General features: G+C 68.2%; 50 protein-coding genes (2 of these 50 only partly in view). 20 read left to right on the top strand and 30 right to left on the bottom strand.

All coding sequences use genetic code 11. From position 1 onward, the window contains the following. Positions 1 to 1,085, bottom strand: partial view of an efflux RND transporter periplasmic adaptor subunit gene (locus BLQ49_RS11975; protein ID WP_091716212.1) — the 5' portion only. 16 nt of this gene lie to the left of the window's left edge; only the first 1,085 of its 1,101 coding nucleotides appear in the window; its start codon is at positions 1,083 to 1,085; its stop codon lies beyond the left edge, outside the window. Between the two features lie 99 nt (positions 1,086 to 1,184). Here BLQ49_RS11975 and BLQ49_RS11970 point away from each other — a divergent pair, with 99 nt between their 5' ends. Further along, positions 1,185 to 1,748, top strand: coding sequence for a TetR/AcrR family transcriptional regulator (locus BLQ49_RS11970; protein ID WP_091716079.1), 564 nt, complete (start codon positions 1,185 to 1,187; stop codon positions 1,746 to 1,748). Between the two features lie 8 nt (positions 1,749 to 1,756). Here BLQ49_RS11970 and BLQ49_RS11965 read toward each other — a convergent pair whose 3' ends face one another. The 3 genes from BLQ49_RS11965 to BLQ49_RS11955 are packed head-to-tail and all read right to left on the bottom strand — an operon-like array spanning position 1,757 to position 5,144. Next, on the bottom strand, positions 1,757 to 2,821 hold the full coding sequence (locus BLQ49_RS11965) for a sensor histidine kinase (RefSeq protein WP_091716078.1): 1,065 nt from the start codon (positions 2,819 to 2,821) through the stop codon (positions 1,757 to 1,759). Then, complete coding sequence (locus BLQ49_RS11960; RefSeq protein WP_091716076.1) at positions 2,818 to 3,270, bottom strand: response regulator; 453 nt, start codon at positions 3,268 to 3,270, stop codon at positions 2,818 to 2,820. The genes BLQ49_RS11965 and BLQ49_RS11960 overlap by 4 nt, the downstream gene beginning before the upstream one ends. After that, a complete protein-coding gene (locus BLQ49_RS11955; protein WP_091716075.1) occupies positions 3,267 to 5,144 on the bottom strand; it encodes an MHYT domain-containing protein in 1,878 nt (625 codons plus the stop codon). The genes BLQ49_RS11960 and BLQ49_RS11955 overlap by 4 nt, the downstream gene beginning before the upstream one ends. Before the next feature lie 434 nt (positions 5,145 to 5,578). Between BLQ49_RS11955 and BLQ49_RS11950 the strand changes: the two genes are divergently transcribed. Beyond that, on the top strand, positions 5,579 to 6,280 hold the full coding sequence (locus tag BLQ49_RS11950; protein ID WP_091716073.1) for a cation:proton antiporter: 702 nt from the start codon (positions 5,579 to 5,581) through the stop codon (positions 6,278 to 6,280). 5 nt (positions 6,281 to 6,285) lie between these two features. On the opposite strand, the gene BLQ49_RS11945 is transcribed toward BLQ49_RS11950, so the two are convergent. After that, positions 6,286 to 6,564, bottom strand: coding sequence for a hypothetical protein (locus tag BLQ49_RS11945; protein WP_091716072.1), 279 nt, complete (start codon positions 6,562 to 6,564; stop codon positions 6,286 to 6,288). A gap of 442 nt (positions 6,565 to 7,006) precedes the next feature. Between BLQ49_RS11945 and frc the strand changes: the two genes are divergently transcribed. Together frc and BLQ49_RS11935 are read left to right on the top strand one after the other, a co-directional pair. Continuing rightward, on the top strand, positions 7,007 to 8,284 hold the full coding sequence (gene frc / locus BLQ49_RS11940) for a formyl-CoA transferase (protein ID WP_091716070.1): 1,278 nt from the start codon (positions 7,007 to 7,009) through the stop codon (positions 8,282 to 8,284). Between the two features lie 140 nt (positions 8,285 to 8,424). Beyond that, positions 8,425 to 9,357, top strand: a complete 933-nt coding sequence (locus tag BLQ49_RS11935; protein ID WP_091716068.1) for a methionyl-tRNA formyltransferase — start codon at positions 8,425 to 8,427, stop codon at positions 9,355 to 9,357. On the opposite strand, the gene BLQ49_RS11930 is transcribed toward BLQ49_RS11935, so the two are convergent. Continuing rightward, on the bottom strand, positions 9,354 to 10,022 hold the full coding sequence (locus BLQ49_RS11930; protein ID WP_091716066.1) for a class II aldolase/adducin family protein: 669 nt from the start codon (positions 10,020 to 10,022) through the stop codon (positions 9,354 to 9,356). The two genes, BLQ49_RS11935 and BLQ49_RS11930, sit on opposite strands and share 4 nt — an antisense overlap. 88 nt (positions 10,023 to 10,110) lie before the next feature. Then, positions 10,111 to 11,388 carry an oxalate/formate MFS antiporter gene (oxlT, locus tag BLQ49_RS11925; protein ID WP_091716065.1) on the bottom strand — a complete coding sequence of 426 codons (1,278 nt, stop codon included), beginning with the start codon at positions 11,386 to 11,388 and terminating at the stop codon, positions 10,111 to 10,113. Positions 11,389 to 11,858: 470 nt separating this feature from the next. Here oxlT and BLQ49_RS11920 point away from each other — a divergent pair, with 470 nt between their 5' ends. From BLQ49_RS11920 to BLQ49_RS11910, 4 genes are all read left to right on the top strand, one after another. Beyond that, complete coding sequence (locus BLQ49_RS11920) at positions 11,859 to 12,551, top strand: GntR family transcriptional regulator (protein ID WP_091716063.1); 693 nt, start codon at positions 11,859 to 11,861, stop codon at positions 12,549 to 12,551. Between the two features lie 287 nt (positions 12,552 to 12,838). Beyond that, positions 12,839 to 12,988: a hypothetical protein gene (locus tag BLQ49_RS29670; RefSeq protein ID WP_167627692.1), complete on the top strand. Its 150-nt coding sequence runs from the start codon at positions 12,839 to 12,841 to the stop codon at positions 12,986 to 12,988. Between the two features lie 238 nt (positions 12,989 to 13,226). Then, entirely contained in the window at positions 13,227 to 14,171 is a 945-nt protein-coding gene (locus BLQ49_RS11915; RefSeq protein WP_425283991.1) for an HD-GYP domain-containing protein, read from the top strand. A 121-nt stretch (positions 14,172 to 14,292) separates the two neighbouring features. Next, on the top strand, positions 14,293 to 14,787 hold the full coding sequence (locus tag BLQ49_RS11910) for a CAP domain-containing protein (protein ID WP_091716060.1): 495 nt from the start codon (positions 14,293 to 14,295) through the stop codon (positions 14,785 to 14,787). Positions 14,788 to 14,794: 7 nt separating this feature from the next. On the opposite strand, the gene recJ is transcribed toward BLQ49_RS11910, so the two are convergent. From recJ to BLQ49_RS11870, 8 genes are all read right to left on the bottom strand, one after another. Then, positions 14,795 to 16,621, bottom strand: coding sequence for a single-stranded-DNA-specific exonuclease RecJ (gene recJ / locus BLQ49_RS11905; protein ID WP_091716058.1), 1,827 nt, complete (start codon positions 16,619 to 16,621; stop codon positions 14,795 to 14,797). A gap of 127 nt (positions 16,622 to 16,748) precedes the next feature. Then, on the bottom strand, positions 16,749 to 18,146 hold the full coding sequence (locus BLQ49_RS11900; RefSeq protein ID WP_091716056.1) for an NAD(P)(+) transhydrogenase (Re/Si-specific) subunit beta: 1,398 nt from the start codon (positions 18,144 to 18,146) through the stop codon (positions 16,749 to 16,751). Positions 18,147 to 18,150: 4 nt separating this feature from the next. Next, positions 18,151 to 18,606 (bottom strand): proton-translocating transhydrogenase family protein, encoded by a 456-nt coding sequence (locus BLQ49_RS11895; protein WP_091716055.1) that lies wholly within the window; start codon positions 18,604 to 18,606, stop codon positions 18,151 to 18,153. Positions 18,607 to 18,630: 24 nt separating this feature from the next. After that, positions 18,631 to 19,860, bottom strand: coding sequence for a Re/Si-specific NAD(P)(+) transhydrogenase subunit alpha (locus BLQ49_RS11890; RefSeq protein ID WP_091716053.1), 1,230 nt, complete (start codon positions 19,858 to 19,860; stop codon positions 18,631 to 18,633). Between the two features lie 207 nt (positions 19,861 to 20,067). Next, complete coding sequence (locus tag BLQ49_RS11885) at positions 20,068 to 20,361, bottom strand: aa3-type cytochrome c oxidase subunit IV (RefSeq protein WP_091716051.1); 294 nt, start codon at positions 20,359 to 20,361, stop codon at positions 20,068 to 20,070. Positions 20,362 to 20,480: 119 nt separating this feature from the next. Continuing rightward, positions 20,481 to 21,842 (bottom strand): ABC1 kinase family protein, encoded by a 1,362-nt coding sequence (locus BLQ49_RS11880; RefSeq protein WP_091716050.1) that lies wholly within the window; start codon positions 21,840 to 21,842, stop codon positions 20,481 to 20,483. Between the two features lie 86 nt (positions 21,843 to 21,928). Beyond that, a complete protein-coding gene (locus BLQ49_RS11875; protein ID WP_091716048.1) occupies positions 21,929 to 22,144 on the bottom strand; it encodes a hypothetical protein in 216 nt (71 codons plus the stop codon). Between the two features lie 64 nt (positions 22,145 to 22,208). Next, positions 22,209 to 24,080 (bottom strand): M3 family oligoendopeptidase, encoded by a 1,872-nt coding sequence (locus BLQ49_RS11870; protein ID WP_091716046.1) that lies wholly within the window; start codon positions 24,078 to 24,080, stop codon positions 22,209 to 22,211. A gap of 249 nt (positions 24,081 to 24,329) precedes the next feature. Between BLQ49_RS11870 and BLQ49_RS11865 the strand changes: the two genes are divergently transcribed. The 3 genes from BLQ49_RS11865 (at position 24,330) to BLQ49_RS11855 (ending at position 29,678) form a co-directional block, all read left to right on the top strand. Next, positions 24,330 to 25,814 carry a sigma-54-dependent transcriptional regulator gene (locus tag BLQ49_RS11865; RefSeq protein ID WP_091716044.1) on the top strand — a complete coding sequence of 495 codons (1,485 nt, stop codon included), beginning with the start codon at positions 24,330 to 24,332 and terminating at the stop codon, positions 25,812 to 25,814. A 244-nt stretch (positions 25,815 to 26,058) separates the two neighbouring features. Next, entirely contained in the window at positions 26,059 to 28,035 is a 1,977-nt protein-coding gene (locus BLQ49_RS11860) for a L,D-transpeptidase family protein (protein WP_091716042.1), read from the top strand. A gap of 110 nt (positions 28,036 to 28,145) precedes the next feature. Next, entirely contained in the window at positions 28,146 to 29,678 is a 1,533-nt protein-coding gene (locus BLQ49_RS11855; RefSeq protein WP_091716040.1) for a peptidoglycan L,D-endopeptidase MepK, read from the top strand. 48 nt (positions 29,679 to 29,726) lie between these two features. Here the strand turns inward: BLQ49_RS11855 and BLQ49_RS11850 are convergent, their stop codons facing one another. The 15 genes from BLQ49_RS11850 to BLQ49_RS11780 form a co-directional block, all read right to left on the bottom strand. Then, positions 29,727 to 29,981, bottom strand: a complete 255-nt coding sequence (locus BLQ49_RS11850) for a hypothetical protein (RefSeq protein ID WP_208859044.1) — start codon at positions 29,979 to 29,981, stop codon at positions 29,727 to 29,729. Positions 29,982 to 30,178: 197 nt separating this feature from the next. Next, positions 30,179 to 32,869, bottom strand: coding sequence for a pyruvate, phosphate dikinase (gene ppdK / locus BLQ49_RS11845; protein WP_091716207.1), 2,691 nt, complete (start codon positions 32,867 to 32,869; stop codon positions 30,179 to 30,181). A 165-nt stretch (positions 32,870 to 33,034) separates the two neighbouring features. Continuing rightward, positions 33,035 to 33,178 (bottom strand): DUF3096 domain-containing protein, encoded by a 144-nt coding sequence (locus tag BLQ49_RS11840; RefSeq protein ID WP_091716038.1) that lies wholly within the window; start codon positions 33,176 to 33,178, stop codon positions 33,035 to 33,037. A 107-nt stretch (positions 33,179 to 33,285) separates the two neighbouring features. Beyond that, positions 33,286 to 34,398: a photosynthetic reaction center cytochrome PufC gene (gene pufC, locus BLQ49_RS11835; RefSeq protein ID WP_091716036.1), complete on the bottom strand. Its 1,113-nt coding sequence runs from the start codon at positions 34,396 to 34,398 to the stop codon at positions 33,286 to 33,288. Positions 34,399 to 34,408: 10 nt separating this feature from the next. After that, positions 34,409 to 35,389, bottom strand: coding sequence for a photosynthetic reaction center subunit M (gene pufM / locus BLQ49_RS11830; protein ID WP_091716035.1), 981 nt, complete (start codon positions 35,387 to 35,389; stop codon positions 34,409 to 34,411). Between the two features lie 80 nt (positions 35,390 to 35,469). Beyond that, positions 35,470 to 36,294 (bottom strand): photosynthetic reaction center subunit L, encoded by an 825-nt coding sequence (gene pufL, locus BLQ49_RS11825; RefSeq protein WP_091716033.1) that lies wholly within the window; start codon positions 36,292 to 36,294, stop codon positions 35,470 to 35,472. Between the two features lie 81 nt (positions 36,295 to 36,375). Further along, the gene (gene pufA, locus BLQ49_RS11820) at positions 36,376 to 36,567 is read right to left on the bottom strand and encodes a light-harvesting antenna LH1, alpha subunit (RefSeq protein ID WP_012319766.1); all 192 of its coding nucleotides are present in this window, start codon (positions 36,565 to 36,567) and stop codon (positions 36,376 to 36,378) included. A gap of 10 nt (positions 36,568 to 36,577) precedes the next feature. Continuing rightward, positions 36,578 to 36,814: a light-harvesting antenna LH1, beta subunit gene (gene pufB / locus BLQ49_RS11815; RefSeq protein ID WP_091716031.1), complete on the bottom strand. Its 237-nt coding sequence runs from the start codon at positions 36,812 to 36,814 to the stop codon at positions 36,578 to 36,580. 125 nt (positions 36,815 to 36,939) lie between these two features. Next, the gene (locus BLQ49_RS11810; protein ID WP_208859043.1) at positions 36,940 to 37,161 is read right to left on the bottom strand and encodes a hypothetical protein; all 222 of its coding nucleotides are present in this window, start codon (positions 37,159 to 37,161) and stop codon (positions 36,940 to 36,942) included. 35 nt (positions 37,162 to 37,196) lie between these two features. Next, the gene (gene bchZ, locus BLQ49_RS11805; protein ID WP_091716030.1) at positions 37,197 to 38,663 is read right to left on the bottom strand and encodes a chlorophyllide a reductase subunit Z; all 1,467 of its coding nucleotides are present in this window, start codon (positions 38,661 to 38,663) and stop codon (positions 37,197 to 37,199) included. Then, positions 38,663 to 40,192: a chlorophyllide a reductase subunit Y gene (bchY, locus tag BLQ49_RS11800; RefSeq protein ID WP_091716028.1), complete on the bottom strand. Its 1,530-nt coding sequence runs from the start codon at positions 40,190 to 40,192 to the stop codon at positions 38,663 to 38,665. The genes bchZ and bchY overlap by 1 nt, the downstream gene beginning before the upstream one ends. Before the next feature lie 5 nt (positions 40,193 to 40,197). Further along, complete coding sequence (locus tag BLQ49_RS11795) at positions 40,198 to 41,202, bottom strand: chlorophyllide a reductase iron protein subunit X (protein ID WP_091716027.1); 1,005 nt, start codon at positions 41,200 to 41,202, stop codon at positions 40,198 to 40,200. Then, positions 41,199 to 42,137 carry a chlorophyll synthesis pathway protein BchC gene (bchC, locus tag BLQ49_RS11790; protein WP_091716025.1) on the bottom strand — a complete coding sequence of 313 codons (939 nt, stop codon included), beginning with the start codon at positions 42,135 to 42,137 and terminating at the stop codon, positions 41,199 to 41,201. The genes BLQ49_RS11795 and bchC overlap by 4 nt, the downstream gene beginning before the upstream one ends. A 93-nt stretch (positions 42,138 to 42,230) precedes the next feature. Next, the gene (locus tag BLQ49_RS11785) at positions 42,231 to 43,361 is read right to left on the bottom strand and encodes a methyltransferase (protein ID WP_091716023.1); all 1,131 of its coding nucleotides are present in this window, start codon (positions 43,359 to 43,361) and stop codon (positions 42,231 to 42,233) included. Positions 43,362 to 43,387: 26 nt separating this feature from the next. Beyond that, on the bottom strand, positions 43,388 to 44,257 hold the full coding sequence (locus BLQ49_RS11780; RefSeq protein WP_091716022.1) for a polyprenyl synthetase family protein: 870 nt from the start codon (positions 44,255 to 44,257) through the stop codon (positions 43,388 to 43,390). Between the two features lie 109 nt (positions 44,258 to 44,366). Here BLQ49_RS11780 and crtD point away from each other — a divergent pair, with 109 nt between their 5' ends. The 9 genes from crtD to BLQ49_RS11735 all read left to right on the top strand — a co-directional run. Then, a complete protein-coding gene (crtD, locus tag BLQ49_RS11775; protein ID WP_091716020.1) occupies positions 44,367 to 45,899 on the top strand; it encodes a 1-hydroxycarotenoid 3,4-desaturase CrtD in 1,533 nt (510 codons plus the stop codon). Next, positions 45,896 to 46,780: a carotenoid 1,2-hydratase gene (locus BLQ49_RS11770; protein ID WP_091716017.1), complete on the top strand. Its 885-nt coding sequence runs from the start codon at positions 45,896 to 45,898 to the stop codon at positions 46,778 to 46,780. The genes crtD and BLQ49_RS11770 overlap by 4 nt, the downstream gene beginning before the upstream one ends. Positions 46,781 to 46,939: 159 nt before the next feature. Further along, on the top strand, positions 46,940 to 48,178 hold the full coding sequence (locus tag BLQ49_RS11765) for a glycosyltransferase family protein (protein WP_091716015.1): 1,239 nt from the start codon (positions 46,940 to 46,942) through the stop codon (positions 48,176 to 48,178). Further along, complete coding sequence (locus BLQ49_RS11760) at positions 48,175 to 49,455, top strand: glycosyltransferase (RefSeq protein ID WP_091716014.1); 1,281 nt, start codon at positions 48,175 to 48,177, stop codon at positions 49,453 to 49,455. The genes BLQ49_RS11765 and BLQ49_RS11760 overlap by 4 nt, the downstream gene beginning before the upstream one ends. Continuing rightward, positions 49,443 to 51,404 carry a glycosyltransferase gene (locus BLQ49_RS11755; protein ID WP_091716012.1) on the top strand — a complete coding sequence of 654 codons (1,962 nt, stop codon included), beginning with the start codon at positions 49,443 to 49,445 and terminating at the stop codon, positions 51,402 to 51,404. Before BLQ49_RS11760 ends, BLQ49_RS11755 begins: the two co-directional genes overlap by 13 nt. Beyond that, positions 51,401 to 53,242 carry an ABC transporter ATP-binding protein gene (locus BLQ49_RS11750; RefSeq protein ID WP_091716011.1) on the top strand — a complete coding sequence of 614 codons (1,842 nt, stop codon included), beginning with the start codon at positions 51,401 to 51,403 and terminating at the stop codon, positions 53,240 to 53,242. The genes BLQ49_RS11755 and BLQ49_RS11750 overlap by 4 nt, the downstream gene beginning before the upstream one ends. Then, entirely contained in the window at positions 53,239 to 54,108 is an 870-nt protein-coding gene (locus BLQ49_RS11745) for a hypothetical protein (protein WP_091716009.1), read from the top strand. The genes BLQ49_RS11750 and BLQ49_RS11745 overlap by 4 nt, the downstream gene beginning before the upstream one ends. Positions 54,109 to 54,281: 173 nt before the next feature. Continuing rightward, complete coding sequence (locus BLQ49_RS11740) at positions 54,282 to 56,207, top strand: ABC transporter substrate-binding protein (protein ID WP_091716008.1); 1,926 nt, start codon at positions 54,282 to 54,284, stop codon at positions 56,205 to 56,207. Further along, positions 56,204 to 56,742 carry the 5' portion of an ABC transporter permease gene (locus BLQ49_RS11735; RefSeq protein ID WP_091716006.1) on the top strand. 478 nt of this gene lie beyond the right edge of the window, so the window shows 539 of its 1,017 coding nt (coding positions 1-539); the start codon lies at positions 56,204 to 56,206; its stop codon lies off the right edge, out of view. Before BLQ49_RS11740 ends, BLQ49_RS11735 begins: the two co-directional genes overlap by 4 nt.

The raw sequence follows: 56,742 nt of genomic DNA, 5'->3' as shown, positions 1-56,742 counted from the left end.
TCGGCGGCGGCCACTGTCTGGCCCGGCCGCAGGAACTGGATGCCGGCCACCACCACGCGCTCGCCCGGCTCGACACCGCGCTTCAGCGCGATGATGTCGGGCCCGAAATGGTCGATCTCGACGGCGCGGACCGAGACTTTTCGCGTGGCCGGGTCGAAGATCCACACGGAAGGATTTCCGTCGTAGCGGTAGAGCGCCGACCAGGGCAGCACGACCGAGTCCCGTGGGGCGAACCGCCCGCGGCCGACCACGACGGCGCCGAGCCCCATGGCGGCCGGCGTCGTCTGGAGGCCGATCTTGACCCGGACCGTCCCGCTCGCGGCATCGACGGTCGGCGAAACCTCGCGCACCGTCCCGGTCGTCGTCACCTTCGGATCGGATTGCAGCGCCACCGCGATCGTGCCGCCGGTCGGCGGATGGGCCAGGAGTGATTCGTAGACGTTGAACACCGCGTCCCGCGGCCCGTCCTGCGCGAGGACCAGGACGGTCTGGCCCGACTGGACCACCTGACCGACCTCGAAGCTGCGGCTGGTCACGATCCCGGCGACACCGGCGCGCAGCTCCGTGTACGAGAACTGCTCCTGCGCGGTGCCGAGGGCTGCCCGCGCCGAATCGACCGAGGCCTGGGTGGTGCGCAACTCCTGCTCGGCGTTGTCGTAGGTCGAGCGCGTGGTGAAGCCGCCGGCCAGGAGCTGCTTCTGCCGCTCGAACGACACCTTTGCTTGGGTCAGCAACGCCTCGGCCGAGGCGAGGGCCGCCTTGGCGTTATCGAGGTTCGCCTGCTGGGTCAGGGGCTCCAGCACGGCCAGCACCTGATCGGCTTCGACATGGTCGCCGACCTCGACTCGCCGCTGGGCGACCTTCCCATTCGTGCGGAACGCCACGTTGACCTGCGCCTGAGCCTGGATGTCTCCGGTCAGGACCGCCTCGGAGGCGATCGGCGTTTGGCGGGCCGTGACGATCCTGACCCGTGCCAGCGTCTGATCGTCGGTGGCCGCAGGCTCCGCGTAGGCGGACCCGACGGCGCCGAACGCGCTTATCGCAAGGAGAAGCCGGATGGCGGCGCAATCGATGGAGAGTGTCATGCGGACGACCAACCCGGGCCGGGCTCGTGAAAACCGTGTGGCGGGTTCCTAACCGAGTCGTTACATACCGTCCAGTCGGTTTTTAAATGCAGGTGAAAAATGCAGGGCAAGCGCAAGCGACTGGCTGACCGACCCGAGATCATCCTCGAAGCGGCGGCCAGTGTCCTTCTGAAGGGCGGTGCGCGGGCGTTGACCATCGACGCCGTCGCGGCCGAGGCGGGGCTGAGCAAGGGCGGCGTCCTGCACCATTACGCCTCCAAGGATGCGCTGATCGCCGCGCTGGTCACCCGTGAATTCGCTCGGGTCCGGGAGGAAATCGCCGCCTGCGAGGCCGCGATTCCACCGGGTCCGTCACAGCTCCCGAAGGCGATGGTCGCGCATGTGCGGGCGCATTATCGCGCCAAGGATGAATCGTCCCGCGCGCTGCTGCTCGCCTCTCTCGATTCGCCGGAGGCGCTGAAGGATTATCACGCCTTCGTGGCGGATCAGCTCGGTCGCCTCAACCAGATCCACGGCGCCTGCCCGGGTGAGGGGTCCGTGCTGTTCTTCGCGATCCTGGGGCTGTTCATCGGGCGGGCGCTGGGCTTCCACCAAATGGGGCAAGCGGAGCTACAGCCGATGCTCGCCGCACTTGAGCGCATTGCCGGCCGGTCGGACGCCTGAGTGGTGGCCTACGCCCGGAACGCCAGGACCGCGCGGGTGCCGGTCCCGCCCGGGACGTAGGAGAGGGCCGAGCGCAGGTTCGTCGCCATGGCGCGCACGATGCGCGACCCGAGACCGGTGCCGCGGATCTCTCCCTCCCCGGTCCAGCCGATCCCGTCATCCTCGACCGCGAGGCGGATCGAGTCGGATCCATCCCGGTCCACCGCGACCCGGATCTCGCCGGAGGTGCCCGGCGGATAGGCGTACTTGTAGGCGTTGGTGACGAGTTCGGTCACCACGACGCCGACCGAGACCGCCTTGTCGGGGGGGAGATGCACCGGTTCGGAGCGCAGTCGAATCGCGTGGTCCCGGCCGCTCGCCCGCATGGCGGCCTGCAACTCTTCGATCAGGCTGCCAAGATAGGCGTCGAGCGCGACGGACTCGACGTCGTCCGAGGTGTAGAGGCGGCGATGAATGCCGGCGATCGCCGAAATCCGAGCCTGCATCTCATCGAGCGCGGCCTTTGCGGCCGGGTCGGTCACGGCGTTGCGCTGCATGTGCGCCAGGGCCGCCACCAGGGCCAGGGAATTGGCAACCCTGTGATTGACCTCGCGCAGCAGCAACTCGGCCCGGTCGCGCGCCTCGCGCATCTCCGCCTCAGCGCGCTCCTTGGCGCGCCGCAGTGCCTCCTGCCGAAGCGCCGTGTCCACGGCCTCGCACAACAGTTCGCGGAACTGGCCCTGCACGTCCTTCCAGACGTAATCGACGGCGCCCGCCTTCAAAGCGGCCACCGCGACGCGGGAATCATCGGAGCCGGTCACGTAGATGACCGGAGGTGCCCGCGGCAGGGCCCGGATCTCCGGCAGCAGATCGAGACCCGTCTGGCCAGGCATGTGATGGTCGAGTGCCACGGCATCGATCCCGCCCTGCGCCAGTCGGACAAGCCCCTCTGCGCCGCTCGCACACAACTCAACGGCGTAGCCGCGGGCCTCCAGCGAGCGCCGGATCAGGCGCGCGAGGCCTGGATCATCGTCGATATAGAGGATCCGGGTCGCCGCGGCGGCACGAAGCGCACCGGCTTCATCAACGGTCATGGGTTCTGTGGAACCTCCATAACCGAGAAGAACAACCCGAGCTGGCGGATCGCGTTGGCGAAGCCCTCGTAGTTCACCGGCTTCGTGATGTAGACGTTCGCCCCGAGATCGTAGCAGCGCTGGATCTCCCGGCTGTCGTCGGTCGTGGTCAGCACCACCACCGGGGAGCGGCGGGTATGTGGGTTCGCCTTGACCTTCTCCAGGATGTCGAGACCCGTCATGTCGGGCAGGTTAAGGTCGAGCAGGATCAGGAGGTGGCGCCGGGCGCTCGCCTCGCCCGACCCGTCCGGGCCGAACAGATAGGCCAGGGCCGAGGTGCCGTCCTGGAATGGCACGATCTCGTTGTTGACACCGGCCCGGCGGATGTTCCGCTCGATCAGCCGCGCATGGCCCTCGTCATCCTCAATCATCACGATGCTGACGGGGTGCACAGGTCGCTCCACGCTCATGCGGCGGCCAGGGGAGCCGGGCCAGGCTCCCGAACGAGCACCGTAACGGCGCCGTGCGGCAAGATCACGTCGAACGTCGTACCGTCACCGAGCCGCGAACGCATCTCGATCCGGCCGCCGAAGGAGCGAACCAATGCTTTCACATGCGCGAGACCGATGCCCTCGCCGGGCCGGTCCTGCGCCCCGGACCGCCGGAACAGCTCGAAGACGCGCGCATGATCCCGGTCCGCGATGCCGCGGCCGTTATCGGCGACCGAAAAACAGATTCCCCGCGCCCCGGCGGCCCGGGCCGTGACGGCGATCTGCCCAGGCCGGGACGGATCGAGGTACTTGATGGCGTTGTCGAGCAGGTTGCCGAAGATCTGTTCGACCGCAAGACGGTCGGCGACGATCCGCGGTAAATCGGGCGCGATGGTCACGACCGCGCGGGCGGCCTCGGCCTGATGCCTGTGCGCGTCTGCCAGTTCCTGGAGCACGGTCGTCATGTCCAGCGGTTCCGGCCTGAACTGCCGCCGTCCCTCACGTGACAGCTTCAGGATGGCGGCGATCAGGCCCTCCATCCGGTTCACCGCCGCCTTGATGAAGCCGAGCGCCTCGCTGAAGTCCGTGTCGATCCGCTCGGCCTGCGGATGCCCGTGGAGCGCCGCGCGAACCTCAAGACGCGTCGCCTCCAGCTCGCTGGTGAAGCCCATCACGTTGACCAAGGGTGCCCGCAGGTCGTGGCTGACGATGTAGGCGTAGCGCTGAATCTCCTCGTTCGATTCGCGAAGTTCCGCCTCCGCCTCACGCTGCTCGGTGATATCGGTGTGGACGCCGACCCACTCGCGGATATCGCCGGTTGCGTCGAGGACCGGGACCGCGCGGATCGCGAAATGACGCCATGACCCATCCGCCGTGCGAACCCGGTGTTCGTGGTTGAAGGTACGCCGGGCCCTGACGGTCGCGTTCCAGGCATCGACGGTGGCCTGTGCGTCCTCGGGATGCACCACTTGGGCCCAGCCATAACCCTGATACTCCGCGCGGGTCTGGCCAGTCATGGCGCTCCAGCCGGGCTGCTCGCCCAGCATCCGTCCGGCCGCATCGTTGGTCCAGAGCACGCCGCGGACCGCCTGGATCGCAGCCCGGAACCGCGCCTCGCTCGCCTGGAGGTCGCGCTGGACCCGCTGCTGGTCGAGGGACGAGCCCAGCAGCGCCAAAAACAGGATGAAGAAGGTCGCCCCGGTGACGTAGAGGGCGAGGTTCTGCTGACCTTGCGGCAGCATCTCGGCATGGGTCGCCGGCGCGCCCGTCGCCGTGAAGGTTGCTGCCGCCATGCCGGTGTAGTGCATCCCGGCTACGGCCAAACCCATGACGCCGGCTGCGATCAATTTCTGACCGACGCCTTGCTGGCGGAACGCGAGCCACAAGGCAGCCGTCGCTGCCGTCACCGCGATCGCGACCGACACCGCCACGAGGGCCGGAGCGTAGGCGAGGTCGCCGGGGATCCTTAAAGCCGCCATGCCGGAGTAGTGCATCGCCGCTACGCCGAGGCCCATGAGCGGCCCAGCCACGAGGATGGCCGCGACGCTGTTGCCCCGATAGGCGACCCAGGCGAAGGCGATCCCGGTCACGCCCACGGCGATGAGGAGGGAGAGCAGCGTCAAGCCGACATCGTAAGCAGCGCTCAGCCCCATGTCCAAGGCGAGCATGCCCACGAAATGCATCGACCAGATGCCGCCGCCCATCGCCAGAGCGGAGCCCCCGATCCAAGGCCAGCGCGGTCCGGATGATTGCACGCGGATACGCGCTGCGAGATCCAGGGCCGTGTAGGATGCGAAAATCGCGAGCCCGATCGACAGGGCGACGAGCGCCGGGTTGTAGCCGGTATGGATCATGGGTTTATCGTCGCGCGACGGGCGCAAGCTCTGATTTAGCCCGCGCGATCGGAACGCGCCATCTGATTTAAGCGCGCCTTTGCCCGATATTGATCCGAACGGAGCGCTGCTGCAGCGCGGATGACGGCTCGATCGCAGCTCGCGGTACGGCATGAAAGCGTACAGTGAAATCAAGCACGCGGGCCATTTTCACGTTGTCTACCGCGTGAGACCGAAGAAGTGCCGAGCATCGGCGGCAGGCTGCCCCCTCGAAATGCGAAGCTTTTTGCCGTCACCGTGTGCGAAGCTTCAGCCGCGAGAACGGCACGACGCTGCGATTGCGTGGGCGCGATGACGGAGCGACAAAAAATTTACCTCGGCGGCACCGACATGGTCTCTCTCAAGGCTTTGTCGCGTTGTAGGCTGTGTCCAATGCCCATCGCGAATGCCGGTTCATGAACGAAGACGCTGCGGCGCCGTTTCCCGACCCTCTGCGCGATGCGCTGGCGCACGCCCTCTATGCGCATGATCGTGCTGGCCTTCCGGATCGCCCCGCCTGGGACGATGAAGCCCTGGATGTTGCGGAACCGGGCCTGCGCGAGCGCTATCTCGGCTGCATCGATGCCCTGGCCGCCGGGCCTCTGGCCCGGATTCTTGCGGATGCCGCTGGCCGATCCGCCGACGAGGAGGAGCTGCGCGTCCTCCGGCGTCAGCGGATGGCGCCGGAGCGCGAGCGGGAATTGCTGGAGGCCAACAATCGACTGCTGAGCCGAGTCGAAGCCGCGGAGGCGGCGCAGGACATTGCCGAGGCGGCTCTGGCGCGCATGCAGCGCGAGCGGGATGTGGCACGGGAAGCCGAAGCGTTCTGGCAGCAATTCGCCTTCGACGCAGACGATTTGGCGACCAGGCGCCTGCTCGAACAGAACGAGGCTCGCGCTGCCGCCGAACGGGACGCGATCCGCGAGCGCTGCCAGCGGGAGCGCGCGGAAGCCGCGCTGCGCCTGTTCGCCGACCGCGCGGAGGTCATGCCCAAGGAGGGTTGGGCCTCGGAACTCTCAAAGGCGAATCGCGACATACCACTCTGGTGGTTCCATGCGGCCCGCGTCGCCCTGGAGCCGCCGGACAGCGTCAGCGATCCAGCGGGCGAGAATCGCTGAGGCGATCAGGCCGCCGTTGACTGCTTCACGGACGCCTCGCGAAACAGGGCCGTGCAGCCGGAGCCGCGATGCATGCTCAGGATCGACGCCCGGTCGATATCGGGGTGTGTCTTCAGCACGTTCTGCACGCAGCCGAGGACGCGCTCGTACTGCGCGGCATCGAAATTCGGCTCCAGCGGGCTCACCGCGATGTAGGTCTCGACCACGAGCACGCGCTCGGCCCGGTCGCGCGCGACATCGACGGCGATCCATGACGATTTGATCAGGCTGGTGCTGGCGAGCATGGATGTTCCCTCCTGCAACAATGCACCTTTCAGCATGCCTGCCGGCTGCCGATTTTGGCGAAATCATGAACCGCATCGGCAGGAATGCCAAGGGCTGCCGGTCGAACACCAGCATCCCCAACTGTCCGACGCGTTGAGTCGCGCCCAAACTCATCTTACGGTGCGCAACTAACCGCTTTCGGATCAACCGTAAGGGGTCTCGCCTCCGCCGAATGGCATGTGGTATACACATCAGCGGATCCGTCATTCGAGATCCGCATGACGGTGTCGCGATACGACGAGACCGCGTTGGGAGGGCTTTGAGAGATGATCCGTTCGAGGATGGGCCCGGAGGTCCCGCGCCCTGCCGCGCTTGTGAGGGCGATCCGCGCGGCGTCCGCCCAGACGGCCTGAGCCGCGCCCCCCGACATCCCGACGATTCCCCTCAACTCCGAGATCGATCATGACCAAAGCGCTTGAAGGCGTCCGCATCCTGGACTTCACCCACGTTCAATCCGGCCCGACCTGCACGCAGCTTCTCGCGTGGTTCGGCGCCGATGTGATCAAGGTTGAGCGCCCCGGCGTCGGCGATGCCACGCGCCAGCAGCTCCAGGATATTCCGGACGTGGACAGCCTCTATTTCACGATGCTGAACCACAACAAGCGCTCGATCACGCTCGATTCGAAGAACCCGAAGGGCAAGGAGGTGCTGTGGCGCCTCATCAAGGAATGCGATGTCCTCGTCGAGAACTTCGCGCCCGGCGCCCTCGCCCGGATGGGCCTGACCTGGGAGAAGATCCACGAGGCCAACCCGCGGATGATCCTGGCCTCGGTGAAGGGCTTTGGGCCGGGCCGCTACGAGGATTGCAAGGTCTACGAGAACGTCGCGCAATGCGCCGGCGGCTCCGCCTCGACGACCGGCTTCCGCGACGGCATCCCGATGGTGACCGGCGCGCAGATCGGCGATTCCGGCACCGGCCTGCACCTCGCGCTCGGCATCGTCACGGCCCTCTTCCATCGCACGCATAGCGGCCTCGGCCAGAAGGTCGACTGCGCCATGCAGGACGGCGTGCTGAACCTGTGCCGTGTGAAGCTGCGCGACCAGCAGCGGCTCGAGCACGGACCGCTGAAGGAGTACAGCCAGTTCGGCGAGGGCATCCCGTTCGGCGAGGCGACCCCGCGCGCGGGCAACGATTCCGGCGGCGGCCAGCCCGGCCGTATCCTGCGCTGCAAGGGCTGGGAGCAGGATCCGAACGCCTACATCTACGTCATCACCCAGGCCGCGGTCTGGGAGCCGATCTGCGACATCATCGGTGAGCCCGACTGGAAGACCGATCCGAACTACGCCACCCCGAAGGCGCGCCTGCCGCACCTCAACGAGATCTTCACGCGCATCGAGGCGTGGACGATGAAGGTGTCCAAGTTCGAGGCGATGGACACCCTCAACAAGTACGACATCCCCTGCGGCCCGATCCTGTCGATGAAGGAGATCGCCGAGGACGAGGCCCTGCGGAAAACCGGCACCATCGTGGAAGTCGATCACCCGACGCGCGGCAAGTACCTGACCGTCGGCAACCCCATCAAGCTCTCGGCCAGCCCGAGCGAGGTGGAGCGGTCACCGCTCCTCGGCGAGCACACCGAGGAGATCCTGCGCAGCGTGCTCGGCTACTCCGAGGCGGAGGTCGGCGAGATTGCCCATTCTGGGGCGATCGGGGCGATCCAGAAGATCGCGGCCGAGTGAGCTGACAAGCGGGCGGTCCGCCGCCCGCAGACGGTTGAAGAGATCCGCGGCGAGGTCGATGCCCGGTGGAACGGGCGTCGGCACGCTGCCGTTCCCCTGCCCTCCCCCCAACTCGGGTGGAATGACGCTCCGGAGATCGCATGCGCATCGCCTTCATCGGTCAACAGGATTTCGGGAAGGCCGTGCTAGAGGCGTTCCTCCAGCGGGGCGACACGGTTGCGGGCGTGTTCTGCGCGCCGGAGAAGCCCGGTGCCAAGCCCGATGTCCTGAGGACCGCGGCGGAGGAGAAGGGGCTTCCGGTTCTTCAGTTCCCGAGCCTGAAGAGCCCGGAGGCCGAGGCGGCCATGCGCAGCCTCGATGCCGATATCGGCATCATGGCTTACGTCCTGCAATTCGCGCCGCAGAGCTTCGTCACCATCCCGAAACACGGCACGATTCAGTACCATCCGAGCCTGCTGCCCCGATATCGCGGCCCCTCGTCGATCAACTGGCCGATCGCCCGCGGCGACACGCAGACCGGCCTCACGATTTTCCGGCCGACCGACGGACTCGATGAGGGGCCGGTGATCCTCCAGAAGACCTGCCCGATCGGTGCCGACGCGACCTTGGGCGAGATCTACTTCGACAATCTCTTTCCTCTCGGCGTCGAGGCAATGCTGGAGGCAGCCGACTTGGTCGTAGCTGGCCAACACATCGAGATCGATCAGGACGAAGACGCCGCGACCTACGAGGGCTGGTTCCGCGCCGCCGAGGCCGAGATCCGCTGGTCGGCCCATGCGGAGCAGATCTACAACCTGATCCGCGCGGCCAACCCCGCCCCCGGCGCCTGGACGACCCGGGATGGCCAGAAGCTCCAGATCTTCGATTCCTGCCTGCATCCCGTCCGGCGCCTCGGCGACGTGAAGGGCAAGCCCGGCGAGGTGATCGCCATCGACGAGGACGGGTTCAGCGTCTGTGCGCAGGGCGGCCGGATCGAGATCCGGAAGGTCAAGCCGGAGGGCGGCAAGAAGATCGCGGCCTCCGACTACGCCCGCGAGGCCGGATTGGCCGTGGGGCAGGTGCTCGGCCGCTAAGATCGCTCTGGACCGGCATTCGCCGCGTTGAGCCCATATCCGCGGAACCGCTCGACTGTCGATCCGATCTCGTGATCCGACAGCACGGTCGGGATGCCCACCTGCAACGCCACCGCATATTGGTGGCAGAGCGTCTCCAATTCGACGGCGAGCCAGACGGCCTTGTCCAGGCTCGCCCCGGCGGCGATCATGCCGTGATTGGCGAGGAGACAGACATTGCGGTCTGCGAGCGCCGCCAGCGCCAACTCGGACAACTCGGCGGTGCCGTAGGGCGCGTAGGGTGCGCAACGCACGTTCGGTCCGCCGAAGGCGGCGATCATGTAGTGGACCGCCGGGATCTCTTTTCGGCAGAGCGCGAAGGCCGTGCAATAGACCGGGTGCGCGTGGACGACCGCACCGCAATCCGGCCGGGACGCAAGGATGTCCCGGTGAAAGCGCCACTCCGACGAGGGCTTCTGGTCCGCCGGGTGCGTACCGTCGAGCCCCAGGGGCACGACATCCTCGGGTCGCATCCGGGCCGTCGGCAGTCCGGAGGGCGTGATCAGGAGCCCGTCGCGAAACCGCATCGAGACGTTGCCCGAGGTGCCGCGGTTCAGGCCCTGCGCGTCGAGCTCCCGCGCCGCCGCCACGACGCTCTCCCGCGCGATGCGCTCGTCCCTATCCATGAAGGGTCTCCCGAAGGTTAGGGTTTCGGGTATGCGCAAAAGCCCGGCGCCGTAAAGCGCCGGGCTTCTTTCAGGTCTGCCGCAGTGACTATTGCGCCAGCGCCGGGGCGAGGCTCGCTTCGGGCTTCTTCGTGTAGGCCGCACGCATTGGCTTCAGCACGAAGAGCGCCAGCAGGGCTGCGAAGATGTTGAGCGCCGCCGCCGCCAGGAACACCGCGTGCCAGCTCCCGGTCATGGTGGTCAGCACACTGGTATAGGGCACGATCAGCGCCGCCGTCCCCTTGGCGGTGTAGAGCAGGCCGGCATTCGTGGCCGCGTATTTCGAGCCGAACGTGTCACCGCAGGTCGCCGGGAACAACGAGTAGATCTCACCCCAGGCGAAGAACACGAGGCCGGTCAGCAGCACGAAGGCGATTGGGTTGTGGCCGAGCTGGCTCAGCGCGTAGATCCCCAGCCCCTCGATCGCGAACGAGATGAACATCGTGTTCTCCCGGCCGATATGGTCGGAGACCCAGCCGAAGAACGGCCGCGTCACGCCGTTGAGCACCCGGTCGAGGGTCGCCGCGAAGGTCAGGGCCGGCAGGGTGATGCCGAGCAGCGAGACCGGCACGTCGGCGATCATGAAGTCCTTGGCGATGGGGCCAAGCTGCGCGGTGGCCATCAGGCCGCCGGCCGCCATCATCACGAACATCGCGTACATCACCCAGAAGATCGGGGTGCGGACCATCTCGCCGGGCTTGAAGTCACGCTTGGACTGGCTGACCCGGGCGATCTCGGGCACCTGGCCCTTGGCGGGAGCGCGCAGGAACAGGGCGATCAGCATCACGATGACGCCCTGCCCGATGCCGAAGTAGAAGAAGGCGGCCTCGTAGCCCTGCGCCTTGATCATCGCCTGGATCGGCACGACGGTCAGCGCCGAGCCCGCGCCGAAGCCCATCGCGGTGATGCCGGCGGCGAGGCCGCGGCGGTCCGGAAACCACTTCAGGGAGTTGCCCACGCAGGTGCCGTAGACCGCGCCGGCTCCGGTCCCGCCGATGGCGGCGGCGACGTAGAGCATGGTCAGCGACTCCGCATAGGAGTTCATCACCCAGGCGATGCCGCAGAGCAGGCCGCCGAACAGGGTGACGATCCGCGGGCCGTACTTGTCGACGAACCAGCCCTCGATCGGCACCAGCCAGGTCTCGGTGACCACGAACAACGTGAAGGCGACCTGGATCGCGGCGCGATCCCAGCCGTGCCGCTCCTGCATCGGGTTCACGAAGAACGTCCACCCGTACTGCATGTTGGCGATCATGCACATACAGATGACGCCGAAGGCGAGTTGCAGCCATCGGCCGCCCCCCACGGACGTGCGGATCTCGGACATTCGCTTCCCTCCTCGCTAATTTTATTGTTGCCGTTCGCGTCGAACCGTTCCTATGCCCTGCGCAATCCAGATGTGGCAGAACAAAGCGACCGTCGTGCTTCGAAAAATTCTTGTCTCGGAGTCAAATTCAGTCGGTGAAAGCGGTTGACCAAAACCGCCATCGCATCAGTTCAGCATTGGTCGACGGTATGCCAGCAAGATGGTGCTTATATTGGCGCGGGGTGTCAATCGAACCTGCAGAAAAATACCGGATGACAAGCGGGGATTAACGACAACGTTCGGACGTAACCGGCGTTTGGTGCTGCAAACGGCGTCCACGATCGCGTGGGTCCGGCCCATCCGCTGCTCAGAGGTCTGTGGGACTGGTTCGCGCTCGACTAGGATCGCGGCAAGGTTTGGGTTAGTCCACGGGGAAGCGCACGACTGAGAATGCGTGCGGTACATCATGCGTGTGAGCCGCCGGACCAGGGATGTCGAACTCCGAACCGCTGAGCGTCAAGCCGATCGTTGCCAGTTCAAGTCTACGGACCTTGGCCTACGAGGCGTTGAAGACGGCCATCACCAACATGGACATCTATGGGCGCCCCGACGAGGTGCGGCTCGATGAGCGGAAGCTGTCGCAAGATCTCGGAGTCAGCCGCACGCCGGTCCGCGAGGCGCTGACTGTCTTGGAACAGGAGGGTTTTGTCCGTTCGGAGGCCCGACGCGGGGTGTTCGTTATCAAAAAGAACAAGCGCGAGATCGTCAGCATGATCCACGCCTGGACGGCGCTGGAAAGCATGGCGGCGCGGCTCGCCTGCACGCGTGCCACCGACGCCCAGCTGCGGTCCCTGCGCGACGCGTTTCCGGAGTTCTATGGTGGCCAGCCGTCTGAGCACCTGGACGAATACTCCGACGCCAACATCCGTTTTCATCAGCGCATCATCGCGCTTGGCCATTGCGAAGCGATCGCGGATCTCACGAGCAACCTGCTGATGCATGTGCGCGGCATCCGCAGCACGGCCCTACGCCAAGGTGATCGTGCAGAGCGCTCGATTCGCGAACACGTCGCCATCATTGCGGCGCTTGAGGCTCGGGACGCCGACCTCGCCGAGCGTCTCGTGCGCGAACACGGTCTTGGCCTTGCAAATCACGTCGACACCTACGGCGATTATCTCGACTGATCGCTCGAACGGCGGTGACGCCGCCTTCGGAAAGGCGCTCGGACGGCGCCCTGCGGACGTCGCTTCGGCGTCTTGTCAGCGCAGTGCAACATTTGCGCGATCCGCCCGCGGCGACGGGGCTCACGCTCCCCCTGCAACCGACAGGAAGTTTTTATAGCTCCTCGCGTCTTCAAATGCGCGTCATGCATGCGAGGCATGGTCGGCATTCCGTATCTGGCATACCAGTTTGCGCAGCGGCATGACATTTACTGCGTCGCAACATAGAGACCGCCGCTTCGGAGTGTTCCATGATCGCCAGCTTCGCCCTGATCTTCGTCGCCTTCGCGATCTGCCAGGCTGTCCTGACCGTGAAGTTCGCTGACTTCCTCAGCCCCAAGGTGGATTCGGATCGCGCTGGCGCGGCCTCGCGCGCTGTCGGTTCGGCCAAGCTCGCCTGACACCGCCACAGGGTCGCTGCGGCGACTGCGTAGACTTAACGCTTTCCTCGTAACTATCCGTTAGGGTCAACTCTCAGTTGACCAGACGGGCGAGGAAGCGACCGTGTTGGCCCTCGCCGCGACAGCACGATCTTCGGATCAACCATTTGTCCTGCTGATCTCTGATCGGCCAACGGAGCGCGCGGCGCTCGAGCGGGCTATAGCGCTGGTGATGGATTGTCGCGCGCTCGCGCCCGGCATGACGATCCCAGCGGTGCGGCCCCACCTCGTCATCCTCGACATCCCGCCGGACCGGATCGCGGCGCTCGAGCCGGTCCTGAACTTCGGTCGGCAACCGGTGCCGCGGCTCGTCCTCACCCGTGGTGAGCATCTGGCGCCGACGAACCAACACCTGCGTTACCTTCCGGCCGCAAGTCCGCGCCAGGTCGTGCTGGCCAACGCCTTCGCGATGATCGAGGCAGCGACGCGCTCGGACGAAACCCGGCGGCGACGGCTCCAAGAAATCGTAACCGGCGCGACCGCGCTCGTGGCCGAACTGTTCGACAGTGCCGCCCTGGGTGCCACACTTCAGCGGGACGATGTCGACCGGGGGACCGAGCTGGTCCTGAGAGCGGTCTCGGAGGTCGGGATCGGGTCGTGGCTTGAGGCGGTCTGGCGCCACGATATCGGGGTGTACCAGCATACGCTCGGCGTCGCCGGCCACGCGGCCACGTTCGGATCGCAGATCGGCCTGGGGCGCAGCGATCTCGCCCGCCTCGTCCGTGCGGCCCTGCTGCACGATATTGGCAAGTCTCGCATTCCGGTCGAGATCCTGAACAAGCCGGGGCCGCTCACGCCCGAAGAGTTCCGGCTGATGCAGCGGCACCCGGAGATCGGCGCGGCACTTCTGCTGGCGCAGGGCGAATTCGAGCCCGAGGTGATCGATGTCGTGCGCCATCACCACGAGCGGATCGACGGCAAGGGCTACCCGGACCGTCTCTCCGGCGCGGCCATTACCGACCTCGTCCGCATCGTCAGCATCTGCGATGTGTTCTCGGCCCTGACGGAACGGCGGACCTATCGGCAGCCTGCCACGAGCGCCGAGGCCCTGTCGATCATGGTCGAGAACCAGGGACATCTTGATCCGGACCTTCTGCGTGCCTTCGCGCCGGCAATGCTCGGGAGCAGCGCGCTGGCGGCCTGATCACCGTGGCACTCTGGACACGTCCCCCATAAACACGCGCCGTTCGATCGCGACCGCCGCGCTTTCGCCGCAAGCCCGCCGGAGGGAGGCCGCCCACCTCCATCGCGCCGCGATTTGAACCGTGCCGAATCTCACCCGCCCCCTCGCCGCCGCGCTGCTGCTCACCCTCACCGGTTGCGGCGGCCTGACCCTTACACCCGAGCCCGAGGTCGAGAACGCGACGCATGCGGCGATTCTCGACGAGGTCGCGGCTGCAGCGGCGATCTCGGCTTACCGCGTGCAGCACGGATTGAGCCCCGTCGTGGTCGATCCCACGTTGGTGAAGGCAGCGTCTTTCCAGGCCAACAACAATGCCCGGCACGGCCAGCTCAGCCACGAGATCGGCGGCAGCTTCACATCGCGCATGGCTTCGGCCGGACTGGCGAAATCCTGGGCGGCCGAGAACCTCAGTGCGGGTTCCGAGACGCTGGAGCAGGTGCTCGCGCGGTGGAAGGCGAGTCCCGAGCACAACAAGAACATGCTGCTCCCGCAGATCCGCCGGATCGGCATTGCTCGGGTGGATGCCCCCGGCACCCGCTACAAGCGGTTCTGGGCCCTGGTGATGGCGGGCGCCTGACAGACGCTCAGGGATCGGCTGGCGCCAGATCCACGATCCGCAGCTGGGCCCGCTCGGCACCGCGCCAGCGGTCACAGGACAGCGTTCCGGCCACGTGCATGTCGCGGCCGATCCCGTTCAGGAGGGCGATGCCGAGCGGCCGTTCCGCTGCCCGGAAGCAGATCGCGCCGACGGCCTGACCATCACGGCTGCGCAGGCGCGCCCGGACGTGGCTCGACCCGACGACCGCCGCATCCACCAGCCGATGCCGCCCGAGGGCGAAAATCGGCTCCGGCGCACCCTGTCCAAACGGGCCCGCCCGTTGGAGCAGTCGCACGGTCTCGGCGGTGGCGCCGCCGGCGCTGAGGCCGCCGTCGATCAGCAACGCATCGGCCGAGCGGGCCAGAGCGACGCTCGCCTTCAGAAGGGTGGTGAGGTGGGCCTCGAATCGGGAGATGGCGTCTGCCTGAAGGGTGACGCCGGCCGCCATCGCGTGCCCGCCGCCCTTTGTGGCGATGCCTGCCTCGACGCAGGCGCGGACCGCAAGGCCGAGATCCGCACCGGGAATCGAACGGCCCGAGCCTGTTGCGCTGCCATCCGGGCGGAGCGCGAAAGCGAAGGCGGGCCGGTTGAACCGTTCCTTCAGCCGCGATGCGATCAAGCCAACCACCCCCGGATGCCATGCGGCGCTCGCCGCCACCAGGACGGCGCGGGTGGGATCGGTGGTGACGATCCGGTCCATCTCGGCCTCGGCTTCCATCACAGCCTGCGCCTCGATGGCCTGACGCTCGCGGTTCAGGTGATCGAGGTCGGCGGCGATGCGGACGGCCTCGTCGGGATCCGCGGTGGTGAGCAGCCGGGCGCCAAGCCCCGAATCGCCGATGCGTCCACCGGCATTGATGCGAGGCCCAAGAACGAAGCCGAGATGCCACGCCTCGGGTGGCTCGCTTAGCGAGGCAGCATCGAGCAGCGCAGCCAGGCCGGTGCGCCCGCGATGACGCATCACCGTCAGGCCTTGGTTGACGAAGGCCCGGTTGAGGCCCGTGAGCGGCACAACATCGGCCACGGTGGCGAGGGCCACGAGGTCAAGGGCGTCGGTGAGGGCCGGCTCGGGGCGGCCCGCCCCGAAGAACCCCTCTTGGCGCAGGGCGCGGTTGAGGGCGACCAAGGTCAGGAAGACCACGCCGGCCGCACAGAGATGGCCGAGCCCGGAGAGGTCATCGAGGCGGTTCGGATTCACCACGGCGCGGGCGGGCGGCAGAACCTCGGCGGCGGCGTGGTGATCGAGCACGATCACGTCCAGCCCGGATTTCTCGGCCTCTTCCAGGGGCGCATGGCCGCTCGTCCCGCAATCGACGCAGACCAGGAGGGTCGCGCCGTCGGCCGCCAGGGCGGTGATCGCCGCGACGTTGGGCCCGTAGCCCTCCGTGATCCGGTCCGGGATATGGATCGGCGCTCGGATGCCGAGACCGCGCAGGTAGCCGGCCAGCAGGGCGGCACTCGCGGCCCCATCGACATCGTAATCACCGAAGATCGCCACGGTCTCGCCACGGCGGACAGCCCGCACAAGGCGGCGGACGGCCGCGTCCATATCGAGCAGCGTGTCCGGATCGGGCATCAAGTCGCGCAGGCGCGGGGCGAGATGACGCTCCGCTTCCTCCGGGGCGACCCCTCGGCCGGCGAGGACCCGGGCCAGCAGTTCCGGCAGGCCATGGGCCTGCACCATCTTGGCGATCCGGTTCTGGACGGCCGCGCCGCCGCACCGCTCCTGCCAGCGCCGTCCGGTCACGGAGGAGACGACGCCCAGGAAGGCTGGCGGATCGGCGAGGAGCGCTGCGGACGACACGACCGACATCCTACACCGGCCGCTTTCCGGAATCCGGGGCTTGGCGGCAACAACCTGCCGTGGTCGCGCGGTGAGCACAAACGAAACAGGGCGGGCATTGCTGCCCGCCCCGACGACCCGTCCCTTCACCGAAGCGTCAGAACGCCTTCAGGATCTGGTCGACCACCTTCTTGGCGTCTCCGAACAGCATCATGGTGTTGTCGCGGAAGAACACCTCGTTCTCGACGCCCGCGTAGCCGGAACCCATGCCGCGCTTGATGAACAGCACGGTCTTGGCCCGCTCCACATCGAGGATCGGCATGCCGTAGATCGGCGAGGCCTTGTCGGTCTTAGCGGCCGGGTTGGTGACATCGTTGGCGCCGATCACGAAGGCGACGTCCGCCTGCGGGAATTCGCCGTTGATGTCCTCCAGCTCGAACACCTCGTCGTAGGGCACGTTCGCCTCGGCGAGCAGCACGTTCATGTGGCCCGGCATGCGGCCCGCCACCGGGTGGATGGCGTATTTCACGTCGACGCCCTCCTTTTTCAGCATGTCGGCCATCTCGCGCAAGCTGTGCTGCGCCTGGGCGACCGCCATGCCGTAGCCCGGGACGATGATGACGCGCTCGGCGTTCTTCATGATGTAGGCCGCATCATCCGCCGAGCCCTGCTTCACTGGCCGGGTCTCGACCTGACCCGGGCCGGCCGCGGCGGTATCGCCGCCGAAGCCACCGAGGATCACCGAGATGAACGAGCGGTTCATCGCGTGGCACATGATGTAGGACAGGATCGCGCCCGAGGAACCGACCAGCGATCCGGTGATGATAAGCGCAAGGTTGCCCAGGGTGAAGCCGATGCCGGCTGCCGCCCAACCCGAGTAGGAGTTGAGCATCGACACGACCACCGGCATGTCGGCGCCGCCGATCGGGATGATGATCAGGCCGCCCAGCACCAGCGAGGCGATGATGATCAGCCAGAACAGGGCCTTCGACTCGGTGCCGATGAACAGCGCGAGGAGCAGCACGAGGCCGGCGGCCAGCAGCGCGTTGATCAGGTGGCGCTGCGGCAGCATGATCGGCTTGCCGGACATCCGCCCATCGAGCTTGGCGAAGGCGATCACCGAACCCGTGAAGGTGATGGCGCCGATGGCGACGCCGAGCCCCATCTCGAACAGCGACTGCTTGTGATAGTGGCCGTTCTCGATGATGCCGAAGGCCTGCGGCGCGTAGAGGGCGCCCGCCGCCACGAACACCGCCGCGAGACCGACCAGCGAGTGGAAGGCCGCCACCAGCTGAGGCATCGCGGTCATCGACACGCGCTTGGCGATGACGGCACCGGCGCCGCCGCCGATGCCGAGACCGAGCAGCACCAGGATCCAGGCGCCGAACCCGGCCGGCGGATGCCCGACCAGGGTGGTGACGATGGCGAGCCCCATGCCGACCATGCCGTACAGGTTGCCCTGCCGGGAGGTGGTGGGGTGCGACAGCCCCCGAAGCGCCATGATGAACAGGACGCCGGAGACGATATAGAGAAGGGAGGAGACGTTCTCAGACACCGGCTCAGCCCTTCTTCTTGTACATGCCGAGCATCCGCTGCGTGACGAGGAAGCCCCCGAAGATGTTCACGCTGGCGAGCACGATGCCGAGGAAGCCGAAGAACCGGGCGACACCCGTGCCCTTCTCGATGAGCGGGACCCCGACCGCGAGGATCGCGCCGACGATGATCACCGAAGAGATCGCGTTGGTGACCGACATGAGCGGCGTGTGCAGCGCCGGTGTGACCGACCAGACCACGTAATAGCCGACGAAGATCGCCAGCACGAAGATCGCGAGCCGGAACACCGTCGGATCGACGGCGCCGCCGGTGGCTGCGCTGAGGCCGTGGCCCATGCCGTCGGCGATGACCTGAGCCTGATTGGCGGCGTTCTGTGCGACCGCAGCAGCAGCGCGGGCTGCGTCGGCCAGCACGCGGGCCTGATCGGCTGCCTGGTCGGGAGGGACGATGACGGTTGCCATTCTGCTACTCCTCTCGGCCTGGCTTCACTGCGCGCCCGACGTGGCGGGCGAGCCGGAGGCCTTGTTGACCTCCGACTTGGCCAAGCCCACGGAAGCGGCTTCCGAGGCTGCGCCATCGGTCTTGGACTGGAAGGATGCGTGGGTCACAGAACCGCCGCGGGTGAGGTTCGTGGCCTTCACCAGCTCGTCGTCCCAGTTGATGGCGAGCGCCTTCGACTCCTTGTCGATCAACGTCTCGACGAAGGCGTAGAGGTTGCGCGCATAGAGGCTCGACGCCGTCGCGGCGAGACGCCCCGGGACGTTGACGTGGCCGACGATCTTGACGCCGCGCTCGGTGGTGACGATCCCGCCGGGCTTCGCACCGGCGACGTTACCACCGCGCTCAACCGCGAGGTCCACTAGGACGGAACCCGGCTTCATCGAAGCCACCATCTCCTCAGAGACGAGCTTCGGTGCCGGTCGACCGGGGATGAGCGCAGTGGTGATGACGATGTCCTGCTTGGCGATGTGGCCCTTCACCAGCTCCGCCTGCTTGGCCCGATAGCCTTCCGACATCTCCTTGGCATAGCCGCCCGCAGTCTCAGCCTGCTTGAACTCGTCATCCTCGACGGCGACGAACTTCGCGCCCAGCGATTCGACCTGCTCCTTCGTGGCGGGGCGCACGTCGGTGGCGGTCACAACCGCGCCGAGGCGACGGGCCGTCGCAATGGCCTGGAGACCGGCGACGCCGACACCCATCACGAAGACGCGGGCGGCCGGCACCGTGCCGGCGGCGGTCATCATCATCGGCATGGCGCGGCCATACTCCGCAGCCCCGTCGACGACCGCGCGGTAACCCGCGAGATTCGCCTGGGAGGAGAGCACGTCCATGACCTGCGCGCGGGTGATGCGCGGCATCAGCTCCATGGCAAACCCGGCAACGCCGGCATCCGCCATGGCCCTGAGGGCGTCTTCGTTGCCGTAAGGATCCATGATCGCCACGACGGTGGCGTCACGCTTGAACAGGGGCAGCTCCTCGCCGCCCGGGCGCCGAACCTTCAAGATCAGGTCGGCGTCGCGCGCTGCATCCGCGGCGCTTCCGGCGACGGTCGCCCCGGCTGCCTCGTACTCATCATCGAGAAAGCCGGCCCGTGTGCCGGCACCGGACTGCACAACCACATCGGCGCCGAGCGCCTTGAATTTCTTGACCGTTTCGGGAACCGCGGCAACGCGTGGTTCCGCGGAGTCCGTCTCGGACAGCACAGCAATGCGCATGCGCGGATTCCCCTTGGAGAAGCTCGGCCCCTCGAATGCGCGAAGCTGCGCAGCTTTACGAGACGAGAGCTCCGGATACAGTGATAAAATTGTATGGAATGTAACTTGAGCCCAATTTAATCGCTGCCCGCGCTTATCCCGTCCGCGCTGTGAGGCAGGGCCAGACGATCGCAGAGCATGGCCGGCCGCGGGGCCGACCCGACGTTCTCAGGCGAAGAAGAGGTACAGAAGCAGCAGGATGCCGACCACCAGGGGGCCGCGCCAGCCCACGGCCGGGGCAAGGGCGCCGACGGCTCCCGCCGCACCCGACGCGATCACGCTCAGAATCGCCAGGAGCCACGCCTCACGGATACCGCCAATGGCCAGGGCCAGAACCCAGCAGATGACGACGCCGGTGCCAATCTCGACGAAGCGGACGAAGCCGCGATAGGTCTGCTCGTGGGTTTTAGCGTCCATCGCCGGGCTGTAGGTGTGCCCGGCCACCGTATCACTCTCAGCCATCGTGCGCTCATTCCCTAAGACGCGACTTCTTGCGGTCACGGTGGGATGTAGCTCAAGCGTTTATCTGCCGCAATCGGACGCACGCAATTGATCACCGGCTCCGCGGCGGTCCGGCAATCTTAGATCGGCTTCGGAAGCCCGGCCTCGGTCAACGCTTGGCCCTGCCGCGCCATCAGCTTGTCGAGGGAGAAGTGCTCGATCTCCGCCTCGAACAACCGGTGGTAGTTCAGCTCCGACTTAAGGTGGAGAAACACGGCGCCGAGTCCGACGGCGGCCCGATCCATGAAGACGAATTCCTGCGGGACTGTGACGGGGCCGCGCTCCTTGAGCGCCTGATGAACCTGAAAGGCCTGACGGCGGCCGTATTCGCCCGGCTTCACCCCGTCGGCGACGGTACGGGTCCGATCCTCGAGAAGCGGGCCGTAGATGAACCGTGCCCAGATGTTCAGGATCTCAATCTTCTCCTTATCCAAGTCCTTGAAGCCCCAAACCTCGTAGGCGTGGACGATCCGGGCGTCGTCGTTCTCAAGGAGACCGCGGTAGAGATCCACTACGCCGCCGACGAATCGCGGATGGAAGATGCGCACGCAGCCGTAATCCAGCAGGTTGATACCGGCCGCCTCTCCGTTCTCCGAGAAGACCGTGTAATTGCCGAGATGCGGGTCTCCGTGAATCACTGCGGCTCGGCTGAACGGATGCCACCACGCCTTGAACATCGCCTGGGCGATGCGGTTGCGGATCTCGACCGGCTCCTCGGCGAAGCTCAGGATCCTGTCGCCATCGAGCCAGCCGAGCGTCAGCAGGCGTTTCGTCGACAGGTCGGGGTAGACGCGGGGTACCCGCACCGCCGCGATGTCCTTGAGCACTGCGCCGTATAGCGCGGCGTGTTTGGCCTCGCGCTCATAGTCGAGTTCCTCGCGGACCCGCGCGCCGATCTCCTTGGCGATCTCCCGCGTATCGAGCCAGGAGTTCATCCGGCGATGGAGCGCGAAGGCGACTTCCAATTGCTTGAGATCCGCCTCGACGGCCGATTGCATGTCCGGATACTGGAGCTTGCACGCCAGCCGCTCGCCGGATTTGGACGTGGCGCGGTGCACCTGACCGAGCGAGGCGGCGGCGGCGGGCTTCAGGTCGAAGCTGCCGAACCGCGCCTGCCACCCCGCCCCAAGCTCGGACTGCATCCGCCGCCGGACGAAGGCTGCGCCCATGGGCGGCGCATCCGCCTGCAGCTTCTGCAACTCGGCGGCGTATTCCGGGGGCAGCAGGTCCGGCACGGTGGCCAGCAACTGGGCCACCTTCATGATCGGACCTTTGAGGCCGCCAAGCGCCTGCGCCAGGGCGGCAGCGTTGGTGGTACCGTCCTTGCCGAACAGGCGGGACATGGCCATGCGGGCGGCCACACCCCCGACATTGGCCCCCACGCTGGCATAACGCCCCGCGCGGGCGGAGAAGCGGTTGGCTTCGCGATCGGTCTCGGCCATCTCTCGCACTGCTTGTCTGCTGTGAGTTTGCAGATATGCCGCGCTTGGCGATGCACCAGGGGCATGGGTCCCTGCGCCGCGGGTGATCAGGCCGGCCAGCTCTGCCGGATCCAACGGGCGAGGCCGACGATGGCAGCGATCGCCTGTGCCTGATCGGACAGGAAGCGCACGCCATTCAGCCGGAGAACCGGCAGCTCGGTGGTGCGCAGCCATTGTCCCCGCTGCAGGTTCAAGCGGCTGCGTAACGCCTCGGGCAGAATCAGACCGGTGGCGTTTCCGATCCGCGTTACCGCCCGCTTCATGATTGCCTCCGCGGTGTCATACGATCCGTACGACACCGAGCGTCGCGAACGGGACGCTACCCGTTCAGGCTTCCGCCTCCATCCCCTCCAGCTCCACGATCATGCCCTCGATCATGCCGAGACCGATCTGCCAGAAGCCCGGATCCTTCGCGTCGAGGCCGAATGGCGCCAGCAGCTCGCCGTATGGTTTCGAACCCCCGGCCGAGAGCAGCGCGAAGTACCGGTCTACGAAGCCATCCTCCGCCTGGGCGTAGACCCCGTAGAGCGAGTTTACGAGGCAATCACCGAAGGCGTAGGCGTAGACGTAGAAGGGCGAGTGGATGAAGTGCGGGATGTAGGCCCAGAAGGGCTCGTACCCCGCATCCAACGTGATGGCCGGGCCGAGTGATTCCGCCTGCACCGACAGCCACAGGGCGTTGATCTGGTCGGTGGTCAGCTCGCCCTTGGCGCGGGCGAGGTGCACCTTCCGTTCGAATGAGTAGAAGGCGATCTGGCGCACCACCGTGTTGATCATGTCCTCGACCTTGGCGGCGAGCATGGCCCGGCGCTGGGTTGTGTCGGTCGTGGCGCCGAGCAGCTTGCGGAAGGTCAGCATCTCGCCGAACACGCTTGCCGTCTCGGCCAGCGTCAGGGGCGTGGGCGCCATCAGCGCGCCGTTCGGACCGGCCAGCACTTGGTGGACGCCGTGGCCCAATTCGTGGGCGAGCGTCATCACATCCCGTGGCTTGCCCTGATAGTTCACCAGCACGTAGGGGTGAACGGACGGCACGGTCGGGTGCGCGAAGGCGCCGGGCGCCTTGCCGGGCCGGGTCGGCGCATCGATCCAGCGATCATCGAAGAAGCGCCGGGCAATCCCCGCCATCTTCGGCGAGAACGCGTCATAGGCCGAAAGCACCGTGTCGCGTGCCTCGGACCAGGGGATCGTGCGCTGCTCCACCTTCGGCAGCGGCGCGTTGCGGTCCCAATAGGGCAGCGCCTCCTGACCGAACCACTTGGCCTTCAGCTTGTAATAGCGGTGCGACAGGCGCGGATAGGCCGCCCGCACGGCATCGACCAGGGCCTCCACCACCTCGGGCTCGACCCGGTTGGCGAGGTGGCGCGCGTCGGCCACGTCCTTGAAGCCACGCCAGCGATCCGAGATCTCCTTGTCCTTCGCCAAGGTGTTGGTGATCAGCGTGAACACGCGCAGATGCCCGCGCAGCACGGTGCTGACCGCGCCCGCGGCCTCCTTGCGGACGGTCCCATCCGGATCCTGAAGCTTGTTGAGGGTCGGCTCGAGCGGCAACTCCTCGCCCTGCACCGTGAAGCGCAGGGATGCGATGGTCTCGTTGAACAGCCGATCCCAGGCGGCGTTGGATGTGACGGACTTCTCCAGGAACAGCTTCTCGGTGCGGTCATCGAGCTGGTGCGGCTTCTCCCGCCGCAGATCCTCGATCCAGGGGGCGTAATGAGCGAGCGGACCCGCCTCCATCGCGGCGTTCATGACCCCGTTCTCGACCCGGTTCAGCTCGAGGGCAAAGAACAGCAGATCGGCCGAAGCGCTGGTCAGGCGCTCGCGGGTGTCGCCGTAGAATTTCGCCCGTGCCTCGTCCGTCGTATCGCCGGAATACACGAGGCCAGCGAAGGACATCAGCTTACCGAGGAGGTCCTCGATCCCCTCATAGGCCCGCACGGCCTCGGCAAGGCCCGAGGAGGCGTCCGCGCGCCCGGCGATCTCTCCGATGCGCCCAGCATAGGTCTCCGAGAAGCGGCGGCACTCCTCCTCCGCGCGGGCCATGTCGGCCGCGAAGTTCGGATCGTCGAGGCCGGCATAGAGATCCGAGAGGTCCCATTCTGGGAGATGGCCGAGGTCGGCTGCCTTCGCGGCGGCGCGCGCGGCGCTCACGCCTTCCGGCAGGCGAACGGTCACCGGCGAGGCGGTGTGGCTCGGCATCATGTGGTGCGTTCCTTTCACGGGTTGGCGGCTCCGTACCCTGATATCGAGTGGTCCGCCACGCGTTCAACGCGTCCCGTTTGCGAGGGGGCCGGGCAATTTCCCACCGCACGGCGCAAACGTCGTTAAGCGGCACTTTACGTCTCTGGGTCACCCTGCGGTTCGAAACGAAACAGCCGCCGAATCGAAACCTGCGCCCGGAATCGATCCCGAGTGTCGACACGATCTCGGCGCGCCGCTCAGGGAGCCGCCATGTCCACCACTGTGCTCATCGTGGACGACGACCCGGTTCAGCGGCGCCTCGCCGAGGCGGCGGTGCGTCGGTTCGGATTCGAAGCCCGCGTTGCGGAGACCGGCGCGGACGCCCTCGCTCTGTTGAAGACAGAGGGCGCGGACGTGGTTCTGCTCGATCTCGTGATGCCAGGGCTCGACGGGCTCGGCGTACTGGCCGAGATGCGCAAGAGCGGGCTCGCCACCCCGGTAATCGTGCAGACCTCCAACGGATCGATCGACGCGGTGGTCTCGGCCATGCGGGCCGGCGCGGTCGACTTCGTGGTCAAGCCCGCGGGCGCCGAGCGGCTGCAGGTCTCGATCAAGAACGCTCTGCGGGTCGATACCCTCGAGGAGGAGGTGCGCCGCATGCGCCGCCGCGCCTCCGGCGCCCTGACCTTCAAGGACCTGACCTCGAAGAGCCCCGACATGGAGCGGGTCATCCGGCTCGCCGAGCGGGCGGCGAAGTCCAACATTCCGGTGCTGATCGAGGGCGAATCCGGCGTCGGCAAGGAGGTGCTGGCGCGGGCGATCCAGGGGTCGGGCGACCGGCGCGGCAAGCCGTTCGTGACCGTCAATTGCGGGGCGATCCCCGAGAACCTCGTGGAATCGACCCTGTTCGGCCACGAGAAGGGGGCGTTCACGGGCGCCACCGAGAAGCATGCCGGCAAGTTCGTGGAGGCCTCGGGCGGCACGCTGTTCCTCGACGAAATCGGTGAACTGCCCCTCGATGCGCAGGTCAAGCTGCTGCGCGCGCTTCAGGAGGGCGAGGTTGATCCGGTCGGCGCTAAACGCCCGGTGCGGGTCGATATTCGCCTCGTCTCGGCGACCAACCGCTCGCTCCTCGACCTCGTGAAGCAGGGCAAGTTCCGCGAAGACCTGTACTACCGCCTCAACGTCTTTCCGATGACCCTGCCGCCGCTTCGGGCGCGCCGGGAGGATATTGCCGACCTCGTCCGGTCGTTCTGCGCGCGCTTCTCCGCCGAGGAGGGTAAGCGGGTTCGGGCAATCACGCCGGAGGCGATGGCACTGCTGACCCGCTACCCCTGGCCAGGGAATGTCCGCCAGCTGGAGAATGCCCTGTTCCGCGCCGTGGTGCTCGCTGACGGCGACGAATTGACGGTTGCCGAGTTCCCGCAAATCGCCGCGCAGGTCGAGGGCTTCGATGTTCGAATCCCCGCCGCGCCCAGCCAGCCGCTGATGCCCACCTATGCTCCGGAGCCGGTCCGCGAGATCGTTCGGGTCGAGGTGCGCGATCCGCACACCCTGTCGCTGGTCGCCGAGGAAACCGGCGAGATGAAGCCGATGGACGTGCTGGAAGCTGAGATCATCCGCTACGCGCTGCAGTTCTACCGTCAGCGCATGTCGGAGGTGTCGCGCCGCCTCGGGATCGGCCGCTCGACGCTCTATCGCAAGCTCAAGGATCTCGGCCTTGAAGGCGACGACAAGGCGGAGGATGCCGCCTAACCCGTCGCCGGGTGCGCTACCACACCGTGCAGGTGCCGGCTCGGCAAACCCTGGAAGGCTGCCGATCCGGTACGCGAGTTCAATATATTCCGAGATCGTGGCGGCATCTAGCAGCATCGAAACAAGTTCGCATCGGCATAAGACGTCTTCCACTTGCGAATACTGCGGTTGCCCAACGCCACGCTTGGGCGGATAATCACAATCCACGCGTGCGGTTCTGCCGCCAACGCTCCGGGAGTTCACGATGCGCGTCCCGCGCTCAAGCCTCATGGCGCTGGCCGCCCTGTTGACCGGTACGCTGGCCTCGGCCGCCGCGACCGGCGCCGATACGGCTGCGCTCAGCACCACGACACCGGCGGCGACGCCCAGCCCGACGCAACCGGCAGTGCCTGTGCCGGAACCGGCCACGCTGCCAGACTACAAGCCCGATGCGCCGGCCCCAGAGCCGGCGCCCGCGGCAACCGCGCCCGTCGCCCCGACCGATCCCCTTGGCGCTGCCCTGATCGCGCGCCTCGCCGACCAGGCGCCGCTCCTGCTGCGTCTGACCTCCAAGGACCGCGACGCGATCCGCACCTTCTACGAGGCCCGCGCCGGCAAGCCTCTCTGGATCGCCGAGGGGCTTTGGACCGAGACGGCGAAGGCGGTCACCGCTCGGTTGTCAGCCGCCGGGGAGGATGGGCTTGATGCCCGGGCCTACACGATCCCGAGCCTTGCCGAGAAGCCGGACGAGAAGGCGGTGGCGGATGCCGATCTGCGCCTGTCCGCGGCAGCGGTGCTCTACGCCCGCGACGCGCGGGGCGGGCGGGTTAACCTTGCCTCGATCTCCCGTCTGATCACCCCGCACCTCGATCTTCCAGCGGGCAACGAAGTGTTGTCCAAGCTCGCCGAGGCCGGTGCCAAGGCCGGCGACGTCCTACAGGCCTACAACCCGGCGACACCTGGCTATCTTGCCCTCAAGAACCGGCTGGCGGCGTTGCGCGGGCCCGCGCCTGCGGCGGTCAAGCCGTTGCGCCTGCCCTCCGGGCCGGCCCTGCGTTTGGGCATGCGCGATGTCCGTGTCCCGCTGCTGAGGGCGCATTTCGGCCTGGAGAGCCGCCCGGCCGGGACCTTCGATCAGGGCCCTGGCGAGCCGGAGACCTACGATTCCGTGGTCGCCGACGCCGTATCCAAGTTCCAGCGCGGTCGCGGGCTACCCGCCACCGGGATCCTGAACGTCCAGACCGTCCTGGCGCTCGCCGAGGCCGGGCGTACCGCCCGCCCCACCGGCGGCGAGGCGGAGCTGATCGTCAACATGGAGCGGTGGCGCTGGCTGCCCGGAGATCTTGGCCCCGACTACATCCTCGTGAACGTGCCAGAGTACCGCCTACGCGCCTATCGAGGCGGCACCCTGCGCGACGAGGCGCGGGTGATCGTCGGCAAGCCGGATTCGCGTACCCCGCTCTTCTCGGGGCTGATGGAATACGCGGTCGTCAATCCGTCCTGGTACGTGCCGCCGTCGATCCTGAAGACCATGGCGCCGAAACTCGCAGGCTACAGCGGCAAGACCTGGGGCGGCTACGAGGTCGTCCGGCACGGCGGCCACATCTCGCTGCGCCAGCCCCCAGGGGAGCGCAATGCCTTGGGCTTCATCAAGTTCATGTTCCCGAACCAGCACGCGGTCTACTTGCACGACACGCCCAACCGCTCGCTGTTCTCCGCCGCGAAGCGCGATTTCAGCCACGGCTGCGTGCGCGTTGACGACCCGTTCCGCCTAGCCGACGTGGTGCTGCCGGACTGGTCAGCGGAGCGCTTGAAGAAGCTGATCGGCAAGGGCGAGCGCACGCTCCGGCTGCCCGAGAAGCTGCCAGTCCACCTCGCCTACTTCACCGCCTATGTCGACGATAGCGGCGTCTACCGCACCCTGCCCGATCTCTACGGCTACGACGCCCCGATGCGCGCTGCCCTCGGACTACCGGGCGGCAGCGGCCCGGCGATCGCCCGGCTGCCGGACGAGGCGCCTCGGCGCAAGGCCGAGAGCATGCCGACCCAGCCCCGCAGCGCACAAAGGCGCTCGACGCAACGTCACGTCGCCGGCGAATGGCCGACCGGACGCTACGAGGAGGCCGAACCCCCGCGGCGGCACCTCCGCCGCGCCGCGCGGATCGACGAATCCCCCGAATACGGCGAGCCCGGCCTGTGGACTCCGGCGCCGCAACAAACGACGCCCCGAAGCTACTGGTAAGACGGCGGGCGGGCGCCGTCGACGTTCGCAACTTTCGCGTGCGCAGCCGCACATCCGAGCACGATTTCGCCATGGTCCAGCCTTAGCCGTTTCCGTCGACGGCCAAGCCGATGAGCATTGGCTTTGGCGAGCGGAAGAGGATCAGGATTTCCGTGCTGGATCTTCGTCCCACCCTGCGGAGGCTCGCCCTCGCCGTATCGGGCGTCGTCGTCGGTCTCGTGGCCGGGACGGCCGAGACCGAGAACGCGGTCGCCAACGGCGACACCCGCTCCCTGACGATCTTCCACACGCACACGCAAGAAAGCGCGACCATCACGTTCAAGCGCGACGGACGCTACGACCGCGCGGCCCTCGACCAACTGAACTGGCTCCTGCGCGACTGGCGCATCAACGAGCCGACCAAGATGGATCCGCGCCTGTTCGACACGGTGTGGGAAGCCTATCGGCAGGTCGGCTCGGGACAGGCGATCCACATCGTCTCGGCGTACCGCTCGCCCGGCACCAACGCGATGCTGCGCCGCCGCTCGAAGATGGTCGCTGAATACAGCCAACACATGCTCGGCAAGGCGATGGACTTCTACCTGCCGGACGTGCCGATCGACCGGATCCGCGAGGTCGGGCTCCGGATGCAGCGCGGTGGTGTCGGCTGGTACCCGCATGCGGGGACGCCCTTCATCCACCTCGATGTCGGCTCGGTCCGGATGTGGCCGCGCATGACCCACGACCAGCTCGCCCGCCTCTTCCCGGACGGCAAGACCGTCCTCCTGCCGAGCGACAATCGGCCGTTCCCGCGCTACGAAGAGGCCAAGGCCGAGATCCTGGCCCGCGGTGGGACGGTGGCCGGTATCACCACCCAGATGGCCGGTGGCGAGGAGGAGGACGGGCCAGGCCTTTTCGGCTTCCTGGCGAGTCTGTTCGGCGGCGGCAAATCCGAGCCGGCTCCCGCGCCGTCGCCGGAACCCGTGGCGTCGAAGAACCGCCGGGTGCCCGTCGTCGCTGTGGCGAGCGCCGACCCGCAGGATTCGATCGGGACGCGTACCGCCCTCGCCTACGCCGCCCCGGCGGCAGACGATGCCCTGCGGGGCTCCCTCGTCCAACGCGAGTTGGCGAAGGCGCCCGCCGGCAAGGCCGCGGACGCGAAGGCACTGCTCACAGCCCCAGGCCCGGTGCCGACGGCCGAGGCGGCCATCGCTGCCGTCATCGCACCGCTGCCGCCGCGGCGACCTTCCGATCTTGCCGCCGTCATGGCGGCCCTGACCATGCCGCTGCCGCCACCGCGCCCGGTCCAATTCGCAGCGTTAAGCGGAGGCATGGCCAACCTTCCCGCTGCGGCGGAGATCCGTGCCCCGGCCAGTCCAAACGCGCAAACGCGGATCCGGGCGCTGATTGCTCCGGATGCGGATTCCAAAGTGCAATTGCGAGCCCTGTTCGAGGCAGTCTCTGCCGGCCCCGTAGCGGCGCCGGCGGGCCGAAGTGTTCCGGTTCGAATCGCCGCCACCCGGCTTCGCGACGCGGCCCCCGATGCCGTTGTCGCCGCGGCTCCGGAGCGCACAACGACGCGGTTCAGCACCCGCAGCCCGGGTGACGACCTCACGGCGGCTCGGTTCACACGATCCGCGGAACGGCCAACGGGCGGACGCTGAGACGACCCTCGCGGCAAGTGAAGTGTCGGCCTCTAGGAAAGCGCTTCGTCAGCGCAGCGGCTTCGCGAAATCGACGCTCAAAGCCGCGACCAGCGTGGCCGCATAGCTGTCATCCTGCGTTAAGGCGATGCGCTCGGCCTCGGCACCGCTGTTCGATACAACGGACATCATGAGCATGCCGCCGGTTAACAGGCCGCCGCATGCAGCGACCAGTGCCAGATAGGCGCGCAATGCAACGCGCGGCGCGACCACAGCGGCTGGCGTCTGGCTGAGGCAGAGCGGCACGGGATCAGGCTGTATCATGGCCGGTGATGCTGACGGGTTGAATTGGACCCGCCGGGGATCGGACTTAGGCACGCACGACCCGTCGGCTCAACAGGTCAACGTGCCGTCCGGAGTCGAGTTCAGCCGTGTTGCGATGTTTTTCAACGACAAGTCGAGGTGGTGGTTAAGCTCCGATGGGAGGGCGCTGCCGAGCGCCCTCCCGGCGTGAGGTGCCCTCAGCCTTCCTTGCCCGACACCTTGCCCAGCGACGCCTGGGCTGCGGCAAGGCGCGCGATCGGTACGCGGTAGGGCGAGCAGGACACGTAATCGAGCCCCACCTCCTGGCAGAACCCGACCGACGCCGGATCGCCGCCGTGCTCGCCGCAGATGCCGAGCTTGATATTCGGCCGCGTCTTGCGGCCCCGCTCGACGCCGATGCGCACGAGCTCGCCCACACCCTCCTGGTCGATGGTGATGAACGGGTCGGCCGGTAGGATCCCCTTCTGGGTATAGGGCCCCAGGAAGGTCGCGGCGTCGTCGCGGGAGATGCCGAGCGCGGTCTGCGTCAGGTCGTTGGTGCCGAAGGAGAAGAATTCGGCGGTCTCTGCGATCTCACCGGCCTTGAGGGCCGCCCGCGGCAGCTCGATCATGGTGCCGACCTGATAGTCCAGGGTCGCGCCCTTCTCCTCCGACACGGCCTTCGCCATGGCGTCGATGCTGGCCTTCACGATGTCGAACTCGGCGCGGGTGAAGACCAGCGGCACCATCACTTCGGGTGTGACCGGGCTGCCGGTATCGGCGGCGGCCTGCACGGCGGCCTCGAAGATCGCCCGGGCCTGCATCTCGGCGATCTCCGGGAAGGCGATGGCGAGGCGGCAGCCGCGGAAGCCGAGCATCGGGTTGTGCTCGGACAGCTCACGCATCCGGTGCCGGATCTTCTCCTCAGCGACGCCCGTGGCCTTCACGACCTCGGCCACCTCGGCGTCGGTATGCGGCAGGAACTCGTGCAGCGGCGGGTCGAGCAGGCGGATCGTCACCGGCAGGCCCGACATGATCGTGAACAGCTCCAGGAAGTCCTGCCGCTGGTAGGGCAGGATCTTCGCCAGCGCCGCCCGGCGACCCTCGGCGTCGTCGGCCAGGATCATCTCGCGCACCGCGATGATGCGGTCGCCCTCGAAGAACATGTGTTCGGTGCGGCAGAGGCCGATTCCCTCGGCGCCGAAGTTGCGCGCGGTCCGCGCATCGGTCGGCGTGTCGGCGTTCGCCCGGACCTTCATGCCCCGGAACGCGTCGGCCCACTCCATCAGGGTGGCGAAGTCGCCCGACAGCTCGGGCTCCAGCATCTTCACTTCGCCCTGGATCACTTGGCCGGTCGAGCCATCGATCGTGATCTTGTCGCCGGCCTTCAGCGTGACGCCGCCGACCGTCAGGGTCTGCGCCTTGTAGTCGATTCGGATCGACCCCACGCCCGAAACGCAGGGCTTGCCCATGCCGCGGGCCACCACAGCCGCGTGGCTGGTCATGCCGCCGCGGGTGGTCAGGATGCCCTCGGCGGCGTGCATGCCGTGGATGTCCTCGGGCGAGGTCTCGATGCGCACGAGGATGCACTTGCGCTCGGCCTTGCGATGGGCCTCCGCGTCCTCGGAGTTGAACACGATCTCGCCCGTGGCAGCGCCCGGAGAGGCCGGCAGGCCGGAGGCGATGACCTTGCGGTCGGCCTTCGGGTCGATGGTCGGATGCAGGAGCTGGTCGAGCGCGCCCGGCTCGACGCGGCCGATGGCCTCCTCGCGGGAGATGAGCCCCTCCCCCGCCAGATCAACGGCGATGCGCAGGGCGGCCTTGGCCGTGCGCTTGCCGTTGCGGGTCTGGAGCATCCAGAGCTTGCCCTTCTCGATGGTGAATTCCATGTCCTGCATGTCGCGGTAATGCGACTCCAGGATCCCGTAGATCCGGGTCAGCTCCGCGAAGCTCTCGGGCATGGCCTTCTCCATGGAAGGCTTGTCGCTCTCGGCCTCGATTCGGGCCTTCTCGGTGATGTTCTGCGGGGTGCGGATACCCGCCACCACGTCCTCACCCTGCGCGTTGATCAGGAACTCGCCGTAGAGCGCCTTCTCGCCGGTCGACGGGTTGCGGGTGAAGGCGACGCCGGTGGCCGAGGTGTCACCCATGTTGCCGAACACCATCGCCTGGACGTTGACGGCCGTGCCCCAGCTCTCCGGGATGTTGTTCAGCTCACGATATTTCTTGGCGCGCGGAATCATCCACGAATCGAACACCGCGCCGATCGCGCCCCAGAGCTGATCGTCGGCCCCCTGCGGGAAGTCCGAGCCGTGCTCCTCGCGTACGATTTTCTTGTAGGTCTGGATCAAGGTCTTCCAGTCCGCGGCTCCGAGTTCGGTGTCGAGATCGTAGCCCTTGCCTTCCTTGTACTGCTCCAGTGCCTCCTCAAACGCGTGGTGCTCCACGCCCAAGACCACGTTCGAGTACATGGTGATGAAGCGGCGGTACGAATCGTAGGCGAAGCGCTCGTCGTCGGCCTCCTTGGCCAGCGCCAGCACGGTCTCGTCGTTGAGGCCGAGATTCAGCACCGTATCCATCATGCCGGGCATCGAGGCGCGGGCGCCCGAGCGAACCGAGACGAGGAGCGGGTTGGTGCTGTCGCCGAATTTGCGGCCCGTCAGCGCGCCGACCTGTGCGAGCGCGGCGGCGACCTGATCCCTCAGTTCCGGCGGGAAGGCCTTGCCGTGATCGTAATAGTAGGTGCAGACTTCGGTGGTGATGGTGAAGCCGGGGGGGACCGGCAGGCCGAGGTTGGACATCTCGGCGAGGTTGGCGCCCTTGCCGCCGAGCAGGTCGCGCATCTGCGACTTGCCCTCCGCCTTGCCGTCGCCGAAGGCATAGACCCACTTCGCGCTGCCGGTCGCCATGTCGATCCCGTCCATCTCTGATGCTCGGCTTTGGCCGAGCTGATGGGCGGGGTTGGACCATCCCGCAGCGCAACGCAAGATGAACGCATGATGGCGTTGTGCGCACGCGGCTGACGGCGTTGCCGGTCTGTCAGGCGTGGCGCCCCCGCCCGGGTGCGCCGCAGCTCAGTGTATGATTCCGAGACCGATTACGCCGATGACGATCAGGTAGATCGCCACGATGTAGTTGAGGAGCCGCGGCATCACCAGGATCAGGATCCCGGCCAGGATCGCGATCAGCGGCTGGAGGTTGGAGATAGTGATCGTCACGGGCGCCTCCTCAGGCAGAGCTTAACCGTCGCTATCGACGCCTCTACCCGATGGAGGTTCCCTGTGGCTTGCAGGCGGCGGAGCTGGTGGCTCCGCCGCTGCTCAGATCAAGGCTTCGTCGGGACGGGTGGTGGCGTCTGCGTCCCGGGGATCGGATCCTTGGCCTCGCCGTTCGGCAGGTTCACCGCGATCGTCGGATGTGCCAGCTCGGGATAGGGCTCGATCACCTTCGCGCCGTTCAGCGGCTTGTTGGCGCCGTTGTGGCAAGTCGCGCAATAGATCTTCGGCGCGTCCCCAAGCGCACCGAGCCGGTTGCGCGGGAAGGTCGAGGTGAGCGGCGTCATGTAGTCCTGGTTGAGGTCCCGGACCATGCGGATGCCGTACCAGGCATGGACGCGATTGGGCGTGCTCGTATCCCACTGCGCCACCGAGCGGGTGTTGTGGCAGAAGGTGCAGTTCACGCCGAGCGACTGCGACATGCTGATCATGAGGCCGAAGGTCTTCTCGGCGTCCTGGATCGGCTTGCCCTTGGATTCCGGCAGCGCCGTGGTGGCGTTGACCCGGATCGCGTCCTCCGATGTCTCCTTGTGCTGATAGAAGGCCTGGTAGACGTCGTAGGGCAGCGAGGTGTTGCCGACTTGTGGCGAGGCGAGGTTCTGGCTGTTGTTGCGCGGGATGAACCGCCCGGCGCCCTGGATCGGATGGTCGAACCAGATATTTGCGGGCACCGGATTGCCCCGGTGACAGGTGTAGCAGGTCACGCCCGCCTCGTGGACGTGGTTCTCCTTCCAGGACGAGTTGATGTACTGGGTCATCTGGAACATGCGGCGGGCGACGCGCTTCTGGTAAAGCTCGTCGGAGGCCATGTTCTCGGTGCTGTGGCAGTAGGTGCAGCCCTGCTGCGGTGCCACCCATTCGGTGATCGACACCATGATCCGGTTGAACTGCTCGGCCGAGAGATCGCCCAGCACCTGCACGTTCTCGTAGACGGCCGAAGCCTTCTCGCCGCCCGGTTCGGCGGGATCGGCCGGGGCCGGCGCCCGGTTGGCCTCGGCCAGCGCCTCGTTGCCGGCCCGGGTCCGAATCAGATCCATCGCGGTACCGCGGAAGCCGGTCTGCTTGACCGCCATCGGCGGATGGGTCCAGCCCGCACCGCCGAACATCGCGATGGTGAGGAACAGCGCCAGCGCACCGCCGACGACCGCCAGAACTGTCTTCATGACGGCCTCCTCACGGCCTCGGGCCGGGTGCGAGATGGGCGGGATCCACGATCGGGCCGTAGACCTGCGGATAATTGGGGGCGACGTGGTGCTTGACGGCCCAGAGGTACCAGTTGTCGACCACGGTGCCGGTGAGCAGGATGCCAATGCCGCCGGTGAGCGTGGTCAGCACCGCGAACCACCACGCCCAGCGATGGATCGACTCCATCGTGGCGTTGAAGCCCATGGTCCAGCGCCAGAACAGGGCGGCGCGCTCTGTGGCGGTGCCGCGGTCGACGATCTGATCGATCTCGCGCTCGGCGCCGTAGCGCGAGCAGGCCAGGATCGTGCCCCCGTGCATCGCGAACAGCAGCGTCGATCCGTAGAGGAACGTGATCGAGAGCATGTGGAACGGGTTGTAGAACAGGTTGCCGTATCGGAGCGAGAACGCCGCGGTCCAATCGAGGTGCGGGAAGATCCCGAAAGGCACGGCCTCCGACCACGAGCCCATCAGCAGCGGCCGGATGAAGCCGAGGACGAGGTAGAGCCAGATCGCCGACGCGAAGGCCCACGGCACATGGGTGCCGAGACCGAGGGCCTTCGCCCGCCGGTAGAGATGGACCCACCAGAGCAGGATCGACGCGGTGAGGAAGAAGCCGGCGATCAGCCACCAGCCGCCCTCGTTGAGCGGCGGCAGCACGCGGAGACCGTACTTGGGCAGCGGCGGTTCCAGCGCGAGCCAGGGCAATTGCCGCACGAACTGGACGGGATCCCAGTTCACCGAGGCCCACATGTTGAGGCCGATGATCTCGAAGGCGATCAGCCCGCAGATGATCGACAGAGCCGCGATGTAGCCGATGTAGATCGGGCCGACCTGGCTGTTGCCGATGAGCCCGAACAGGTAGCTGTTGAACGGCTTGCCGACCCGGTCGTCGACCGCCACCGGCACGCCGTGCTCGGGCTTCAGCGGGCGCACCTGAACTTGCGTGAAGATGTTCTGGTAATAGGCCATGGCCTGCCCTCCCCCGGAGTGCCGCGCATGTGGCGGCGGCGGTCCGCGTTACTGCTGTTGTCGTGGCGGCGTTCCGCCGGTCATCGCCAGACCGGGAGGTTCAGCCACCAGCCCCACCATTGCGGCCAGCCCTGCGTCCAGAACGGCCCGCTGATCACGATGCAGACCGCGCTCCAGAACCCCGCCGACAGGGCCAGGAACAGGCCGAGGCGATGCACGCCCAGCGTGCCGATCGAGTAGCCGATCGTGTCGCGGAAGAACGTGTCCTCGTGCTCGGGCGTCTTCACGGTCTGGCCCTTCCGCGGATTGGTCGCCGAGAGAATCAGGCCGCCGTGCATCGCCAGCGCGAGCGTGGTCGTGAAGAAGAACGTCACGGCGAGCATATGCGCCGGATTATAGTGGAAGTGGAGATACTGGTATCCGGTGTTGGACACCCAATCGAGGTGGCTGAGGATGCCGTACGGGAAGCCGTAGCCCCAGGCGCCCATCAGGAACGGTCGGATCACCTCCAGCGTGAAGTAGGCGAAGATCGCCATGCCGAACGCCGCGGGCACATGGTAGCCGATGCCGAGCTTCCGGCAGATCTCGACCTCGCGCAACATCCACGAGACGAACGAGCCGAGCGCGCACATGGTGATGATCTGCCAGAGACCGCCCTCCTTCAGAGGCGCGAGCCTCAGCCCGTAGCTGATGTCCGGCGGCGCGATATTGATCTGCCAGACGTTCCAGGTCGGCCCGATCGCCGCGCCATAGATGACGAGCGCGGTGCCCAGCACCGTGAAGAACATCCCGACGACGCCGAAGAAGCCGACGAAGAACGGCCCGACCCAGAAGTCGAACAGGTCGCCGCCGAGCAGAGTGCCGCCGCGGACCCTGTATTTACGCTCGAAGCTCAGCATCGCCATGGCGGCTGCTCCTCAGTCAGGCCGGAGAACGGGAGGGAAGAGGTGACCGCGGCCCTCGCGCGCCGCGGTCCGGGCCGGTGATCAGGCCGGCATCTGCGGCAGGGCGAGCGTGATGGTGTTCTCGGCCGCCTTGTTGTTCCTTGGGCCGTCCAGCCAGTTGAACCGGTCGGTCGAGAGCAGGATGAAGTGGATCAGCAGCGCCAGGATGAAGAGGAAGGTGAACAGGGCCACCAGCGTGCGCCGCGGATCGAACAGCAACCAAACCTTGTGCATTCGAGCCTCCTCAGCCGATCATCGTGACGAGGGCGTGGGCCGCATCGCGGACGCCCTCGAGGGAGGCGTAGCCCTGCGGTCCAGGGAGCCACGGGCGCCACAGCCAGACGAGGATGTGGGCGACCACGGCGATCGCCGTGAAGATGAGGAAGCTCGTCAGGAAGATCGCGTGGAACTCCTTGGCTTCCGGTTCCGTCAGCCCGGACAGGCTGCTCGGTCTTTCTTGTGTGACGGGTCCACTCGCCATCGTTCAGACCTCCGTGTGTTGGCCGCGCTCCTGGCGAAGCGCGACGGGTTCAGCCGTGGGACCTCGCGGCGCCCCCGGCTCGACTTCCCCCGCGTCACCGGACGGAAGCATCTCGATCAGGGCATTCAGCCCATGAAGGCGAAGGGAATTGCCTGAACCGCCATGGCGCGGGCCTCGCCGAAGACGGACCGGCGCGTCGGCGCCAGCCCCGCGCGGGCGACCTCGCGGGCGGGCCGGAACCGGTTCAGCGTCGCGGCGGCGAGGAAGAACGGGTAGGTAGCTGCCAGGATCAGGCGGAACTGGATCTCTTCCTGGTGCTGGCGTGCGGTCGGGACCATCGTGCGCATCGTCAGGTCTCCTCTGGGGATTGGGAAAGGCAGGGTCACGCGGGGATCCCCCCGGCGAAGTCGGCCCGAGCGCGCGCCACATGGGCGGGCGCCACGGCGTCGGATTCGGTGTCGCGGGCGGCGCGCTCAGCGGCGTCGCGCAGGCGTTTGGCGGCGGAGATGCGCGCGAGGACCGGCTGCGCCTCGACCAGGGCGTCGAGCGCCTGACGCGCAGCCTCGTCCCAGGGTAGCTCGGCGTGGCGCCGCGCCGGGGTCGCCTCGACCTTGTCCATGTCGCGGGCGAGCGGCAGGATGTGGAAGAGGGTGTCGAACAGGGCGTTGCAAACCTCCTGGACGAGGTAGGTCGCGCCCGCGTAGCCCATGAACGGCGTGCCGGTGTGCCGTCGGATGATCGCGCCGGGGAACGAGGCCGGCACGTAGGTCGCCCGGGCGCCGCATTCGGCGAGGTACATCCGCTCGTTGAACGAGCCGAACAGCACTAGCGGTGGCTTCGCGGCGATGGCCGCCCGCACGGCCGCGTTGTCGGGCTTGAGGCCGGCCGAGCGCCCGAAGGTGAAATGGCAGGGCAGGCCCATCTCGTCTTCGAGGAAGTGGCGCACGCCGCGGGCATAGGTTTCGGTCGCGACGATGCCGAAGCTCGCGGTCCCGAAGAAATCCTGCGTCACCGAGCGCCAGAGATCCCAGACCGGCTTGATCGTGGTGTGGCGCTCCCGCTCGATGAACGGCTCCGGGTCGAGGCCGAGGATTGCGCCGAGCGAGCGCAGAAACTTGGTGGTCGAGAGAATCCCGATCGGCGCCTGCAGATAGGGCCGCTCCAGATCTTCGCAGAGGAGCCGGCCGAATTCCCGGTAGAGGCAGATATTGGCGTTGGCGTTGACGAGCTTCGGCACGTCGGCGAGGTGCGCGCCGAGCGGGAAGGTCAGGTTCACCTCGGCGCCGATCCCTTCCACCAGCCGACGGATCTCGGCGAGGTCGGAGGGCATGTTGAAGGTGCCGTAGGCCGGGCCGATCAGGTTCACCCGCGGCTTCTCGCCGGGCTTCTTCTCAGGCCGGGCCGGGATGCCCTTCTTGGCGAATTTTTTCGCCCCGTATTCCTGCCAGAGCCAGCGCATGGCCCGGTCGGCCGCCTGCCACTGATCCTCGTCGATGGTGCGCGGCAGGAAGCGCTGGAGGCCGGTGCCCTCGGGGGTCACGCCGCCGCCGATCATCTCGGCGATGGAACCGGTCACCACGACGCTGGGCTGCCCCGGATCGAGGGTGGCGTGGGTGCGCTTCATGGCGCCTTCGGTGCCGTGCCGGCCGAGTTCCTCCTCGGCCAAGCCCGTGACGACGATCGGCAATTCGTGTGGCGGCAGAGCGTCGGTGTAGTGCAGCACCGAGGTGACCGGCAGGTTCTCGCAGCCCACGGGGCCGTCGATGACGACCTGCAGGCCCTTGATCGCCGTGAAGACGTAGACCGCGCCCCAGTATCCGCCGGCCCTGTCGTGATCGAAGATGAGCATCAGGCCATCTCCCCGATCGGCTTCTTGGGGCCTTCGATCTTCGGTCCCTGCCGCTTCTGCGGAACTTCCTGCCAGACGCCCGCGGCGTGGCCGGTGCCGACGCCCTCGAAGAAGTCGCGCATCGCGTCGAACCGCGCCTTGTTGCCCAGCGCAGCGTTGATCACCGTGGCGAGCGACCCGGCGCCGGCCGCGCCCATCAGCGGACGCGCCGAGATCAGGTTGGTAAAGTAGAGCGCCGGGGTGCCGCGCTCCTTGGCGCGCTGCACCACCGGCGTCGTGCCGATGGCGAGGTCGGGCTTCAGCGACTCGAAGGCGTAGAGGTCGTCTTCCAGGGAGGCCCGGTATTGCACCTGCGTGCCACGGGCCTCCAGCCAGTCGCGGTCAGCCTCCGACCAGGGCGTACGCGGGCAGGCGGTGCCGACATACGGCACCTCGGCGCCGCTCTCGACGAGGAGGCGTGCCACCAGCAATTCCGAGCCCTCGTAGCCCGAGAGCGTGATCCGGCCCTTGATCGGCATCGCGCCGAGCGCGCCACGGATGCCGGGCAGGATCCGGTTCTTGGCCGCCTCGACGGTGGCGCGGGGCACGCCGCAGGCCTCGCCGATCCGGTCGAGCCAGTCGGCGGTGCCGTCGACGCCCACCGGCGCCGAGCCGACGATCGGACGGCCGGCCGCCTCGAACTCACGGATCGAGGCCGTATAGAACGGGTGGATCGCCGCCACGGCGGCGCAGTCCAGGGCGGCGTAGAGTTCGCGCCACTCGCGGGTCGGCACCACCGGTCCGGCGGCGAGCCCCAGCGGCTCCAGGAGCGCGCCGATCACCACCGGGTCGGCCGGAAAGACCTCGCCGAGAAGCGCCACGCTCGGACGCTCCGAGCGGCCGCCGCGGGGTGCCGCCACCGGGCCCTGCTCGGCCTCTGCGCGGGCGACCTTCAGCATGGCGCCGGCCAGCACATCCTTGGCCTCGGCATGGGTCGGGACGCCGAAGCCAGGCACGTCGATGCCGATCACCCGGACGCCATCGATCTCTTTCGGCAGCAGCCGCAGCGGCACACCGGAGGCGGTCGGGACGCAGAGGTTGATCACGACGACGGCGTCGTAATCTTCCGGCTTCGCGGTGGCGTGGACCGCCTCGCGGATATCCTCGAACAGCTTGCCGGTGACCAAGGTCTCCGAATTAAACGGCACGTAGCCGACGCTGCGCTTGGCGCCGTAGAAATGCGACGTGAAGGTCAGCCCGTAGACGCAGCAGGCCGAGCCCGAGAGGATCGTGGCGGTGCGCCGCATCCGCAGGCCGACGCGCAGCGAGCCGAAGGCCGGACACATGCTCTGCGGCTGGTCGTGCGGCCCCTGCGGATAATCCTCTCGCAGCTGCGCCAGGGTCTCCGACATGCCGGCGGCTTCCGCGGCCGCCACCATCGCGTCCTTGCCGGCGTGGCAGCCCAGACCGTCGCTCTGCGCGGCGGCGAGGTCGACGGTGGCCGGCGCCTTGCGGGCCCGCAGATCGGCGATGTCGAGGGAGACGGCCATGCGCGTCAGACCTCGTCGTAGACGACTTCGAGGGACGGCTTGGTCACGTGGGCCACGCCGCACATGTCCTCGTGAGTTGCCGGGACCAGCACGACGTCGCGGCCGGTGGTCTCGCTTGAGAACAGGCCGAGCAGCCCGTCCTGCGTGAGCGGAGTCGGGCGATGCGGCGCAGCCTCGGCGACGTTGGCGGCAAGTTCAGAGAAGAGGTCGCCCCAGCGTCCGTCCGGCTTGCCGATGATCTCGTAATTCGCGCTCTTGCGGCGGATATCCTCGTCGGCCGGAATCGAGGCCAGGACCGGGACGCCGGCGGCCTCCGCAAAGGCCTGCGCCTCGCCGGTGCCGTCATCCTTGTTGATCACGAGGCCGCCGACGCCGACATTGCCGCCGAGCTTGCGGAAATACTCCACCGCCGAGCAGACGTTGTTGGCGACGTAGAGCGATTGCAGGTCGTTCGAGCCGACGACGATGACCTTCTGGCACATGTCCCGGGCGATCGGCAGGCCGAAGCCGCCGCAGACCACGTCGCCCAGGAAGTCGAGCAGGACGAAGTCAAAACCCCAGTCGTGGAAGCCGAGTTTCTCGAGAAGCTCGAAGCCGTGGATGATCCCGCGGCCGCCGCAGCCGCGCCCGACCTCGGGGCCGCCGAGTTCCATCGCGTAGACGCCGTCGCGCTTGAAGCAGACATCGCCGATCGCGACCGCCTCACCGGCGAGCTTCTTCTTGGTCGAGGTCTCGATGATGGTCGGGCAGGCCTTGCCGCCGAACAGCAGCGAGGTGGTGTCACTCTTCGGGTCGCAGCCGATCAGCAGGACCTTCTTGCCCTGCTGGGCCATCATGTAGCTGAGATTGGCCAGGGTGAACGACTTGCCGATGCCGCCCTTGCCGTAGATCGCGATGATCTGCGTTTCCTTCTTGGCCGGTGCAGTAGATACGGCATCGGGCTCGATCGCGGCCTCGGCGCGGAGCTGGGTCGCTTGGCTAAGGGCGGCCTTGTTGAGCTGAACGTTCACGCGGCGTCCCTCCAGTCGAGGATCATCTTCAGGCAGGCGGGGTCCGAGAAGGCGGTGCGGTAGGCCGCCTCGGCCTCAGCGGCGGGTGCGCGGTGGGTGATCAGCCCGTCGAGCGAGAGGCGACCGACGTCGATCAGGCGCGTCACGGCCGCGAGGTCGTCCGGGCGAAACTCGGCCGAGATCCGGATCCGGGCCTCGCGCATGAAGGCCGGGGGGAAGGCGAAGCTCAGCGGCGCCTCGTAGAAGCCCGCCAGCACGATCTCGCCGCCGGGGGCCAGACGGGCGATCAGCGCGTCGAGCCCGGAGGCGTCGCCGCTGACATCGGTGATCACCGCGTATTCGCGGCGTGGATCGTCCTCCGGGGCGAGGAGCGAGTAGCCATGCTCGCCCGCGAGACGGATTGGATCCCGTTCCCAGACGGTCGGTGCCGCGCCGGCCGCCAGCGTAAGGCGGGCAAGCAGCCGTCCGAGCACGCCGTGGCCGACGATCAGCGGCGTCGCGCCGGGCTGGATCCCGCCGAGCGCCCGGTAGGCGGTCGCCGCGAGTGCGAGGAGGCAGGCAGTCTCGCCCAGCGCGGGGTCCACCGGCAGAAGCTTGGCGGCGGGTGCAACGAGATGGGAGGCGGCTCCGCCGAACAGGCCGCGCACCGCACCGAAGCAGCGCGCGCCGGGCACGTAGACCATCTGGCCGACCCGGACCGCGCGTGCGGCGTCGGCCTCAACGACCGTGCCGACGGATTCGTAGCCCGGCACCAGCGGGTAGCCCATCCCGGGAAAGGGCGGCATGCGGCCCGACCAGAGCAGGCGCTCGGTCCCAGTGCTGATACCGCTCCAGGCGACGGCGACCACCGCGTCTGTCCCGTTGGCAGGCTCCAGCGGCAGCCGCTGGACCGACAGGTGCTCCGGGCGTTCGAGGATGACGGCAAGCGCATCCATGGTTGGAATTTCCGCCCTGCTTCACGCGACTCTCGCACAGGCGATGTCGCTGAGTGTCATCCTAGATAGACAGATTGAAGCGTCAAGTCACACTTACTGTGTGACTCCTGTTTTCTGGGCGATCAGCACACGCACGAGCAACGGGCGGCGCGTCGGCTGTTCCTGGACGGAGGAAAATCCTGCCGCCTGCAGCATGGTGCGGAGTTCCGCGCTCCGGCGCGGCCGGCCGGAGCCCATCGCCAGCAGGTAGAGGCCGAAATAGGCGTCGCCGACCGGCTCGGCCCCCGGCGTCCCGGCCATCGGCTCGGCCAGGATCAGGAGTCCATTGGGGGGAAGCACCGCGTATGCGGCTGCTAGGAGCGCCTGGGCCGGGCGATCGTCGTGATCGTGGACGATCCGTACGAGCGAGATGGCGTCGGCACCCGATGGCAGGCCGGCATGGAAGTCACCGCCGCGACAGGTGACTCGATCGCCGAATCCCAGGCGCGACAGCCGCGCCGTCGCGCGCTCTGCAACGGCGGGCAGATCGAAGAGGGTCAGGTCGAGCTGCGCGTGGCGAGCGGCGACCGCTTCGAGGAACATACCCTCGCCGCCGCCCACATCCATCAGGTGCCGGACGCCCGACAGATCACAGGCATCGAGAACATCCTCGGCGATCATGGCCTGCGAGGCGCCCATCAGGGCGCTGTAGCGGGCATAGGCCTCGGGTTCCGCTGTAGTGCCGGACGCGTAAGGCCAGTAGCCCGAGAGCCGGGTCGGCTGCGCCTGACCCCGAAGGAGGCGCACCGGGTCGACGAGATCGGCGTAGAGTAGCGCGTGGTGCTCCACCATCCCGGCGATCCCGGGATTGCCGATGAGCGCGGCACCGAGATCCGCGAGCCCGTAGCGATCGCCCTTGAGCGCCCGCACCAGTCGCAGCGATTCGGCAGCGCGGAGCAGGCGCCGGGCGTTGTCGGGCGGCAGATCGAGCCGGCGCGCCAGCACGTCCGTGGGCATCGGGCCGTCGGCCAGGATCGCGAAGAGATCGAGCCGGATGCAGGCGGTCAGAACCTGCGCGTAGACGAAACCGGCGCAGAGATCGAACAGGGCGCGCGTGTTGCGGCGCGCGATGCCGCGGGTCAGCGGAAACCCCGCCGCCCAGCGCTGGAATCGTGGGTTCGCCACGAGGCGGTTGCGCCATGCGAGCCACCGCTCGCTCCAGGCGGGCGGGGCCGGCGGACCCATATCGGCATCAGGCAGGGACCCGGCGCTCAGGCCACCACCGCCCGCAGGCTCGCGGGCAGGAACAGCCGCGCCTGCGCCTCGATCTCGGCGGTGAGGGTCGCGGCACCCGGACAATCCGGGATCGCCGCCACGGCCTCGCGGGTGAGCCGCGACAGGCGCTCCAGCGCGCCGCCCGTGCCGAGCAAAGCCGCTGCGTTCGGGCGCCCGAGCGTGGCATCGCGCCCGGCCGGCTTGCCGATCTCCTCCTGGCGGCAGGCCACGTCGCGCAGGTCGTCGGCCACTTGGTAGGCCTCGCCCAGGCACTCGCCGAGCCTGCGCCAGGGCTCCGCCTCGGCGCCTGCCGCCGCGGCGCCCGCCACCGTGGCGGCGGCGAACAGCGCACCCGTCTTGGCCTGCTGGTAGTCGCTGAGGCTGATATGCGCCTCCGATTCCCAGGCCTGCCCCGCCGCGATGCCGGAGGGCGAACCCGCGGCCCGTCCGAGGAGGCCGACGAGCCGGCCGAGCCGCCCCGGATAGGGACCCGCCGCACGGGCCAGCGTTTCGAAGGCGAGCACGATCAAGGCGTCGCCCGTCAGAACCGCGACGGGCTCTCCGAAGGCTACGTGGACCGAGGGCTTCTGTCGGCGCATCGGCGCATCGTCGAAGCATGGGAGATCGTCGTGGACGAGCGAGGCGCAGTGCAGCAGCTCGATGGCCGCCGCTGCGGCCGTGGACCCAGCGGGATCGTCGTCGCCGCAGGCCAGCGCCACGGAGAGGCAGAGGCGCGGGCGGATCCGGTGGCCACCCGGAAACACTGCGTAGCGCAGGGCGTCCGCGAGGAGCGGCGGCGCCCCCGGGGCCTCCGCGTGCGCCACGGCGCGATCCAGCGCCATCTCGATACGCCGACCCGACTCCATCGCGCTGCCTCCCATGTCACTATGGCTTGTCAGCTTCAGGTGTCATTTCTTATTGACACTGCCAGAGCGGGAGATCAATCCCGTTCTGAGGGCTGGAAGCGGGGCGAGCGTGGCGCAGGAACGCGTCGTCGTGATCGGGGCCGGGATCGGGGGCTTGGCCGCTGCGCTCAGGCTCTCGCAGGCGGGGCTCGACGTCACCGTTCTGGAACGCGCCGCGAGGCCGGGCGGCAAGATGCGCAGCGTTCCCGTCGCGGGCCAAGCCGTCGAGGCGGGGCCGACCGTCTTCACTATGCGCTGGGTGTTCGAGGAGCTGTTCGCCGAGTGCGGCGACCGGCTCGAGGACCGGGTGGCGCTCAGCCCCGCGAGTCTCCTCGCCCGGCACGCCTGGAGCCGCGACGAACGCCTGGACCTATTCGCCGATATCGAGGCTTCAGCCTCGGCCATTGCGGCCTTCGCGGGCGCCCGGGAGGCCGAGGGCTATCGGCGCTTCTGCGCCCGGTCGGCAGAGGTCTACCGCACCCTCGAAGGCCCCTTCATCCGCGACGGGCGGACCAATCCGGCCGGCCTCGCAAAGCGGGTGGGAATCTCGGGCCTCGGCGATCTCTGGCGGATCCAGCCCTTTGCCACGCTGTGGGCGGCGCTCGGCACGTTCTTCCGCGATCCGCGGCTGCTGCAGCTGTTCGGCCGCTATGCGACCTATTGCGGCGCCTCGCCCTTTAGCGCGCCGGCGACCCTGATGCTGGTCGCTCACGTGGAGCAGGCGGGCGTCTGGACCGTGGCGGGGGGCCTGAGCGCCCTGGCCCGATCCGTGGCGGATCTTGCCGCGGAGCGGGGGGCCGTGTTCCGCTACGGCGCGCATGTGGAACGGATCGTCGTCGAGGGCGGCCGGGTCGGCGGTGTCGTCCTGGCCGGCGGCGAGCGCATCAATGCGGATATCGTCGTCTGCAACGCCGACTGCGCTGCACTCGGCGCCGGGCTTCTCGGCCCCGACGCGATCCCGGCTGGCGAGCGGCTGGCGCCGGCCGAGCGCTCGCTCTCTGCCGTGACGCTCTGCACGGTCGCGGAGCCCCGGGGCTTCCCCCTGGCGCACCACACGGTGTTCTTCTCGCGGGACTACCGGGCCGAGTTCGACACCATCCTGCGCCGGCGCCGCCTGCCCGATGACCCGACCGTCTACGTCTGCGCGCAGGACCGGACGGAGACCGACAGCGCGCCGGCCGGACCCGAGCGCCTGCTCCTCCTCGTCAATGCCCCGGCGGATGGCCGGGACCACCCGTCCAATCCGCCGGAGATCGAGACATGCGCGAGGAACCTGCTGCGCCGGCTGGAGGCCTGCGGGCTGACCCTGGATATGGCGGCGCCCGTGACGACGACGCCCCAGGATTTCGAGGCCCTGTTCCCGGGGACGGGGGGCGCGCTCTACGGGCGGGCGGCGCAGGGCTGGGCGGCGACGTTCAAGCGGGCCGGCGCGCGGACGGCGGTGCCGGGCCTCTATCTGGCGGGGGGCTCGGTCCATCCGGGGCCGGGCGTGCCGATGGCGGCACAGTCCGGCCGGCTGGCGGCGGCGGCGATTTTGGACGACCGCGCTTCGACGGCCCGGTCGCGCAGGGCGGCTACGCGTGGTGGTACGTCGATGCGGTGAGCGATGACGGCCGGCAGGGCCTGACCATCATCGCGTTCATCGGCAGCGTCTTCTCGCCCTACTATGCCTGGAGCGCGGAGCGGGACCCGTTCGCCCACTGCGCGATGAACGTCGTGCTCTACGGCGCACGCAGCCGCTTCGCCATGACGGAGCGCCGCGCCGACAGCCTGTCGCGCGACGCCGATTACATCGCCATCGGGCCGAGCGCGATGCACTGGGACGGCACGGCGCTGACCATCCGGATCGACGAGCGCGGGTCCCCCCTGCCCCATCGGCTGCGCGGCGTGGTCCGGCTGGAACCGCCGGGTTTCACGGCAGGCCCGTTCCACCTCGACCGCGCCGGGCGCCACCGCTGGTGGCCGATGGCGCCGTCCTCGCGCGTGGAGGTCGCGTTCGATCAGCCGGGCCTGCGCTGGAACGGGAGCGCCTATTTCGACACCAATGACGGCGACGAGGCCCTCGCGGACGCGTTCACCCGCTGGACGTGGTGCCGGGCCGACCTGCCGGACGGCGCCGCGATCCTGTACGACGTGCAGCACCGGGACGGTGGCGGCCAGAACCTGTCGCTGCGCTTCAACCGGGACGGCAGCCGCCGCGAGATCCGCCCGCCCACGGCCGCCGCCCTGCCGGCGACGCGCCTCTGGCGGATGCCCCGCGAGACCAGAAGCGACGACGGCCGCGCCCGCGTCCTCACCACCTACGAGAACACGCCGTTCTATGCCCGCTCGCTCCTCGCCTCGACGCTCTGCGGCGAGCCGGTGCGCGCGATGCACGAGAGCCTGTCGCTCGACCGGTTCCGAAACCCATTGGTTCAGTTGATGCTGCCATTCCGCATGCCGAGGCCGCCGGTTCGACCGGTTGATTCGGCCGCGCACAGGTAACGGCGCGCGCCGCGAAGGTTATCTCGCGGACGAAACCCGTCGCACGGATGCAACGGGATCGCTGCCACCCGCTCGTTGGTGCTGTTTACCGTGCGGCCCCGCTTGTGCGAGAGGGCGTCGGCTGCGATCCTCGCGCCTTCAACTGAGGCGGTCACCGGAATGCGAGAGGACGAGGCGTCATCCGGCCCACGCGTTCTCATCTACAGCCACGACACTTTCGGGCTCGGCCATCTGCGCCGCTCGCGAGCTATCGCCAACGCGATCGTGTCGGGTGACGGCTGGGCCCGGGCAGTGATCGTGTCCGGATCGCCGGTGATCGACCACTTCGCCTTCGCGCCTGGGGTGCGGACGGTCCGGCTGCCGCCGGTCGTGAAATTCCTCGACGGGGGGTATGGCAGTCGCGACGCCGCGGTGCCCCTCGACCGGACGGTGGCGCTGCGGACCGACATCATCGCGCGCACCTGCGCGGCCTTCGCGCCAGACATGATCGTCGTCGACAAGGAGCCGGCTGGCTTCCACGGGGAATTGCTGTCGACCCTCGCCTGGGCGGCTGAGCGGGGGATCCGGCTGGTGCTAGGCCTGCGCGACGTGCTCGACGAGGCGGACCGCCTCGTCCCCGAATGGGAGCGCAAGGGCGCGGTCGAGACGATGGCGCGCTTCTACGACGAGATCTGGGTCTACGGCTTGAGCCGCATCCACGAGCCGCTGGCGGCGCTGCCCATGGATCCCGAGACCGCCGCCCGCATCGCCGAGCGGCTGACTTTCACGGGCTATCTCCGCCGCGATCTGCCCGAGCGCCGGCCCGGGCGCGAGGAGCCCGCCATGGCGAAGGGCCCGTTCATCCTCGTCACTGCGGGTGGCGGCGGGGACGGTGCGGCGCTGATCGATTGGGTCCTCGCCGCCTACGAGGCCGATCCCGGCATCCCGCTGCCCGCGCTGGTCGCCTTCGGGCCGTTCCTCGACGACGCGGCCCGCGCCGGGTTCGACGCACGCATCCGCGCGCTGGCCGGGCGGGTCTCCGCCATCACCTTCGACAGCGAGATCGAGTTCCTGATGAGCAAGGCGGCCGGCGTCGTCGCCATGGGGGGCTACAACACCTTCTGCGAGATCCTGTCCTTTGACCGCCGGGCGATCCTCGTGCCGCGCACCGAGCCGCGCCGGGAACAGGCGATCCGCGCCCTGGCGGCGGAGAGCCTGGGTCTCGTCCGGGTGCTGATGGAGGAAGACGGTCGGGAACCGGAGCGCATGGCGGCGGCCCTGCGGGCGCTGCCGGAGCAGACCGAGCCCTCGCGTGTGCTGGTTCCGGGCCTGCTCGGCGGGCTTGAAGCCGTCGCCCGTCGGGTCCGAGCGCTGGCTGGTTCCGGCCTCGGGGACCAGCGCGTGCGGGCCTGCTCGTGAGCGAGCGACGGATTGCCGTGGTCCTGAAGGGTTATCCGCGGCTGTCCGAGACCTTCATCGCCCAGGAAATCCTGGCCCTGGAGCGGCGCGGGCTGCGGTTGGAGATCTGGTCGCTTCGCCGCCCGACGGACCGGTTCCACCACCCGATGCACAAGGCGATCCGCGCGCCGGTCGCCTACCTTCCCGAGTATCTACACAATGCGCCGCTGCGCGTGATGCGGGGCGCCCTTGCCGCGTTGCGGCGGCCACGCCTGCCCGCGCTTCTGGCGCTGTTCGCCCGCGATTTTGTCCGTGACCCCACGGCCTCGCGCCTGCGCCGGCTGGGCCAAGCTTTGGTGCTAGCTCGCGAGCTGCCCGCCGAGAGCGCGCATATCCATGTGCATTTCCTCCACACGCCCGCCAGCGTGGCCCGCTATGCCGCCCTGCTGACGGGGCGCGGCTGGAGCTTTTCCGCCCACGCCAAGGACATCTGGACGACGCCGGATTGGGAACTGGCCGAGAAATTGCGCGACGCCCGCTGGGGGGTGACCTGCACCCGCGACGGCCAGAGGCGTCTTGATGAACTGGCTCAGGGGCGGACGCTGCTCGCCTATCACGGGCTCGATCTCGGCCGCTTCCCCGAAGCGCCCAGCCGAAACGACCCACGTGACGGCACCGACCCCGCGGCGCCGTTGCGGCTCCTCTGCGTGGGGCGTCTCGTGGCCAAGAAAGGGCATGACGACCTGATCGATGCCCTTGCCGGCCTCCCCACCACCCTCCATTGGCGGCTCGCTCTGATCGGCGGCGGCGAACTGTGCGGCGCCCTGGAAGCGCGGGTCCGCGAGTGCGGTCTCGCGGGGCGGGTCACGTTTCAGGGTGCCCTGGCGCAGCCGGCGGTGATCGCGGCCATGCGCGAGGCCGACCTGTTCGTGCTGCCGACCAAGCCCGGCCCCGGCGGCGACCGCGACGGCTTGCCGAACGTCCTGATGGAGGCTGCGAGCCAAGCCCTGCCAATCCTCGCGACGGCGTTCGGCGGCACGCCGGAATTCATTTCCGATGGCGTTCACGGCGTTCTGGTCCAGCCGGGCGATCCGGCGGCCCTGGCGGCGGCCCTGATCGGTATGGCGGGAGATCCGGACCGGAGACGCCGCCTCGGTGCCGCGGCCCGTGCCCGGCTCGTGAAAGACTTCTCGGAGGAGGCCGCGGTGTCGCTGATTGCCGGTCGGCTGCGGGTTTCGGCCGGACTCGGCGCAGCCGCGATCGGTTCCGCGCCGGAGGTCTCACCGTGCGTGTCCTGATCGCCGTCACGCACCTGCTCGGTGCCGGGCATCTGACCCGCGCCGCGGCCCTGGCCCGGGCCTTCGCGGCGGCCGGCCATGAGGTGATGCTGATCTCCGGCGGCGTGCCGGCCCCCCTGGTGCGGCTCGATTCCGTGCGGCTCGTGCAGTTGCCGCCGGTGCACATCGTCGGCACGGCGTTCGCCACGCTGCTCCGGCCGGACGGGGAGCCGGCGGATGCGGATTGGCTGATGCGGCGCCGCACCGTGATGCTCGACGCATTCGAGGGATTCGCGCCGGATGCCGTGCTGACCGAGCTGTTCCCCTTCGGTCGCCGGGCGCTGGCGGCGGAGTTCATGGCCCTCGTCGAAGCCGCGAACGCCCGGGTGCCGCGCCCGCTGATTCTCGCCTCCGTGCGTGACATTCTGGTCGCTTCGAACCGGCTGGAGCGGATCGCGCAGGCCCATGCCCGAATCGCGACCTTCTACGACGCTGTGCTGGTCCACGGGGACCCATCGCTCGTGCCTCTCGACGCCTCCTGGCCGCTCGATGCGGTCACGACGGGCAAGCTTCGCTATACGGGCTACGTCGACGAGGGGACGCATCCTGGCGCTGCCACGGCGCGGGCTGGTGTGCTGGTCGCCGCCGGATCGGGGCCGGCCGGCCTGCTCCTCCTAGGCGCGGCGGTCGAGGCGGCCCGCCAGCGACCGGACCTGGGCTGGCGGATCCTGGCCGGCCATGGCGTGCCGGAGGCCGCATTCGCCGAGATGGCCCAAGGCCTGCCGGGGAGTGTCCTTGGCCGGACTCGAGCCGACTACCGCACCCTCCTCGCCGGGTCCACAGTCTCGGTGAGTCAGTGCGGCTACAACACCGCCACGGATCTGCTCGCTGGTGGAACGCCCGCCGTGGTGGTTCCTTTCGAGGCCGGCGGCGAAACCGAGCAGAGGCTGCGCGCCGAGCGCCTCGCTGCACGCGGTCTAGCCCGGGTCCTCCCGGAGGCGAATCTGACCGCCGTCACGTTGCTGCAGGCGGTGGACGCGCAGCAGGCAGCGCCGCCCCCCGGATCTCACGGGATCGACCTGGGCGGCGCCCGGCGCTCGGTGGAAATCGTCGAGGCTCTCAAGGCCTGCCGACGCGGAAAGATCCGCCCTCGGAGCCCTCTAAACGCGGTGAGCCCGGGCCGGCGAGCCCTGCTCGGCGCCCTCGATCTGGCCGCAGAGCGCGGCCAGTCCCTGGTCTTCCTGTGGCGTGACGACGACGTCGTGACGGTAACCCCGCAACTCGACCGTCTGATCGGGCTGGCGGAGGCGCACGGCGCGCCGATCTTACTGGCCGCCATCCCGGCGGGCATCGAGCCCGCGCTGGGGCGGCGGCTCGCGACGGCATCGGGGGTCAGCGTCGCGATCCACGGCCTCGCGCACCACAACCACGCTCCCGCCAGCGCAAAGCCCGCGGAGTTCGGCAGCGACCGGGCGTTCGACGCCCTCGTTGCCGACGCCGCTGCTGGCCTGCGGATCGCCCGGGACCGCGTTCCGGCTCGCAATCTGCTTCCGGTCTTCGTCCCACCGTGGAATCGCCTTGCAGCGAATCTTGCCGGTGCGCTTCCGGATCTGGGCTATCGCGGCCTGTCCGCCATTCCCGGGCCGCCGATTCCAGGCTTGCGCCGCCTCGACGCCACGCTCGACCCGATCGATTGGCGCGGTTCCCGCTCGTTGCGCGAACCCGGGGCGCTGCTCAGCGCCCTCGCCGACGACATCGCCCGGGTCCCGGAACGGCCAATCTGTCTGTTGACCCACCATCTGGTCCACGACGCGGCGATCTGGGACTTCGTCGAAGACCTGATCGCCGTTCTCCTCAAACATCCGGCGGTTCAGGTGGTGCATCCGCGTCAGGTCTTCGACGATGCCGCAATGGACACACGCTGTGCGGCGCCCCATCATCGGGACAGAGGGATCGCGAGGACTGGTTGAGCGCACTTCTGTCCATTGAAGATCTCGCGGTATCCTTCCGTACGGACGCGACGCCGTTCGAGGCGCTGCACGGCCTTTCCCTCGACGTGCTCCGGGGGCGCACCCTGGCGCTCGTCGGCGAGTCGGGTTCGGGCAAATCGGTGACCGCCCAGGCAATCCTCCGGCTCCTCCCAACCTCCGCCACCATCACCCGCGGACGGATCCTGTTCCGCGACGGCACCGGGGAGACCGATATTGCGCGGCTCCCCGCCGAGGGCTCAGCGATGCGGGCGATCCGCGGCCAGCGCATCGCGATGATCTTCCAGGAGCCGATGACCTGCCTCTCGCCGCTCCACACGATCGGCGATCAGATCGGCGAGGCGCTGCGTATCCACACCGGCGCCGACCGGCGGGAATCGGATGCCCGCACGCAGGACGCGCTGGCCCGCGTCGGTTTTCCGGATCCGAAGCGCGCCCTGCGGACGTACCCGTTCGAATTGTCGGGCGGCCTGCGCCAGCGTGCGATGATCGCCATGGCGCTGATCCTGAAGCCGGCGCTGCTGGTGGCCGACGAGCCGACCACGGCGCTCGACGTGACCACCCAGGCGCAGATCCTAGCCCTGCTCACCCGGCTCCAGGAGGAGACCGGGATGGCGATCCTGCTCATCACCCACGATCTCGGGGTGGTCGCCAACGTGGCGCATGACGTCGCTGTGCTCTACCGCGGGCGCCTGGTAGAGTCCGGCCCGCGCGAGGCAGTGATGCGCGCGCCCGGCCACGCCTATCTTCGGGCGCTGCTCCACGCGGTTCCCCGGTTCGACATGGCGCCGGGCGAACGCCTGACCCCGATCCGCCCGGCCAGGGCCGAGATCCCACCGGTTCAGGAGCACAAGCCGCTGGCGGGGCCGATCCTTCAGGTCGAGGGGGTGAGCAAGACCTTCACGCTGCGCGCTGGGCGGATCTGGCAGAAGCCGCGGCTGGTCCACGCCGTCTCCGACGTGTCGCTCAGCCTCGCGGCGGGGCAGACGCTGGGGCTCGTCGGCGAGTCGGGCTCGGGCAAGACCACAGTCTCGAAGATGATCATGCGGGCGCTTGAGCCCGATGCGGGCCGAATCCTGTTCGACGATGGCCGCGGCCCGCGCGACGTCCACACCTTGAGCGGCGACGCCCTGTTCGCCTATCGGCGCTCGGTGCAGTTCGTGTTCCAGGATCCCTACGCCTCCCTCGATCCGCGCATGACGGTGCGCCAGATCCTCTGCGAGCCGATGGAGATCCACGGCGTCCCGGCTGCGGAGCGCAAGGAGCGTTGCCGCGCCCTGATGGCCATGGTCGGCCTGGAGGCGAGCGGTCTCGGCCGCTATCCGCACGCCTTCTCGGGTGGCCAGCGGCAGCGCATCGGGATCGCCCGCGCGCTCGCGGTGGAGCCGCGCCTCCTCGTTCTCGACGAGCCCGTCTCTGCCCTGGACGTGTCGGTCCAGGCGCAGATCCTGAACCTGCTCAAAGATCTTCAGGCGGCCTTGGGGCTCTCCTATCTCATCGTGTCTCACAACCTGGCGGTGATCGACTATATGGCGGATACGATCAGCGTGATGTGCCGGGGCCGAATCGTCGAGGAGGCCCCCCGGGCCGCCCTGTTCCGCAGGCCGGTCCACCCCTATACGCGGGCGTTGCTCGCCGCGGTACCTGATCCAAGCCTGGACCACCCGCTCGACTTCGCGGCCGTGGCGTCCGACCTTAACGACCCGACGCGCTGGGAGGCACCCTATCGGCTGGAGCCCGACGAGGCCGGGACGATGCGCGCCATCGAGGCCGGACACCGAGTGCGGTTCGGCGGCGCGACCGAAGCGGTGGCCGCATGAGCCAGATGCGTCCCCCGGTCGTGATGGAACGCCTGCGCCGGAAGGTGCTCGGGCCGCTGTTCGACCGGCTGGGTTACGACCTCGTCCCGGCCGCCCCCGACTGGAGCCACCGGCCGACCTCCCCGCGCGAGGTCCAGACCCTGTTGGCATCTGCCGCCGCGATCCTGGAACGCGACCTTGTGGCGGCCGGGCTGACGCCGGACGGCACTGTCCTCGATCAGGTCCGAACCTTCTGGTCGCTGATCCCGACCGCCCCGGTGCGGCAGCGGCGGGGCGGCAGCGGGTTCAACGGGGCGCTGCAGCTCTACGTGGCAATGCGGGTGCTGAAGCCGCGCTTCGTGATCGAATCTGGCGTGTTCCGCGGCCTGACCACTTGGGTGATTCGACAGGCTTGCCCCGACGCGCGAATCTTCTGCCACGACCCCGACCTGTCGGGGCTGCAGTACCGCGACCGACAGGCTCGCTACAGCGCCGCCGACTGGTCGACAGCGGATTGGTCGATGCTCGATCCGGCAGCCACCTTGGCGTTCTTCGACGATCACGTAGCGCAGGGTCGCCGCGTGGTGGAGGCGCACGCCCGCGGCCTGACCCGCCTGCTGTTCGACGACGACGCGGCCGGCCACCGGATCCACGCCCATGGCGGACCCGCGCACCCGACCATCGCGATGATCACCGGTCCCGAGCGCAGCCCGGAACCGATCCGCTGGACCCGCAACGGGCGCCACTTCGAGCAGCCGGCCGACGACGCGCTGGTGCAGCAGGCAGCGGGTTTGATCGCGCGGTCTCATGCTTTCGATGATCTGCATCGGGCGACAGGGTATTCGCCTGCGCGGCTGACTTCGGTGACGTTGCGGGGCGGGTCATGAACGCTTCGGACCGCCGCGCCTCACTCTCCTCCCCCTTGTGGGGAGGAGGTGGAGGTGGGGGTGGTGCAGAAGGCACCGCAGCGCTCAATCCTGAGCCGCCCCCACCCCTGGCCCCTCCCCACAAGGGGAAGGGGAAACGCGCTTGTTTCTCAAGCCGTTGGCGTCCGTCTGAGATGTGTGAATCCGATCGCGGAGGGGGGAGGGAGAGCGGTGTCTCCCGCCGTGCCCTCCTCGCCGGGCTCGGCGCAACTCTTGTCTGGTCGCGCTCACCGCCGATGGCCCGCGCGGATACGCCACCGCCGGAAGCCCCTGCCCCGCCGACCACGCCTCTCGTGGTCGATCTCGCCGCCCATAACCGCCGGCTCGGCACCGCCGGCGGCACGATCCGGACCCTGATCGCCAAAGCGCGGGACGTCCGCTACCTCTCGGTCTACGGCTACACCCGCCTCGTCGGCTACGATGCCGACCTCAACCTGCGGCCGGACGTGCTGGAGCGCGTCGATGTGGAGGGCGGCCGCTTCACCTTTACGCTCCGCAAGGGCCATCGCTGGTCGGACGGGCATCCGTTCACCACCGAGGATTTCCGCTATTACTGGGAAGATGTCGCCAACGAGAAGGCGCTGAGCCCGGACGGGCCGCCGGCGTTCTTCCGGATCGACGGCAAGCTGCCCCAGGTCGAGGTGCTGGATCCGGTCACGATCCGCTACAGCTGGGACCAGCCGAACCCGCTGTTCCTGCCCGCCCTGGCCGCCCCGCGGGACCCGCTGATCTATCGGCCATCGCATTACCTCAAGCCGGTCCATGCCCGCTACATCGGCAAGGAGGCGGCCGACGCGAAGGCCAAGGCGCTGAAGCTCCGCAGCTGGGCGGCACTCCACAACCGCATGGACGACAATTACGAGCTCAACAACCCGGATTGCCCGACCCTTCAGGGCTGGGTGCCGCGGACCCGCTCGCCGGCCAGCCGGTTCCGGTTCGAGCGCAACCGGAGCTATCACCGGGTCGACACGGCGGGCACGCAGCTGCCTTATGTCGACACGATCGTAATGGACGTGGCCTCGCAGGGTCTGCTGGTCGCCAAGACCAATGCCGGCGAGGCCGACCTGATGTTCCGCGGCCTGTCGATGCCCGACATCCCAAGCCTCAAGGAGGGCGAGGCGACCCATCACTACCGCACCAACCTGTGGCCGGTGGCGCGCGGCTCGGAATTCGCCCTCTATCCGAACCTGACGACTTCGGATCCGGTCTGGCGCCAGCTCAACCGGGATGTGCGCTACCGCCACGCCCTCTCGCTCGCGATCGATCGCCGGACGCTGAACAACACGCTGCTGTTCGGGCTCGGCACCGAGGGCAACGACACGATCGTGTCCGACAGCCCGCTCTTCGAGCCGGAGATGCGGACCCTCAACGCCGGCTACGATCCGGCCGGGGCCTCGAAACTGCTGGACGCCATGGGCCTGACCGACCGCGACGGCTCCGGAACGCGGCTGCTCCCCGGCGGGCGTGCCCTGGAGATCGTCGTCGAGAGCGACGGCGAGGCCGAGATGGTGCTCGACGCGCTGCTGCTCATCACCGAGTTCTGGCGCGAAGTCGGTATCCGCCTGATCACCAAGCCGCAGGAGCGCACCAACCTGCACCGGCGCTCGATCGCCGGCATGACCGTGATGGTCGCGGCCCAGGGGCTCGATCTCGCGGTGCCGACCGCGATCATGCCGCCGACCGAGCTGAGCCCGGCGCAGCCCGAGCACTATTCTTGGCCGCTCTGGAGCATGAACGTCGAGAGTCGCGGCAAGAGCGGGGAACCCTGCGATGTCCCGGAGGTCCAGCGCCTCATCGCGCTCGACCGGCAATGGCGCGACACCGACGATGCAGCCAAGCAGGCGGCGATCTGGCGCGAGATGCTGATGAACCACGCGCGCAACACCTGGGTGATTGGCACGGTGGCGGGAGCGCTCCAGCCCGTGGTCGGCGCCGATCGCCTCGTCAACCTGCCGAAGCGCGCCCTCTACTCTTGGGATCCCACCGCGCTGATCGGCGTGCAGCGCCTCGACGAACTGTTCTGGGACAACAGCGCCGACAAGCGCGTGGAGGCCCGGTGATCGCCGCCATCCTCCGCCGCATCCTCACGATGGCGGCGACGCTGCTGGTGATCTCGGCGTTCGTCTTCATCATCATCAAGTTGCCGCCGGGCGACTACCTGACCAACCAGATCATGGAGCTGCGCGCCACCGGTGATGCGAGCTCGGTGGCGAAGGCCGAGTTGCTCATCAAGCAGTATGGGCTCGACCGGCCGGTCTGGCAGCAATACCTGATGTGGATCGGGGTCATGCCTGGGTCGGTGGGTTTCTCGGGCCTACTTCAGGGTGATTGGGGCTGGTCGTTCGAGTACGACAAGCCGGTGGCGGACGTGGTCGGCGACGCCCTGTGGCTGACCTTGCTGATCAACCTGACCGCGGTGGTGTTCGTCCACCTCGTGGCGATCCCGGCGGCGATCTACTCGGCGACGCACCGGAACACGTTCGGCGACGCGGTGGTGACCCTGCTGGGCTATGTCGGCCTCGCGGTGCCGGGCTTTCTGCTGGCGCTGATCCTGCTGTTCTACGCCAACCGCTGGTTCGGGCTGTCGATCGGCGG

This window comes from Methylobacterium phyllostachyos, assembly GCF_900103445.1.
Taxonomy (GTDB): Bacteria; Pseudomonadota; Alphaproteobacteria; order Rhizobiales; family Beijerinckiaceae; genus Methylobacterium; species Methylobacterium phyllostachyos.
Note: the sequence above shows the minus strand (reverse complement) of the source record. Positions and strands in the feature narration are given on the sequence as shown.

Excerpts from the sequence above, each read along its gene's own strand:
- BLQ49_RS11970 (WP_091716079.1), top strand. The coding sequence starts at position 1,185 with ATGCAGGGCAAGCGCAAGCGACTGGCTGACCGACCCGAGATCATCCTC.
- BLQ49_RS11965 (WP_091716078.1), bottom strand. The coding sequence starts at position 2,821 with ATGACCGTTGATGAAGCCGGTGCGCTTCGTGCCGCCGCGGCGACCCGG.
- BLQ49_RS11960 (WP_091716076.1), bottom strand. The coding sequence starts at position 3,270 with ATGAGCGTGGAGCGACCTGTGCACCCCGTCAGCATCGTGATGATTGAG.
- BLQ49_RS11955 (WP_091716075.1), bottom strand. The coding sequence starts at position 5,144 with ATGATCCATACCGGCTACAACCCGGCGCTCGTCGCCCTGTCGATCGGG.
- BLQ49_RS11950 (WP_091716073.1), top strand. The coding sequence starts at position 5,579 with ATGAACGAAGACGCTGCGGCGCCGTTTCCCGACCCTCTGCGCGATGCG.
- BLQ49_RS11945 (WP_091716072.1), bottom strand. The coding sequence starts at position 6,564 with ATGCTCGCCAGCACCAGCCTGATCAAATCGTCATGGATCGCCGTCGAT.
- frc (WP_091716070.1), top strand. The coding sequence starts at position 7,007 with ATGACCAAAGCGCTTGAAGGCGTCCGCATCCTGGACTTCACCCACGTT.
- BLQ49_RS11935 (WP_091716068.1), top strand. The coding sequence starts at position 8,425 with ATGCGCATCGCCTTCATCGGTCAACAGGATTTCGGGAAGGCCGTGCTA.
- BLQ49_RS11930 (WP_091716066.1), bottom strand. The coding sequence starts at position 10,022 with ATGGATAGGGACGAGCGCATCGCGCGGGAGAGCGTCGTGGCGGCGGCG.
- oxlT (WP_091716065.1), bottom strand. The coding sequence starts at position 11,388 with ATGTCCGAGATCCGCACGTCCGTGGGGGGCGGCCGATGGCTGCAACTC.
- BLQ49_RS11920 (WP_091716063.1), top strand. The coding sequence starts at position 11,859 with ATGTCGAACTCCGAACCGCTGAGCGTCAAGCCGATCGTTGCCAGTTCA.
- BLQ49_RS29670 (WP_167627692.1), top strand. The coding sequence starts at position 12,839 with ATGATCGCCAGCTTCGCCCTGATCTTCGTCGCCTTCGCGATCTGCCAG.
- BLQ49_RS11915 (WP_425283991.1), top strand. The coding sequence starts at position 13,227 with ATGACGATCCCAGCGGTGCGGCCCCACCTCGTCATCCTCGACATCCCG.
- recJ (WP_091716058.1), bottom strand. The coding sequence starts at position 16,621 with ATGTCGGTCGTGTCGTCCGCAGCGCTCCTCGCCGATCCGCCAGCCTTC.
- BLQ49_RS11895 (WP_091716055.1), bottom strand. The coding sequence starts at position 18,606 with ATGGCAACCGTCATCGTCCCTCCCGACCAGGCAGCCGATCAGGCCCGC.
- BLQ49_RS11890 (WP_091716053.1), bottom strand. The coding sequence starts at position 19,860 with ATGCGCATTGCTGTGCTGTCCGAGACGGACTCCGCGGAACCACGCGTT.
- BLQ49_RS11885 (WP_091716051.1), bottom strand. The coding sequence starts at position 20,361 with ATGGCTGAGAGTGATACGGTGGCCGGGCACACCTACAGCCCGGCGATG.
- BLQ49_RS11880 (WP_091716050.1), bottom strand. The coding sequence starts at position 21,842 with ATGGCCGAGACCGATCGCGAAGCCAACCGCTTCTCCGCCCGCGCGGGG.
- BLQ49_RS11875 (WP_091716048.1), bottom strand. The coding sequence starts at position 22,144 with ATGAAGCGGGCGGTAACGCGGATCGGAAACGCCACCGGTCTGATTCTG.
- BLQ49_RS11870 (WP_091716046.1), bottom strand. The coding sequence starts at position 24,080 with ATGATGCCGAGCCACACCGCCTCGCCGGTGACCGTTCGCCTGCCGGAA.
- BLQ49_RS11865 (WP_091716044.1), top strand. The coding sequence starts at position 24,330 with ATGTCCACCACTGTGCTCATCGTGGACGACGACCCGGTTCAGCGGCGC.
- BLQ49_RS11860 (WP_091716042.1), top strand. The coding sequence starts at position 26,059 with ATGCGCGTCCCGCGCTCAAGCCTCATGGCGCTGGCCGCCCTGTTGACC.
- BLQ49_RS11855 (WP_091716040.1), top strand. The coding sequence starts at position 28,146 with ATGAGCATTGGCTTTGGCGAGCGGAAGAGGATCAGGATTTCCGTGCTG.
- BLQ49_RS11850 (WP_208859044.1), bottom strand. The coding sequence starts at position 29,981 with ATGATACAGCCTGATCCCGTGCCGCTCTGCCTCAGCCAGACGCCAGCC.
- ppdK (WP_091716207.1), bottom strand. The coding sequence starts at position 32,869 with ATGGCGACCGGCAGCGCGAAGTGGGTCTATGCCTTCGGCGACGGCAAG.
- pufC (WP_091716036.1), bottom strand. The coding sequence starts at position 34,398 with ATGAAGACAGTTCTGGCGGTCGTCGGCGGTGCGCTGGCGCTGTTCCTC.
- pufM (WP_091716035.1), bottom strand. The coding sequence starts at position 35,389 with ATGGCCTATTACCAGAACATCTTCACGCAAGTTCAGGTGCGCCCGCTG.
- pufL (WP_091716033.1), bottom strand. The coding sequence starts at position 36,294 with ATGGCGATGCTGAGCTTCGAGCGTAAATACAGGGTCCGCGGCGGCACT.
- pufA (WP_012319766.1), bottom strand. The coding sequence starts at position 36,567 with ATGCACAAGGTTTGGTTGCTGTTCGATCCGCGGCGCACGCTGGTGGCC.
- pufB (WP_091716031.1), bottom strand. The coding sequence starts at position 36,814 with ATGGCGAGTGGACCCGTCACACAAGAAAGACCGAGCAGCCTGTCCGGG.
- BLQ49_RS11810 (WP_208859043.1), bottom strand. The coding sequence starts at position 37,161 with ATGCGCACGATGGTCCCGACCGCACGCCAGCACCAGGAAGAGATCCAG.
- bchZ (WP_091716030.1), bottom strand. The coding sequence starts at position 38,663 with ATGCTCATCTTCGATCACGACAGGGCCGGCGGATACTGGGGCGCGGTC.
- bchY (WP_091716028.1), bottom strand. The coding sequence starts at position 40,192 with ATGGCCGTCTCCCTCGACATCGCCGATCTGCGGGCCCGCAAGGCGCCG.
- bchC (WP_091716025.1), bottom strand. The coding sequence starts at position 42,137 with ATGGATGCGCTTGCCGTCATCCTCGAACGCCCGGAGCACCTGTCGGTC.
- BLQ49_RS11785 (WP_091716023.1), bottom strand. The coding sequence starts at position 43,361 with ATGGGTCCGCCGGCCCCGCCCGCCTGGAGCGAGCGGTGGCTCGCATGG.
- BLQ49_RS11780 (WP_091716022.1), bottom strand. The coding sequence starts at position 44,257 with ATGGAGTCGGGTCGGCGTATCGAGATGGCGCTGGATCGCGCCGTGGCG.
- BLQ49_RS11765 (WP_091716015.1), top strand. The coding sequence starts at position 46,940 with ATGCGAGAGGACGAGGCGTCATCCGGCCCACGCGTTCTCATCTACAGC.
- BLQ49_RS11745 (WP_091716009.1), top strand. The coding sequence starts at position 53,239 with ATGAGCCAGATGCGTCCCCCGGTCGTGATGGAACGCCTGCGCCGGAAG.
- BLQ49_RS11740 (WP_091716008.1), top strand. The coding sequence starts at position 54,282 with ATGTGTGAATCCGATCGCGGAGGGGGGAGGGAGAGCGGTGTCTCCCGC.